Annotated in this window: 47 protein-coding genes, 1 tRNA gene and 2 pseudogenes (2 of these 50 running past the window's edge); 16 read left to right on the top strand and 34 right to left on the bottom strand. The window is 69.0% G+C overall.

Annotated features, from left to right (window positions below):
- The 11 genes and pseudogenes from AL072_RS25845 to AL072_RS25795 all read right to left on the bottom strand — a co-directional run.
- A pseudogene (locus AL072_RS25845) lies at nt 1-919 on the bottom strand (efflux RND transporter permease subunit) (its annotated part extends 2,171 nt beyond the left edge of the window); the annotation flags it as partial.
- Nucleotides 920-924: 5 nt separating this feature from the next.
- Nucleotides 925-4,101, bottom strand: coding sequence for a multidrug efflux RND transporter permease subunit (locus tag AL072_RS25840; RefSeq protein ID WP_045583799.1), 3,177 nt, complete (start codon nt 4,099-4,101; stop codon nt 925-927).
- Nucleotides 4,098-5,450: an efflux RND transporter periplasmic adaptor subunit gene (locus tag AL072_RS25835; RefSeq protein ID WP_045583800.1), complete on the bottom strand. Its 1,353-nt coding sequence runs from the start codon at nt 5,448-5,450 to the stop codon at nt 4,098-4,100. The genes AL072_RS25840 and AL072_RS25835 overlap by 4 nt, the downstream gene beginning before the upstream one ends.
- Nucleotides 5,451-5,659: 209 nt before the next feature.
- The gene (locus AL072_RS25830) at nt 5,660-7,150 is read right to left on the bottom strand and encodes a CoA-binding protein (RefSeq protein WP_045584010.1); all 1,491 of its coding nucleotides are present in this window, start codon (nt 7,148-7,150) and stop codon (nt 5,660-5,662) included.
- Nucleotides 7,150-7,872: an acetate--CoA ligase family protein gene (locus AL072_RS25825; RefSeq protein ID WP_045583801.1), complete on the bottom strand. Its 723-nt coding sequence runs from the start codon at nt 7,870-7,872 to the stop codon at nt 7,150-7,152. Before AL072_RS25825 ends, AL072_RS25830 begins: the two co-directional genes overlap by 1 nt.
- 35 nt (nt 7,873-7,907) lie before the next feature.
- Nucleotides 7,908-9,278, bottom strand: a complete 1,371-nt coding sequence (gene accC / locus AL072_RS25820; RefSeq protein WP_200909919.1) for an acetyl-CoA carboxylase biotin carboxylase subunit — start codon at nt 9,276-9,278, stop codon at nt 7,908-7,910.
- A gap of 157 nt (nt 9,279-9,435) precedes the next feature.
- Nucleotides 9,436-10,248, bottom strand: coding sequence for a GntR family transcriptional regulator (locus AL072_RS25815; RefSeq protein WP_200909918.1), 813 nt, complete (start codon nt 10,246-10,248; stop codon nt 9,436-9,438).
- Between the two features lie 72 nt (nt 10,249-10,320).
- On the bottom strand, nt 10,321-11,829 hold the full coding sequence (locus tag AL072_RS25810) for a carboxylase (RefSeq protein WP_045583802.1): 1,509 nt from the start codon (nt 11,827-11,829) through the stop codon (nt 10,321-10,323).
- A complete protein-coding gene (locus AL072_RS25805) occupies nt 11,826-12,371 on the bottom strand; it encodes an acetyl-CoA carboxylase biotin carboxyl carrier protein (RefSeq protein WP_052710187.1) in 546 nt (181 codons plus the stop codon). The genes AL072_RS25810 and AL072_RS25805 overlap by 4 nt, the downstream gene beginning before the upstream one ends.
- 48 nt (nt 12,372-12,419) lie before the next feature.
- The gene (locus AL072_RS25800) at nt 12,420-13,775 is read right to left on the bottom strand and encodes an MmgE/PrpD family protein (RefSeq protein ID WP_045583803.1); all 1,356 of its coding nucleotides are present in this window, start codon (nt 13,773-13,775) and stop codon (nt 12,420-12,422) included.
- Nucleotides 13,776-13,835: 60 nt separating this feature from the next.
- Nucleotides 13,836-14,717, bottom strand: coding sequence for an amidohydrolase family protein (locus tag AL072_RS25795; protein ID WP_200909917.1), 882 nt, complete (start codon nt 14,715-14,717; stop codon nt 13,836-13,838).
- A gap of 299 nt (nt 14,718-15,016) precedes the next feature.
- Between AL072_RS25795 and AL072_RS25790 the strand changes: the two genes are divergently transcribed.
- Entirely contained in the window at nt 15,017-15,835 is an 819-nt protein-coding gene (locus AL072_RS25790) for an N-acyl homoserine lactonase family protein (protein ID WP_045583804.1), read from the top strand.
- Nucleotides 15,836-15,888: 53 nt separating this feature from the next.
- Here AL072_RS25790 and AL072_RS25785 read toward each other — a convergent pair whose 3' ends face one another.
- The 6 genes from AL072_RS25785 to AL072_RS25760 form a co-directional block, all read right to left on the bottom strand.
- Nucleotides 15,889-17,175, bottom strand: coding sequence for a TRAP transporter large permease (locus AL072_RS25785; protein ID WP_045583805.1), 1,287 nt, complete (start codon nt 17,173-17,175; stop codon nt 15,889-15,891).
- Nucleotides 17,176-17,190: 15 nt separating this feature from the next.
- A complete protein-coding gene (locus tag AL072_RS25780; RefSeq protein WP_200909916.1) occupies nt 17,191-17,841 on the bottom strand; it encodes a TRAP transporter small permease in 651 nt (216 codons plus the stop codon).
- A gap of 63 nt (nt 17,842-17,904) precedes the next feature.
- Nucleotides 17,905-19,134, bottom strand: a complete 1,230-nt coding sequence (locus AL072_RS25775) for a TRAP transporter substrate-binding protein (protein WP_200909915.1) — start codon at nt 19,132-19,134, stop codon at nt 17,905-17,907.
- A gap of 257 nt (nt 19,135-19,391) precedes the next feature.
- The gene (locus AL072_RS25770) at nt 19,392-20,447 is read right to left on the bottom strand and encodes an SDR family oxidoreductase (RefSeq protein WP_045583806.1); all 1,056 of its coding nucleotides are present in this window, start codon (nt 20,445-20,447) and stop codon (nt 19,392-19,394) included.
- Nucleotides 20,448-20,472: 25 nt separating this feature from the next.
- Nucleotides 20,473-20,694: a biotin/lipoyl-binding carrier protein gene (locus AL072_RS25765; protein WP_045583807.1), complete on the bottom strand. Its 222-nt coding sequence runs from the start codon at nt 20,692-20,694 to the stop codon at nt 20,473-20,475.
- A gap of 46 nt (nt 20,695-20,740) precedes the next feature.
- Entirely contained in the window at nt 20,741-22,267 is a 1,527-nt protein-coding gene (locus tag AL072_RS25760; protein WP_045583808.1) for an acyl-CoA carboxylase subunit beta, read from the bottom strand.
- Nucleotides 22,268-22,527: 260 nt separating this feature from the next.
- Between AL072_RS25760 and AL072_RS25755 the strand changes: the two genes are divergently transcribed.
- Nucleotides 22,528-23,445, top strand: a complete 918-nt coding sequence (locus AL072_RS25755) for a LysR substrate-binding domain-containing protein (RefSeq protein WP_052710188.1) — start codon at nt 22,528-22,530, stop codon at nt 23,443-23,445.
- Here the strand turns inward: AL072_RS25755 and AL072_RS36055 are convergent.
- The 4 genes from AL072_RS36055 to AL072_RS25740 form a co-directional block, all read right to left on the bottom strand.
- Entirely contained in the window at nt 23,432-23,554 is a 123-nt protein-coding gene (locus AL072_RS36055) for a hypothetical protein (protein ID WP_281178699.1), read from the bottom strand. The two genes, AL072_RS25755 and AL072_RS36055, sit on opposite strands and share 14 nt — an antisense overlap.
- A gap of 35 nt (nt 23,555-23,589) precedes the next feature.
- The gene (locus AL072_RS25750) at nt 23,590-24,954 is read right to left on the bottom strand and encodes an NAD-binding protein (RefSeq protein ID WP_158511100.1); all 1,365 of its coding nucleotides are present in this window, start codon (nt 24,952-24,954) and stop codon (nt 23,590-23,592) included.
- A gap of 76 nt (nt 24,955-25,030) precedes the next feature.
- Complete coding sequence (locus tag AL072_RS25745; protein WP_045583809.1) at nt 25,031-26,689, bottom strand: GMC family oxidoreductase; 1,659 nt, start codon at nt 26,687-26,689, stop codon at nt 25,031-25,033.
- Between the two features lie 34 nt (nt 26,690-26,723).
- Nucleotides 26,724-28,409 carry a thiamine pyrophosphate-binding protein gene (locus AL072_RS25740; RefSeq protein ID WP_045583810.1) on the bottom strand — a complete coding sequence of 562 codons (1,686 nt, stop codon included), beginning with the start codon at nt 28,407-28,409 and terminating at the stop codon, nt 26,724-26,726.
- A 503-nt stretch (nt 28,410-28,912) separates the two neighbouring features.
- On the opposite strand from AL072_RS25740, the gene AL072_RS25735 reads away from it, so the two are divergent.
- The 5 genes from AL072_RS25735 (at nt 28,913) to AL072_RS25715 (ending at nt 34,560) form a co-directional block, all read left to right on the top strand.
- Nucleotides 28,913-29,908 (top strand): TAXI family TRAP transporter solute-binding subunit, encoded by a 996-nt coding sequence (locus AL072_RS25735; protein WP_063840371.1) that lies wholly within the window; start codon nt 28,913-28,915, stop codon nt 29,906-29,908.
- A gap of 76 nt (nt 29,909-29,984) precedes the next feature.
- Nucleotides 29,985-31,856 carry a TRAP transporter permease gene (locus AL072_RS25730; RefSeq protein WP_052710190.1) on the top strand — a complete coding sequence of 624 codons (1,872 nt, stop codon included), beginning with the start codon at nt 29,985-29,987 and terminating at the stop codon, nt 31,854-31,856.
- A 72-nt stretch (nt 31,857-31,928) separates the two neighbouring features.
- Nucleotides 31,929-32,966 (top strand): YeiH family protein, encoded by a 1,038-nt coding sequence (locus AL072_RS25725; protein WP_082109128.1) that lies wholly within the window; start codon nt 31,929-31,931, stop codon nt 32,964-32,966.
- Between the two features lie 30 nt (nt 32,967-32,996).
- A complete protein-coding gene (locus AL072_RS25720) occupies nt 32,997-33,761 on the top strand; it encodes a sulfite exporter TauE/SafE family protein (protein WP_045583812.1) in 765 nt (254 codons plus the stop codon).
- A gap of 94 nt (nt 33,762-33,855) precedes the next feature.
- The gene (locus tag AL072_RS25715; RefSeq protein ID WP_045583813.1) at nt 33,856-34,560 is read left to right on the top strand and encodes a GntR family transcriptional regulator; all 705 of its coding nucleotides are present in this window, start codon (nt 33,856-33,858) and stop codon (nt 34,558-34,560) included.
- A 145-nt stretch (nt 34,561-34,705) separates the two neighbouring features.
- On the opposite strand, the pseudogene AL072_RS25710 reads toward AL072_RS25715, so the two are convergent.
- The 12 genes and pseudogenes from AL072_RS25710 to hisG all read right to left on the bottom strand — a co-directional run bounded on the left by AL072_RS25710 (nt 34,706) and on the right by hisG (nt 45,321).
- Nucleotides 34,706-35,390, bottom strand: a pseudogene (locus AL072_RS25710) (IS6 family transposase).
- A gap of 202 nt (nt 35,391-35,592) precedes the next feature.
- Nucleotides 35,593-35,668 (bottom strand) — tRNA-Phe (locus tag AL072_RS25705).
- Nucleotides 35,669-35,784: 116 nt separating this feature from the next.
- A complete protein-coding gene (locus AL072_RS33780) occupies nt 35,785-36,003 on the bottom strand; it encodes a DNA gyrase inhibitor YacG (RefSeq protein WP_082109129.1) in 219 nt (72 codons plus the stop codon).
- A 41-nt stretch (nt 36,004-36,044) separates the two neighbouring features.
- Nucleotides 36,045-37,337, bottom strand: a complete 1,293-nt coding sequence (locus AL072_RS25700) for a ribonuclease E/G (protein WP_045583814.1) — start codon at nt 37,335-37,337, stop codon at nt 36,045-36,047.
- Nucleotides 37,334-37,999, bottom strand: coding sequence for a Maf family protein (locus AL072_RS25695; RefSeq protein WP_082109130.1), 666 nt, complete (start codon nt 37,997-37,999; stop codon nt 37,334-37,336). Before AL072_RS25695 ends, AL072_RS25700 begins: the two co-directional genes overlap by 4 nt.
- Before the next feature lie 25 nt (nt 38,000-38,024).
- The gene (gene infA, locus AL072_RS25690; RefSeq protein WP_012977999.1) at nt 38,025-38,243 is read right to left on the bottom strand and encodes a translation initiation factor IF-1; all 219 of its coding nucleotides are present in this window, start codon (nt 38,241-38,243) and stop codon (nt 38,025-38,027) included.
- A gap of 158 nt (nt 38,244-38,401) precedes the next feature.
- Complete coding sequence (locus tag AL072_RS25685) at nt 38,402-39,580, bottom strand: lysozyme family protein (RefSeq protein ID WP_045583815.1); 1,179 nt, start codon at nt 39,578-39,580, stop codon at nt 38,402-38,404.
- Nucleotides 39,581-39,712: 132 nt separating this feature from the next.
- Nucleotides 39,713-42,052: a hybrid sensor histidine kinase/response regulator gene (locus tag AL072_RS25680; protein ID WP_082109131.1), complete on the bottom strand. Its 2,340-nt coding sequence runs from the start codon at nt 42,050-42,052 to the stop codon at nt 39,713-39,715.
- A gap of 173 nt (nt 42,053-42,225) precedes the next feature.
- On the bottom strand, nt 42,226-42,699 hold the full coding sequence (locus AL072_RS25675) for an arsenate-mycothiol transferase ArsC (protein WP_045583816.1): 474 nt from the start codon (nt 42,697-42,699) through the stop codon (nt 42,226-42,228).
- 15 nt (nt 42,700-42,714) lie between these two features.
- Nucleotides 42,715-43,200: a UPF0262 family protein gene (locus AL072_RS25670; RefSeq protein WP_045583817.1), complete on the bottom strand. Its 486-nt coding sequence runs from the start codon at nt 43,198-43,200 to the stop codon at nt 42,715-42,717.
- Between the two features lie 122 nt (nt 43,201-43,322).
- Nucleotides 43,323-44,627, bottom strand: a complete 1,305-nt coding sequence (hisD, locus tag AL072_RS25665; protein ID WP_045583818.1) for a histidinol dehydrogenase — start codon at nt 44,625-44,627, stop codon at nt 43,323-43,325.
- On the bottom strand, nt 44,611-45,321 hold the full coding sequence (gene hisG, locus AL072_RS25660) for an ATP phosphoribosyltransferase (RefSeq protein WP_245636981.1): 711 nt from the start codon (nt 45,319-45,321) through the stop codon (nt 44,611-44,613). Before hisG ends, hisD begins: the two co-directional genes overlap by 17 nt.
- A 526-nt stretch (nt 45,322-45,847) precedes the next feature.
- Here hisG and AL072_RS25655 point away from each other — a divergent pair.
- The 5 genes from AL072_RS25655 (at nt 45,848) to AL072_RS25635 (ending at nt 49,445) form a co-directional block, all read left to right on the top strand.
- Nucleotides 45,848-46,048, top strand: a complete 201-nt coding sequence (locus AL072_RS25655; RefSeq protein WP_045583820.1) for a hypothetical protein — start codon at nt 45,848-45,850, stop codon at nt 46,046-46,048.
- A 61-nt stretch (nt 46,049-46,109) separates the two neighbouring features.
- On the top strand, nt 46,110-46,886 hold the full coding sequence (locus AL072_RS25650) for a MetQ/NlpA family ABC transporter substrate-binding protein (RefSeq protein WP_045583821.1): 777 nt from the start codon (nt 46,110-46,112) through the stop codon (nt 46,884-46,886).
- 43 nt (nt 46,887-46,929) lie between these two features.
- On the top strand, nt 46,930-47,982 hold the full coding sequence (locus AL072_RS25645) for a methionine ABC transporter ATP-binding protein (RefSeq protein ID WP_045583822.1): 1,053 nt from the start codon (nt 46,930-46,932) through the stop codon (nt 47,980-47,982).
- Complete coding sequence (locus AL072_RS25640) at nt 47,960-48,628, top strand: methionine ABC transporter permease (protein WP_045583823.1); 669 nt, start codon at nt 47,960-47,962, stop codon at nt 48,626-48,628. The genes AL072_RS25645 and AL072_RS25640 overlap by 23 nt, the downstream gene beginning before the upstream one ends.
- 25 nt (nt 48,629-48,653) lie before the next feature.
- Nucleotides 48,654-49,445 carry a MetQ/NlpA family ABC transporter substrate-binding protein gene (locus tag AL072_RS25635; RefSeq protein ID WP_045584023.1) on the top strand — a complete coding sequence of 264 codons (792 nt, stop codon included), beginning with the start codon at nt 48,654-48,656 and terminating at the stop codon, nt 49,443-49,445.
- Here the strand turns inward: AL072_RS25635 and AL072_RS25630 are convergent.
- Nucleotides 49,417-53,238 (bottom strand): tetratricopeptide repeat protein, encoded by a 3,822-nt coding sequence (locus AL072_RS25630; protein ID WP_245636980.1) that lies wholly within the window; start codon nt 53,236-53,238, stop codon nt 49,417-49,419. The two genes, AL072_RS25635 and AL072_RS25630, sit on opposite strands and share 29 nt — an antisense overlap.
- A gap of 265 nt (nt 53,239-53,503) precedes the next feature.
- Between AL072_RS25630 and AL072_RS25625 the strand changes: the two genes are divergently transcribed.
- The 4 genes from AL072_RS25625 to AL072_RS25610 all read left to right on the top strand — a co-directional run.
- The gene (locus tag AL072_RS25625) at nt 53,504-53,905 is read left to right on the top strand and encodes a response regulator (RefSeq protein WP_045583825.1); all 402 of its coding nucleotides are present in this window, start codon (nt 53,504-53,506) and stop codon (nt 53,903-53,905) included.
- Nucleotides 53,902-54,564, top strand: a complete 663-nt coding sequence (locus AL072_RS25620) for a chemotaxis protein CheC (protein ID WP_052710192.1) — start codon at nt 53,902-53,904, stop codon at nt 54,562-54,564. The genes AL072_RS25625 and AL072_RS25620 overlap by 4 nt, the downstream gene beginning before the upstream one ends.
- Nucleotides 54,565-54,630: 66 nt before the next feature.
- Nucleotides 54,631-56,616, top strand: a complete 1,986-nt coding sequence (locus tag AL072_RS25615; RefSeq protein WP_045583827.1) for a methyl-accepting chemotaxis protein — start codon at nt 54,631-54,633, stop codon at nt 56,614-56,616.
- Nucleotides 56,613-57,671 carry the 5' portion of a chemotaxis protein CheW gene (locus AL072_RS25610; RefSeq protein WP_045583828.1) on the top strand. It continues 585 nt past the right edge of the window, so only the first 1,059 of its 1,644 coding nucleotides appear in the window; the start codon lies at nt 56,613-56,615; its stop codon lies beyond the right edge, outside the window. The genes AL072_RS25615 and AL072_RS25610 overlap by 4 nt, the downstream gene beginning before the upstream one ends.

Raw genomic sequence — 57,671 nt, 5'->3', positions numbered from 1 at the left:
GCGTCGGCAGCTCGGCGTTCACCAGATCCACCGTGTCGACCACGTTGGATCCCGGCTGCTTCTGGATGTTGATCAGGACGGCGCGCTGGCCGTCCTGCCAGGCGGCGGTCCGGCTGTTCTCCGGCGCCTCGACCACCTCGGCGACGTCGCCCAGCCGGACGGTGGCGCCGTTCTTCTCGGTCACGATCAGCCGGCGGTAGGAGTCTGCGCCGAACAGCTGGTCGCTGGCGCCGATCGACCAGGACTCATGGAGGCCGTCGAAGCTGCCCTTCGGCCCGTTGGCATTGGCCTGCGAGATGACGCTGCGGACCGTCTCCAGGCTGACGCCCATGTTGGCGGCGGCGGCGGCGTTGACCCGCACCCGCACCGCCGTCTTCTCCGCCCCGTTGATGGAAACCTGGGCCACCCCCTCGATCTGGCTCAACCGCTGGCCGATGATGGTATCGGCCAGATTGAACAGCTCGGCCGGGGCCAGCGTGGCCGACGTCATCGCCAGCGTCATCACCGGCGCGTCGGCCGGATTGATGCGCCTCATCCTGGGCGGGCTCGGCAGGTCGGCCGGCAGGTCGCCGCCGGCCGCGTTGATGGCGGCCTGGACGTCGCGCGACGCCGCCTCGACATCGCGGTCGAGGTCGAACTGCACGACGACCGAGGTGCTGCCGAGCTTGCTGTTCGAGGTCATCTCCGACACGCCGGCGATGCGGGACAGCCGCCGTTCCAAGGGCGTGGCGACCGAGGCCGCCATCGTCTCCGGGCTGGCGCCGGGAAGGGACGCGGTGACGACGATGGTCGGGAACTCCACCTGCGGCAGCGGTGCCACCGGCAGGAAGCGGTAGGCGACCATGCCGAGGATCATCAGCCCGACCATCAGCAGCGAGGTGCCGACCGGGCGCTGGATGAAGGGGGTGGAGAGCGACATCGCCGTCACTCCGCCGCGGCTTGGCCCGGCGAACTGCCGGGGGAGCTGTCCGGCGTGCTGCCGGGCGAGCGGTCGTTGCCCGGCAGCGCCGCCGCCTTGCGTCCGGGGCGCAGCCAGCGGCCCAGCCGGTTGCCCAGCCGGTCCATGTAGAGATAGACGACCGGCGTGGTGTAGAGCGTCAGCACCTGGCTCAGCACCAGCCCGCCGACGATGGCGATGCCCATCGGCCGGCGCAGCTCCGATCCGGTGCCGGTTTCCAGCGCCAGCGGCAGGGCGCCCAGCAGGGCCGCCATCGTCGTCATCATGATCGGGCGGAAGCGCAGCAGCGACGCCTCGTAGATCGAGCGTTCCGGCGCCATGCCCTGGTGGCGCTCGGCCTCCAGCGCGAAGTCGATCATCATGATCGCGTTCTTCTTGACGATGCCGATCAGCAGCACGATGCCGACCAGCGCGATCAGCGACAGGTCGTGCCCGGTCGCCATCAGCGCCAGCAGCGCGCCGATGCCGGCGGACGGCAGGGTCGACAGGATGGTGATCGGGTGGATCGTGCTCTCGTACAGCACGCCCAGCACGATGTAGACGGCGACCACCGCCGCCAGGATCAGCCAGGGCTGGGTGTCCAGCGACTGGCGGAACTCCGCCGCGGTGCCGGCGAAGCGGGCGGTCGCGGTGGCCGGCATGCCGATGCCGTCACGCGCCTGCTGGATCGCCGTCACCGCCGCCCCCAGCGAGACGCCGGGCGCCACGTTGAAGGAGAGGGTGACGGAGGGGAACTGGCCCTGGTGGGTGATGACGAGCGGGGCGGTCCGGCGCTCCACCGACACCACCGCGCCCAGGGGCACGACGCCTCCGCCGCTGCTCTTCACATAGATCTTGGACAGGGAGGACGGATCCATCTGGAAGGACGGCTCGACCTCCAGGATCACCCGGTACTGGTTGGTCTGGGTGTAGATGGTCGAGACCTGGCGCTGGCCGAAGGCGTCATAGAGGGTGTCGTCGATGGCCTGGGGCAGGACGTGCAGGCGGCTGGCGGCGTCGCGGTCGATGGTGAGGTAGACCTGCAGCCCGTCCGGCTGCTGGTCGGTGGCGACGTCGGTCAGCTCCGGCCTTGCCCGCAGGGCGTCGAGCAGGCGCGGGGTCCAGCGCTCCAGCTCCTGCGGGTCGGCGTCCTGCAACACGTACTGGTACTGGGTGCGGCTGACCCGGCTGTCGATCTGCACGTCCTGCACCGCCTGCATGAACAGCGAGACGCCCTTCAGGCCGGAGGTGGCGTCGCGCAGCCGGGCGATGATCTCCTCCGCCGAGGCGCCGCGCTCGCCGCGCGGCTTCAGCGAGATGGTCAGGCTGCCGGTGTTGGTGGTGGCGTTCACCGTGCCGGTGCCGACGAAGCTCGCCACCCCGGCGACGTCGGGATCGCGCCGCACGATGTCGGCGACCTCGCGCTGGCGCTCCGCCATCGCCTTGACCGAGATGGAGGGGGCGGCGTCGGTCACGCCGACGATGACGCCGGTGTCCTGCTGCGGCAGGAAGCCCTTGGGCATGACGTCGTAGAGATAGAGCGTCGCCACCAGCGTGGCGATGGTGACGGCCAGCGTCGCCGGCTGGTGGCGCAGCACGACGCGCAGCGACGCGGCGTAGCCGTTCAGGAGGGCGTCGAAACCGCGCTCGGTCCAGCGGAACAGGGCGTTGGGCTTGCTTTCGGTTTCCGGTTTCAGCAGGCGGGCGCACATCATCGGCGTCAGCGTCAGCGAGATCACCGCCGACACCAGCACGGCGATGGACAGCGTGATGGCGAATTCGCGGAACAGCCGGCCGACCACCCCGCCCATGAACAGCAGCGGGATGAACACCGCGATCAGCGACAGGGTCAGCGAAACGACCGTGAAGCCGATCTGGCGGGCGCCCTTGAGGGCGGCCTGCAGCGGCTTCTCGCCTTTCTCGATGTGGCGGACGATGTTCTCGATCATCACGATGGCGTCGTCGACGACGAAGCCCGACGCGATTGTCAGCGCCATCAACGACAAATTGTCCAGGCTGAAGCCGCACAGCGCCATGATGCCGAAGGTGCCGATCAGCGACAGCGGCAGCGCCGCCGCCGGGATCACCGTCGCCCACGCCTTGCGCAGGAACAGGAAGATCACCAGCACCACCAGCCCGGCGGTCAGCACCAGCGTCTTCTGCACGTCGACCACCGAGGCGCGGATGGTCTCGGTCCGGTCGGTCAGCACCGCCATCTGGATCTGCGGCGGCAGCGTCGACTGGAGCGACGGCAGCAGCGCGCGGATGCGGTCGACCGTGTCGATGATGTTGGCGCCGGGCTGGCGCAGCACGTTCAGCAGCACCGCCGGCTTGCCGTCGTGCCACGCCGCCAGCCGGGTGTTCTCCACCGAATCGACCACGGTGCCGATGTCGCTCAGCCGCACCGGCCCGCCGTTCTTGTAGGTGACGATGATCGGGCGGTAGGCGGCGGCGGTCTCGATCTGGTCGTTGACGCCGATCGACCAGGATTGGCGCGGCCCATCGAAGCTGCCCTTCGGCGCGTTGACGTTGGCCTGGGTGATGGTGGTCCGCACATCCTCCAGCGTCAGCCCGAGCCCGGCGACGGCGGCCGGGTTGACCTGCACGCGCACGGCGGGGCGCAGGCCGCCCTCGATCCCGACATAGCCGACGCCCTCGACCTGGGACAGCTTCTGCGCCAGCAGCGTGTCGGCGGCGTCGCTGACAGTCTCCAGCCGCAGGGAGTCCGAACTCAGCGCCAGCACCATGACCGGCGTGTCGGCCGGGTTGACCTTGTCGTAGACTGGCGGATTGGGCAGCCCCTTGGGCAGCGTGCCGGACGCCGCGCTGATCGCCGACTGCACGTCCTGCGAGGCGGCGTCGATGTCGCGGGTCAGGTCGAACTGCAGGGTGATGACCGACAGCCCGAAGGAGCTGGTCGAGATCATCGAGGAGATGCCGGCGATCTGGCCGAGCTGGCGTTCCAGCGGCGCGGTGACGGAGGACGCCATCACGTCGGGCGCCGCCCCCGGCAACTGGGTGGTGACGCGCACCGTCGGGAAATCGACCGTCGGCAGCGACGAGATCGGCAGCGCGCTGTAGCCGAGCAGGCCGAGCAGCACGACCGCCAGCATCAGCAGCCCGGTGGCGACCGGCCGCAGGATGAAGGGGGCGGAGATGTTCATGAGGGCTGCCGCCCGTCGCGCGGGCCGGCGGTGCCCGGAGAGGCGCCGTCATGCGGCTGCCGCTCGCGCCTACGCTCCTCGCGCGCGGCGGGGGCGTTGTCCGGCGTGGCGGCGGGGGCGGTGAGGGGGGCGGGGGTGGAGGCCGCTCCGGCCGGTGCCGCCGAGGCGATGGGCTCGACGATCCGCACCTTGGAGCCGGGCTGCAGCCGGTACTGGCCGTCCACCACCACGCGCTCGCCGGGGGTCAGCCCCTCGTCGACGATCGCCTTGTTCTCCTCCTGGCGGGCGACCCTGATCGGGCGCTGTTCGACCGTCAGGTCGTCCTTGAGGACATAGGCGTAGGTACCCTGCGGCCCGCGCTGCACCACCGTCGCCGGCACCGTGGTGGCGCCGCGGCGGATGGCGGACAGCAGGCGGACATTGACGAACTGGCCCGGCCACAGCTTCTGCGGGTCGTTGGGCATCTCGGCCTTGAGGCGGATGGTGCCGGTGCCGCTGTCGATCAGATTGTCCACCACCGCCAGCTTGCCGGTGTCGAGCACGCGCCGGCCCTCGCGATCCTGCGCCTCGACCTTGACCGGGCCGTCGGCCTGGGCGGCGAGAATCGCCTGAAGCTGCTTCTCAGGCAGGGTGAAGATGACGGCGATGGGCTGGATCTGGGTGATGGTGGCGATGCCGTTCTGGTCGCTGGCCCGCACCACGTTGCCCTGGTCGACGGCGCGCAGGCCGATGCGGCCGCTGATCGGCGCGGTGACGGCGGTGTAGTTCAGCTGGACCTGCACCGCCTCGATCGCCGCCTCGTCGGCGCGGATCTGCGCCTCGTACTGGGCGACCAGCGCGCGCTGGGTATCCACGGTCTGGCGCGACGCGAACTCCTTCAGGTTCATGTTGCGCTCCAGGTCGCGCCGCGCGTTGGCGAGCAGCGCCTCGTCCTGCGCCTTTTTCGCCTCCGCCTGGGCGAGCTGGGCCTGGAGCGGGCGGGAATCGATGGTCGCCAGCAGGTCACCGGCCTTGACCAGCTGCCCCTCCTGGAGCGAGACGCGTTGCAGCTCGCCGTCGACGCGGGCGCGCACGGTGACGCTGTTGAAGGCCTGGACCGTGCCGATGCCGTCGAACCAGATCGGCACGTCCTCACGCGCCACGGTGCCGGCCTGCACCGCCACCACGGCGCCGCGCCCGCTCCCCGGTCCCCCCGGAGGAGCGCCGGGCGGGCCGGGCGGCGGGCCGCCGGCACCGGCAGCATGGGGAACCGCCGGGGCGGTCAGCTTGTGCTGGACCGCGTAACCGACGCCGCCGACCAGACCGGCGAGAATCACACCGGTCACCACCGGCTTCCAACGAATCGTCATGACTGTCCCGACGCTTGTCCGGACGGCCGCAGGGCCGCCCCGCTCTGTCTGTCTGCTCCGTGATACGGGGCGGCGCCGCAGATTCGTCGGGGGACCGTGCCGATTTTTTCCCGCGCCGACATACGTCGACCGGTATTGGCGTTCCAACCGCGGGCGACCGGCTCGGCGGTGATCCCGAGCACCCGATACCGGGTCGAGAACCGGTCGGTCTACGGTGCGGCGCTGCGTCGGGACACCGTCCGCCCGCCGATTTGTCCGTCAAGGCCGGCGCGGAACGCTTCCACCAGCCGCAACCCGGCGAGCGACGCCGCCGCCGAAGCCAGCTCGTCGAAGATGGGTATCCCTGCGGCGACGGCGCGCGCGCGATAGTCGCGCTTCTTCTCCTCGACGTCCGGTTCGCCGTCGGAGCGCAGCACCAGCGCCAGATGCGGCGCGAAGCCGTCGGCCTTGGCACGAAGCGCGGCGTCGACCAGATTGCCGAGCATGTCGACATGCCTGAAGCTCAACACCACCGTCATGTTGATGTGCACGACCAGCGCGTCCAGCGCACCGCTGCCGCCGACCACGTCGAGGATGCGGGGAAACAGCCGCCCCTCGTCCTTCTGAAGCGCGCCGGCCGGCGTGTCGATCGGGTTGCGTACGCTGGATCCGGCGGGCAGCTCCAACGCCGTCAACGCCGCCACGATGTCGTCGGGCAGGCGCGGCACGTCGAACCCGGCACGGCTGAAGGCGTCGCTGCCGAGCACGCTGGTGCCGCCGCCATTGCCGAACAGCACGACCCGCCGGGTCGGCACCGCCGCCGGCGTCAGGCATTGGAAGACCAGCAGCGTGTCGAGGAAGGCATCCAGCGTGTCGGCCAGCACCGCGCCGGTCTGCCGCGCCAGCGCCACCCAGGCGTGGTCGCTGCCGACCAGCGACCCGGTGTGGGATGCCGCCGCCGCACGGCCCTGGTCGGTGCGCCCGCCCTTCAGGATGACGACCGGCTTGGTGCTGTTCGCGCGCAGCGTCTCGAACAGCCGGCGCCCGTCCCTCACCCCCTCGACATAGAGGCCGATGACGTCGGTGTCGTCGCTCTCGGCGAAATACTGCACGATCTCGGCCGCGCTGACGTCCGCGCAGTTGCCGACGGTGACGAGGCCGCTGAAGCGCAGCCCCCGGCCGCGCCCCCGGCGCAGGATGTCGATGCCCAGCCCGCCGCTTTGGCAGACGATTCCGATCCGACCCGGTTCGGGGCCGGTCCGTTCGGTGAAGGTCACGCGGGCGCGGGGCGAATGGACGCCGAGGCAATTGGGGCCGACGACGCGGATTCCCGCTTCGCGCGCCGCCGCGACCAGCCTGTCCTCCATCGCCTGCCCGCCATCGATTTCGCCGAAGCCGCTGGACATCACCTGGGCGACGCGCAGCTTGCCCCGGCCCGAGGCCAGAACCCCCGGCACCGCGTCGGCGGCGACGGCGACATAGGCATAATCGACGGGTTCGTCCAGATCGGCCAGGGAGCGGATGGCCGGCAGATCCTCGATGCGCTCGGCCGAGGGATGGACCGGCAGGATCCGCCCCTGGTAGCCGAACGCCTTCAGATGGCGGATGAAGCGGTTGCCGCCCGACACCGACGACGCCGACGCGCCGACCACGGCGATGGAGCGGGGATGGAACAGCGGGCGGAAGCTCTCGAGAGCCGATGTGTTCGCGAAGGGGGGCATCACGCGCTCCATGAAGCGTCGGCGGGTCGTAGGATGAAGCGGGCATCCGCCGCGAAGGCACCCCGCGGCGTGGCGATCAGCGGGTTGATGTCGAGTTCGGCGAGGGCGTCGGCGTGGCTCATCAGCAGCCCGTCCGGGCCGCCGATCCGCATCAGCGCGTCCAGGACGGCGTCGGTGTCGACCGGCGGACGCCCGCGCGCGCCGCGCAGCAGCGGCGCCCCCTTCAACTCGTCCAGCATCTCGACGGCGTCGCGGCGGGTGATCGGGCAAATGCGGAAGGAGACGTCCTTCAGCACCTCGATGAAGATGCCGCCAAGCCCGACCATCACCATCGGGCCGAATTGCGGATCGGTCAGCCCGCCGATCACCAGTTCCTGGCCGGGCGGCACCATCTCCTCCAGCAGCCAGCGGTCGGCGCTCAGGCCGTGCGCGGCGAGCGCTTCGGCCATCGCGTCGAGCGCCGCCGCCGCCTCGTCGGCGTCGCGCAGGCCGAGCCGGACGCCACCGACGTCGCTCTTGTGCAGGATCGCCGAGGAAACGACCTTCAGGACGAAGGGCGGTTCCAGCGCCAGCGCCGCGTCGCGCAGTTCGGCCGAGTCGCGCACGATCCGGTGCCGGGGCACGGCGATCCCATAGGAGGCCAGAATGTCCTTGCCGGTCGCCTCGTCGAGAGAACCGGCGCCGGCCGCGCGGGCGCGGCCGATCTGTTCATGCACGGTCATGCCGTTTCCAATGCTCTGGTGACGAAGGGCGCGCCTTACAGCATGTGCTGCATGGGATGTCCGGCCCACATCGTTTCACGGACGTAACGGGTGTGGACCGCCCCGGCGAGGAACCGGTCGTCGGACAGCAGCCGCTGGTGGAAGCCGATGGTCGTCGGCACGCCCTCCACGCGGGTTTCGGCCAGCGCCCGGCGCATGCGGGCGATGGCTTCCTCGCGGGTGCGGCCCCAGCTGACGATCTTGGCCAGCAGGCTGTCGTAATAGGGCGGCAGGGCGTAGCCGGGGTAGGCGTGGCTGTCGACCCGGATGCCCGGCCCGGCCGGCGCATGGAAGTCCTTCAGCACGCCGGGTTTCGGCAGGAAGCCCTTGTCCGGATCCTCGGCGTTGATCCGGCATTCGATGGCGTGACCCGAGAAGTGGACGTCCTCCTGGCGCAGCGGCAGGATTCCGGTGTCGGCGACGATGATCTGGAGCTTGACCAGATCGAGGCCGGTCACCGCCTCCGTCACCGGATGCTCGACCTGGATGCGGGTGTTCATCTCGATGAAGAAGAACTCCTCGCTGTCGGCGTCGACGATGAATTCCAGGGTGCCGGCGCTGCGGTAGCGCACATGGCGGGCCAGCGCGCAGGCGGATTCGGTGATGCGGCGGCGCAGGTCGCTGGAAATGCCGGGGGACGGGCTTTCCTCGACCAGTTTCTGATGGCGGCGCTGGACGCTGCAATCCCGCTCGCCCATGTGGACGACATGGTCGCCGTCGCCCATCACCTGCACCTCGACGTGACGGACGCGCGGCAGATATTTCTCGATGTAGACGGCGCCGTTGCCGAAGGAGGCGGCGGCCTCGGCCGAGGCGCGTTCCAGCGTGTCGCGCAGGGCGGCTTCGTCGGCCACCACCCGCATGCCGCGCCCGCCGCCGCCGGCCGACGCCTTGATCAGGACCGGGTAGCCGACCTTGCCGGCGATGGCGGCGGCTTCGTCGGCGCCGGACACCGGGTCGGGCGAGCCGGGCGACACCGGGACGCCGGCCTCCACCGCGATGCGCCGCGCCGCCGCCTTGTCGCCCATGGCATCGATCACCGCCGGATTCGGCCCGATGAAGACCAGCCCGCGCTCCTCGCAGGTCCGCGCGAAGCCCGCATTCTCGGACAGGAAGCCGTAGCCGGGATGAACCGCGTCGCAGCCGGTCCGCATCGCCGCGTCGATGAGCGCATCGACGTTCAGATAGCTTTCCGTCGCGGACGGCCCGCCGATGCACACGGAGGCGTCGGCCAGCCGTACGGGAAGCGAATCCTGATCCGCCGAGGAATGGACCTGGACCGCTTCGATGCCGAGATCGCGGCAGGCGCGGATGACGCGCAACGCGATCTCGCCCCGGTTCGCCACCAGGATTCGCCGAATGGGCATGCGTTTCCCCTTTTCGATCGGTTGTTCGGATCGGCGGGCGGGTGCGGCCGGCTGGAAAGCTGCATCGCGCCGCGCCAATACATTTAAATCATATATATGTTTTGGCGGACGGTCAACGAGGCCCCTGTCCGCCGCCGGCGGAGCCCCTGGCCGCCCGTCAGTGCTCTTCGGACGTCAGCGCGTTGTGATACTCGTAGCGGTCGGTGAGCAGCAGCGAACGGCGGCTTTCCACCGGCCGGTCCTCGAAGGTCAGCGCGATGCGGTCGATTTGCAGCAGCGGCGTGCTGAGGGCGACGCCCAACTGCTTGGCCGAGGCCGGATCGGCGGCGACGGCGGACAGACGGTCGAACGCCTTGAGCACGCTGACGTTGAACCGGCTCTGATAGAGTCCGTAGACCGTGGTGTCGCGCGAGACGAAATCGGCCTCGGTCAGTCCGGGAAACATCGCCTGGGCGATCCGGATGTCGTCGATGATGACCGGTTCGCCGCCCAGCAGCAGCAGGTTGCGGATGCGGAAGATCCCGGCGCCCGGCGGGATGCCGAGCCGCGCCGCCGTCTCCGCGTCCGCCGGAACGCCCTGGAAGCCGAGCGTCTGGACGATGGGCACCTCGCGCGTTCCGTCCTTGCGGACGATGTGCCAGAAATAGTTCAGCATCCGCTCCGGACTGAGCGGGGCGAGGAAGGTTCCCCGTCCCTGCTGGCGGATCAGAACGCGTTCCGCCACCAGCTCGTCGATGGCCTTGCGGATGGTGCCGACGCTGACGCCGAAGCGTTCGGAGAGTTGCTTCTCCGTCGGAATCGCGTCGCCGCCGCCGACCTCCCCGGCGCTCAGGATCCGCGTGATGGCGAGCTTCACCTCCTTGTAGAGCGGGCGCGAGCCGTCGGTGCTCATGATCACCGCGCGTTGGGCGCGGCGTCCGGGGCGCTTGGCCGGCGCGGCCCCGATGTCGGAAGGTGGGTCGGTCGTCATCGCGATTCATCAGGTTGAGTGGCCGCACCATAGCGTGGTTGCACCATCATGGGGAGAGCATCCGGCGCGTCGTCACGCCGACCGTGAGAGGCTGAACCGGGACGCCCCCTTTTCCACCTGGAAATGCTTCACCGCCGGGCGGTCGAGCAAGGCGCTCAACAGCCGTTCGAGCGGTTGCCGCAACACCGGCCCGGTCCGCAGCGGTCCGGCGGCGATCATCTCCCCGACCTCGTCGCCCGCGAACATGAAGCGCAGCAGGCGCTCGTCGTCGCTGGCGTTCGGGTATTTCCGCCGCAACTCCGGCAGGGCCGGCGGCAGGGGTTCCGGCGTCAGCGGGATCTTCGGCGACCCGTTGGCGACGATGCGGTCGAGCACGTCGGGCGCCACCGGCGCCAGCAGCCGGCCGAAATGCCCGAGCGCGTACATCTTCACCTCGTCGGGCACCACGCGGTACCGCTCGCCATGGACGACGTTCAGCATCGCCTGCACCGCGATGATCTGCGCGAAAGGCGTCACCATGATCGGCCAGGCCAACTCCTCGCGCACGCGGGCGACCTCGTACAGGATCTCGTCGAAACGGTGCTCCAGCCCGTTCTGGCGAAGCTGGAACCGCCAGTTGGCGAGCATGCCGCCAGGCATCTGGTGGCGGTAATGGAAGGAATCATACTCCATCGGCCGTCCGACCGGGAAACCTTCCTGGGCGGCCAGATCCTCCAGATAGGCGCTGATCTCGTCCACCGCCGGCCGGTCGACCATGGTCTTCCATCCGGCCAGATCCAGGTTGCGCAGGGTTCCCTGCACCGACGGTTGGGCCGGACCGCTGGCGAGCGGCGCGATGGAGGTGTGCAACTGGTCGACGCCCAGGCGCGCCCCTTCCAGATAGACCAGCGGGGCCAGCCCGGTGTTGCAATGGCTGTGCAGCTCCAGCGGGCGCGACCCCATCACCGCCTTCAGCGCCGGGACCAGCGTGCGGATGCGGTCCGGCGTCAGCAGCGCGCCGGAATCCTTGATCATGATCGCGTCGACGTCGGCCTTCTCGATCAGCGCCCGCGCGGTGCGGGCGTAGAGGTCGTCGGTGTGCAGCGGGCTTTCGCAGAAGACCAGGGCGCCGACCGCCCACATCCCCATCCGCTTCGCCTTGCGCAGGCTGAGCACCATGTTGTCGATGTCGAACAGGGCGTCGAGCGTGCCGACGACGCTGAAGCCGTTGGCGCACAGCCGTTCGATCCACAATTCCACGATGTCGTCGGGAACCAGGCTGAAGCCGAGCAGGCTCTTGCTGCGGCAATAGCCGCGCAGCGGGGTGCGCTGGAACTTCGAGCGGAAGAAGCGGGCCTTCTCCCACGGGTCTTCCTTCAGGTAACGGACGCAGACGTCGAACTGCACCGGCGCCATGAAGTCGATCATGGCGAAGTTCGCCCGCTCCATCGCGTCGGCGATCGGCAGCATCATCCCCGCCGTCATGCGGGTGGTCCACAGGCATTGCTGCGCGTCGCGCAGCGTGGTGTCGACGATCTGCACCTCCCCCGCGTCGCGGGCGGCCGGATGCAGGGGGGCGAAGCTGGGCTGGCGGGCGGTCATGACGTCCTCGCGGCGGGGGCGTCGGGGCGGATGGTGACGAGGATCTGGTCCTCCTCGACCATCGCGTTGTGTTCGACCAGGAAGGCCGTCACCGTGCCGCGCACGCCGGCCGGCACCGTGTTGAACAGTTTCATCACCTCGACCAGACACAGGGTGTCGTCCGGTTCGACATGGGTGCCGACCTCGACGAAGGGCGGCTCGCTCGGCGACGGGGTGCGGTAGAAACGGCCGAGCATCGGCGCCCGCACGGCGATCAGCCCCTCATCCGGCTTGGCGGCGGCGGGCGCGGCCCGAGTTGGCGGCGGCGCGGATGGCGCCGGTTGGAGCGCGGCCGGGGCGGCGAAGGGTTGCGGCGTCTCCAGCGCCGGGGCCGCAGCCGCAGCCGCAGCCGGAGACGGGGACGGGGATGGTGACGCGCCGCTGAATTTGCGCATGTGCAGCTTCATGTCGCCGACCTCGATCCGCAGTTCGATGTCGGAGGCGTCGTCGATCAGGCGGAGCATCCGCGTCACGTCGTCGTGGGTGAAATCCGATGCAGGCATGGTGGTCTCGCGACGGTTCTTGTTCGGAGAAGGGAAGCCGGCGCCGGATCAGCGGAAGCCGGGGCGGCTTACGGCGCGCGCCAGGGCGGAAACATCGGCGCAGCGTTCCAGATCGCGCAGGATCGCCAGCGATTCGACGATGGACTCCTCGGCGATGCGCCCTTCGACGCAGCCGCGGTATTTGGGTATCGCCTCGTCGAAGGACAGCAGGTTCGGCGGCTGCCCGCGCGATCCCGGCGGTTCGCGCACGATCACCCGGCCGTCGCGCAGGCGGTAGGTGAGGCGCGGTGTCCAGCCGGTGGGCGCCCAGCCCCAATCCTCGCGAACCACCATGGCGACGCGGCTGCGGAAGTCGCGGACCGCCGGATCCTCGATCCGCTCGCGCGCGAAGCTGGCGGGCAGCACGCGCGGATCCAGAAAGGCGGCGGCGACGGCGTGCGGCAGGCTGAATTGGGCCTGAAGCTCGTCATGCGGTTCCAGATGCTGCACCACCGTCGGGAAGAAGGCGTTGACCTCGACCTCGACCCGTTCGACGTCGGCGGCGGCGATGCCCTCGGACCGCAGTTCCATCGTCGTCTCGATGATGCGCTGAAGGTGATAGCAGCAGGGGAACTCCTTGATGCCGACCTCCAGGATGCGATAGGGGCGGCCCCAATCGGCCAGAATGCGCTCCGGCGCCTCGATCTTGCCGGCGGTGATCATCGCGAAGAGGCCGCGCGGCGCTTCCAGCACGTCCGGCTGGCCGGTGAAGCCGTCGCGGGCCAGCAGCGCGGCGGTCAGCCCGTTCCGCGCCGAAAAGCCCATCTCGACGATGTGGGCCATGGTGCCGGTCTGATAGCCGACGCCGCTCGCCTGCGACGCCGCGATGCTGAGCGCGTTGGCGGTGCGCTCGGCGTCCAGGCCGAACAGCCGGGCCGCCGTCGCGGCGCAGCCGATGGAACCGGCAAGGCTGAGCACCATGTAGCCCAGCCGCCGCGCCTCGCGGCAGGCAAGGCCGATGCGGGCCTGTGTCTCGTAACCGGCGACGAAGGCGGCCAGCACGTCGCGGCCGCTGGAGCCGAGCTGCTCGCCCAGCGCGACCGCGACCGGCACGATGGTGTAGCTCGACACCGCTTCGGGAAAGCTGTCGTCCTCGTATTCGGTGGCGTGGGCGTAGGTGGCGTTGGCGAAGGCCGCCATCTCGACCGGCAAGCGGACGTCCTCGCCGAACACGGTCGCCTCGGGCGTGCCGCCGGCCCGCTTGACGTAGCGGGTGACGATGTCCGAGCCGGTGCAGGTGCCGCCCGCGACCATGGCGCCGAACGCGCTCATGGTCAGCGTCTTGGCGTACGCCACCACCTCGTCCGGGAACGCGTCGATCGTGGAGGCGGCGACGTTGCGGGCGATGCCGCGGGTTATGTCCATGGACAACCATCCTCCGGAGGTGGATGTTTTCAGGGAATGATGGGAATGGCCGGCTGCCGGTCAGGCGTCGATCTTCAGCAGCTTGGCGGCGTTGCCCCAGAGGATCTTCGGAACGATTTCCGGCCGCCAACCCATCTGGAGGAAATCGCTCAGCGATTCCTGGATGTCCTTCACCGGATAGGCGGTGCCGAACAGCGTCCGGTCCTCCAGGAACAGATTGGCGCCCTTCACATAGGTGTCGGCGCCGATCATTCCGGCGGTGGCGGCGTAGAGGTCGGGCGAGACGTAGATGTTGGGGCAGGCCAGCGCCACCACGACCATCTCCTCGGCGTAGGGCCAGGCCGCGTGGGACACGATGAATTTCACGTCGGGATGGCGCTGCGCCGCCCGCTGGATCGACACCGGCCGCGACCATGTGATGTCGTGCCCGGCCAAGGCCGACAGCAGACCGGACAGCGAAATGGATACCGGCAGGTCGAACTCGCGGGCGATCTCGTAGATCGGTTCCAGGCTGGGATCGTCGGCCCAGCGCGGTTCGCGGGCGGAGCCGGGTTCGATGGAGATGCCCTTGATGTTCGCCTCGCCGGCGAATTCGCGGATTTCCGCCAGCCCCTGTTCGATGTCGTCGAGATCGACGCCGAGGAATCCCAGGAAGCGGTTGGGATATTGGGCGACCGCCTCGACGATCTCCTTGTTGGCGACCCCGCCGAGATTGCCGGCACCGGACGAGGCGCGGCCCATCAGCACGCCGTAGCGGATGCCGGCGGACTCCATCTCCTCGAACAGCACGTCCACCGATTCGAGCCAGGCGGAGCGGGCGCCCTTGAAGGTGAAGAAATGCCGGGGATAGTGCATCGCGGTGCGGAACACGCTGCCACGCGTCCAGGCCGGAATCGGCGGGCGCAGGCGCATGTCGAGGATGGGGGGCAGCGAATAGGTCATGGCTTTTTCCTCCACGGCGTCTTGAAACACGGATGTTCTGGGGATGCCCGGCGGAATCGTTTGACGCTCCGCATTGTCAGTGAGGCTAACAGAATCGCCGGGGCGGCGCCACAGAAAGATATATATGATTTATTTGTTTCTTTGGTCCAAAGCCGCTTCATGGAAGCCGGTTTGGCATAGCTCTATGCGGTTTTAGGATTTGCCGGAGACGAAGGGCGGTCGGACACTCCATCACCCGATGATCGGCCGCTGTCCGGCGCGGCATCGAAATCACCAAAAAACAGAATGGGAGGAACGCCATGGCCGACGACGCCATCCACGAGCTGTTCGCGATACGCTACGCCACCCACCCGGAACGGCGGCGCAGCCACAACCGGATGTTCCACGATCCGCACGACGGGCCGGAACCGCTCGACTACTTCGTGTGGCTGGCGCGCGGTCCGAGGCGGACGGTGCTGATCGACGTCGGCTATGGCGAAGCGCTGGCGGCGGAGCGCGGGCATCGCTACCTCGTCAGTCCCGCCGTCACGCTCCGCAAGATGGGGGTGGAGCCGTCGGACATCGACGACGTGATCATCACCCACATGCATTGGGACCATATCGGCGATTTCGCGCCCTACACCAACGCCCGCCTGCATGTGCAGGATTCGGAAATGCACTACGCCTGCGGCAAGTACATGCAGCACGCCCCGGTCCGCCGCGCCTATCGGGTCGAGGATGTGTGCTGCGTGTTGCAGCGGCTGTACCGCGACCAGGTCGTCGTGCATGACGGCGACGCCGAACTGGCCCCCGGTGTCTCGCTGCACCATGTCGGCGGCCACACCATGGGGCTTCAGGTCGTCCGCGTGCGCACCCGCCGGGGGTTGGTGGTGGTGGCGTCGGACGCCTTCCACCTCTACCGCAATCTGGAGGAACAGAATCCCTTTCCCATCCAGCACGACGTCGCGGCCGCGGCGCAGTCCTGGCGGACCATCGAGGCGCTGTCGGGCAGCCGTTCGCGCATCGTCCCCGGCCACGATCCGCTGGTGATGTCGCTCTATCCGCCGGTCGACGGGACGGACGGCATGGCCGTCCGCCTGGACGAGGATCCCCGCGCCCTGGGTGGCGGAGCGGAGTGAGGGGGAGCGGGGCCGCGGCATCGCCGCCGCGGCCCCGCTCCCCGGTGCTCCTGTCATCCGGCGCCGCTGATGGCCGGAAGGAAGGTCGAGAAGGCGGGCACCAGGGCCACCAGACCCCAGGCGATCAGCAGGGCGAACAGGTAGGGCATCACATAGGGAACGATGCGCAGATAGGGAATACCGGTGATGCTGCTCGCCACGAACAGATTCAGCCCGAAGGGCGGCGTGATGAAGCCGATGGCGGCGCCGATGACGAAGACCATGGCGAACTGGATCGGGTCGATCCCCGCCGCGTGCGCGATGGGCGCCAGGATCGGGGCGAGGATGATGGTGATCGGCACGCTTTCCAGGAAACAGCCGGCGATCAGCACAGTTATCATCGAGATGCCAAGGGTGGCGTAGTAGCCCCCGATTCCGCTCAGCAGATTGGCGATGAACGCCTGGGTTCCGATGATCGACAGCAATTGCTGCATGACGATCGACAGGGCGACCAGCGGCACCAGCATGCCGGCGATCTGGCCCGAACGCAGCAGAACGGTCGGCAGCGAGCGCCAGCGGATCTCGCCGGTGACCAGCGTGCCGGCGACGAAGCCGAACACCACCGTCATCGCCGCCGCCTCGGTGGGGGAGAAGATGCCGCTGTAGATGCCGAACAGGACGATGCCGATCGCCATGAATCCGAGATAGGCGCGCAACCCGCTGCGAAGCGAGACGCCCGCCTTGAAGGGCACCACCTCGCCCCAGGAATTCCGCCAGGACACGACGATGCACACCGCCTGCATGGCGAGGATCATCAGCGCGCCGGGAATCAGCCCCGCCATGAACAGGTCGCCGATCGACAGATTCATCAGGAAGCCGTAGATGACGAAGACGATCGAGGGCGGAATGATGATGCCGACCACGCCGCCGGACGCCAGGGTAGCGGCGGAGAAGTTGGCGCCGTATTTGCCGTCCCGCATCTCGCGGTACATGATCGATCCGATGGTCGCCGTCGTCGCGGCGTTGGATCCGGAAATCGCCGCGAACATGCCGCAGGCACCGATGGCCGCCATTCCCAGCCCGCCCCGGACCCAGCTCAGGGTCGAATAGGCGAAGTCGGTCAGGCGTTTGGCGATGCCGGCGGCGTTGATGATGTCGCCGGTCAGGATGAACAGCGGCAAGGCCAGCAGCCCGAAGAAATTGATGCCCTCGAACAGCGTCACGCCCAGATTGGCGAGCGTGAAATCGGTGACGATGCTGACCCACAGCACCCAATGGCCGATGATCAGCACCAGCGGCACGCCCAGCGCGAACAGCCCGACGGCGCTCACGGATATCAGGGCGATCAGGGAACCTTCCATGGCGGGGCTTCTCCCTCACTGATCCAGGGACAGGGAGCCGAGGTTGAACGGCTCCCCACGGCGATAGGCGCGGACGTCCTTCCAGAGATTTTGCAGCGCGCGGAAGATGATGAGCGACCAGCCGATCGGGCTGATCAGATAGAACCACCACTGCATCAGGTCGCTGGTCCCCGGCACGATGGCGAAATTCTCGTGAAGGATGACGACCTGTTCGCTGGTGTAGTAGATCACGACCACGGCGAAGGACACCCACAGCACCGCGTCCAGGATCAGGCAGGCGAACTGCCCGGAGTAGGGCAGGCGCGTGCGGATTTCCGAGAAGGCGAGGTGCGAGCGGGTCTTCACATTGTAGGACGCGCCCAGCCAGGTCAGCCAGATGAACATGTAGATGGCGACGCTGGTGCTCCAGGCGATCTGCGTCTTGAAGACGAACCGCAGCACCACCTGCTCGAACACGATGGCGACCATGGCCACATAGGCGATGTTCATGAAGACCGGTTCGATGTTGTCGTCGAGCCAGGCCAGGGCGCCGCGTCGCGGCTTGGCCTGATCCTTGGCCTGATCCTTGGCAAGGTCCTTGGCCGGTCGGTCGGCCGCCGGGCGGTCCGGCAGCGCTGCGGCTTCGTTGTGCATGTCGTCCATCCCGATGGCCTCGTGGCGCCTCATGGGCGGTGGCTTGCGCGGCGGGGAGCGGCGCGGTGCCGCCGCTCCCGTTCTGCGTCCTCCGGATCAGGCGTTCTGCCACCAGCGGCGTGGAGCGACGTCCTGCGCCGGTGTCTTGCGGGGAATTTCGCGGGCGATCGCGTGGATCTCCTTGAACACGTCCTGCCCGCCGGACCAGCCGTTCAGCCGCTCGCGCCATTGCTCCCACGGTCCCGGAACGAATTCGGGCGAGGCCAGCCGCTCGGCCTTCTCCATTTCCGCATCGGGCAGCATGGCGACGCGGACGCCCATCTTGTGGAAGACGGTTCCCTCGGTCGGCGGGTTGGTGGCGCCGACGACGTTGGTCAGCGCCGCCTCGTGCGCCGCCTGGATGCGCACCTGCGTGATGTAGGCCGCCTCCAGCACCACGCCCTGAAGCTCGGAGCCGAGCTTGTCGAAGCTCTTGGTGCTCATCGCCGCGTGCTCCAGCCCGGCGAACATGCCCAGCTCGACCGCCTGCGACACCACCGGCGTCATGTTGAAGGCGACCACGGCCGACGACCATGTCTCGGCCCCGTCGATCAACCCCTGCTTCAGCCCGTCGAGCGTCTCTTCCCAGGCGACGGGGACGGGATTCAGCCCCAGCAATTCCATGGTGATGCGGCCAAGCTGCGTGCCGGTGACACGGTTCTTGGTTCCCTGGAGTTCGGCGAGCGAGGAGATCGTCGGCCGGTCCTTGTATTTCAGCCCCATCATGAGGCCGCGCGCCTCGAACATGGTGAAGAGGAACTGGATGCCATGGCGCTTGCGCAACGGCTCGCGCAGCAGGGCCTCGCTCTTGGGGTGGTAGAAGAAATGGTAGAAGGCCGCCCGCGACGGGAACAGATAGGCGAAGTCGAGCACATTGTAATAGGGGGCCCCGCCCGCCGCGTTCTGCGTCGCCGAGGTGAAGATGTCGATGATGCCCTGCTGTGTCTTCTTCACGCAGTCGAGTTCGTTGCAGATCTGGTTGTTGCCGATGAACTCGACACGGATGGCGCCGTTGCTCAGCGCCTCGACCTCGCGAATGAAATCGAGACAGCCGACATGGACGATGCGCAACGCCTCCGGGTTGTAACCGGCGCCGCCGTAGCGGAACTGGAATTTCGCGGGAGTCGCGTTGCGCTTGGCCTGTGTCTGTTCCGCCGCCCGCGCCAGGGCCGGCGCACCGACGACACCGGCCATGCCGGAGGCCGCCAGCAGCGTGGACGTCGCACCGAAGCGCCCCATGATGCCCATCAGATCGCGCCGGTTGATTCCCGCCAATTGTTTCATCATCGATTTTCCTCCCTATGGGGCGGATGCGTGCCTCGCCGGGAGCATCCTGCCATTGGCTGTCCGCCGGCCCCCGTTGCGGAGGCTATCCTGCGGCGAAGGTGGTTCTGGACCCACAGCGCGCATATGATAGTATGACATACAAACAAACAGCAAGAAACATATTCAGTAAATAAAGCATTATAATGCGATCGGCATAGAATATAGGCGCAACTGTGGCGTATTCCTGATCATGTATATTTTAAAATCACGATATATGATTATGGGATAATCCTATTGTCTCGCAGTTCTTGAAGTTTCTGAAGATAGAGCTGTTCGCTGTCGATGCATTCATGAAAGCCCGAGTCACGCAGGCGCAGCAGCGAGGACACGTTGTCGTAATCGCTGCCGAACACGAAATCGCCCCACGCCCAATCGACGAGCGTTTCCATGGCGTGGGGCGCAAGCGTGTGGACGCGGGTCATCCGCTGCCACAGGGAAGACTTGTCGGCCATGATCCGGGCCAGCGACAGCGGACGCACCCGGCCCTGGGGCACGCCGAAGAAGCCGGCCAGCCGGGGCCACAGGTTGGCCCAGCGGAAAAGATCGCCGTTGGTCACGTTGAAGGCCTGGTTGGCGCAGCGCGGCGTCACGGCGACATGCTCCATCGCCCGTGCCAGCAGGCCCGGATCGGTGACCTGATAGAGCGCCTCGAAGCAGCCGGGCTTTCCGGGGAAATCCAGCGGCAGTCCCAGCTCCCGGCACATCGAGCCGTAGAGCGCGACGACGAGAAGCTGGTTCATCGGGCTGCCCAGCGAGAAGGTCAGGGGCGCCTGGGGCCGCACCGCCGACCATGTCCATTCCCGGCCGCGCTGCCGCGCCGCGAGAGCATCCTGTTGATCGTAATAGAAGTTCGGCGGGATGTGACGCGGGTCATCCTCCCGCGCCGGCGTGCGGTAGGGACCGAGATGGCTGCCGTACCATTTCTGCCCATGCACCAGTTGGACATGACGGAGGCCGGCGGCCTCGGAGTCCAGCGCATCCATCAGGTTGGTCAGCATGGGCAGATTCACCGCCACCTCGGCGGCCGGCGTCGGGGCCTTGGCGTAGGCGGTGTAGAAGACATGGGTGACGTCGCGCTGCCCGGCGATCGCGCGGCGGCAATCCGCGGGATCGAGCAGATCGAGCGGCAGCCACGCCGCACCGGTGTCGCGGAGCGGCGGCTTGCGCGATGCGGCGACCACGTCCCAGTCTTCGGCCGAAACGAGATGGTCGAGCACCGCGCCGCCGACGATGCCGGTCGCGCCGACGATCAAGGCCTTGCGTGTTCCGCCCATGGTTGCGCTCCCCATGCCCTCCGCGTCAAACCTCCAGGACGGCGACGACCTGGCCTTCGCGGATCGCGTCGCCCTCCTGCACCAGGATCCGGGCGATCCGTCCCGATTCGGAGGCGGCGAGCGGGATTTCCATCTTCATGGATTCCAGGATCATCAGGGATTGGTCTTCGTCCACGGCGTCGCCTTCCTTCAGAAGCACGCGCCAGACGGAGCCGGTGACGTCGCTGCGCAGTTCGATTTCGGACATCGTTCGTCTGTTCCTTGAGTGTGCCGGATTTCGGGGCCGGGGCCGCTCAGTAGCTGGTCGGCCAGGTGGCCAGTTGATGGCGTCCGGGACCGCGTTCGGCATGCACCGCGAGCAGCCGCTTCAGCGCTGCGCGCGTCGCCCGCGGGTCGATCACCGCATGCGTCTCGTAGAGCGCCGCGAGCGCCCAGGCCGACGAGTCCTTCTGCAGCTCCTGATACAGCGCCCGGAAGCGCTCGGGATCGTCGGATTCCTTGATGCCGTGCAGGATGTTGACGCCCACCGCCGGATCGACGAAGCCGAGGTCGGCCGTCGGCCAGCTCAGCACCTCGTCGGAATGCCGGCCGCCGCCCATGTTCAGATAGGCCTGCCCATAGCTCTTGCGCATCAGCACGGAGAGCTTGGGCACGGTGACGAGGCTCAGCGCGTTCATCCAGTTCATGATGCGGCCGGGCGCCCAGCGCCGTTCCCCCTCCACCCCGATCAGGAAGCCGGGCTGGTCGACCAGGAAGACGATCGGCAGGTTGAAGGAGTCGCAGAGAACCAGGAAGCCGGTCGCCTTGCGCATGGCGTCCACGTCGATGGCGCCGCCCTTGACGCGCGGGTTGCTGGCGATGACGCCGACCGAACGGCCGTCGATCCGGGCCAGCCCGGTGGTGATCGACTTGCCGAAGCGCGCCTTCAACTCGAAGAAGCTGCCGGTGTCGACGACGCAGTTGATCACGTCGCGCACGTCGTAGACCTTGGTGCGCTCTTCCGGCAGCACGTCGAGAATGCGGTCGGATGCGTCGTCGGAGCCTTCGGGCACCGGCCGGCGCGGCGCCTCCTCCCCGGCATGGCTCGGCAGATAGCCGAGGAAGGTCCGCACCGCTTGCAGGGCCTCCTCCTCGCTGTCCACCACCATGTCGACCAGACCGGTGACGGAACTGTGCAGCCGCCAGCCGCCGAGATCCTCCGGGTCGATGGTTTCGCTGATCGCCATGGAGGTGACGCGGCTGCTCGCCACCGCCATGGTGGCGCCCTTGCGCATCACCACGAAGTCGGACACGCACGCGTACCAGGTCGAGGAGCCGTAGCAGTCGCCCAGCAGGGCCGATGCCCAGGGCGTGTGGCGGTCGCGCAGATACTCTCCCGGATCCTGGCCCAGCATGGCGCGGCCGGGCGCGCCCATGCGGTCGGGCATGCGGGCGCCCACCGACTCGCCCAGGAACACCATGGGCATGCCGCGCTTGCTCGCCACCTCGCGCATGTGGCGGATCTTCTTGCCGTTGACGGCGCTGCTGGAGGCGCCGAGCACGGTGAAGTCGTTGGACACCACCGCCACGTCGCGGCCGTCGATGCGCCCGTATCCGGCGATCTTGCCGTCGGCCGGCGATTTCTCGCCCATCTCCGGCCGGATGCTGCGGCCGAACATCCCGGATTCCCAGAAGCTTTCGGGATCGAGCAGGACGTCCAGGCGTTCGCGGGCGTTCAGCATGCCCTTGGCCCGGCGCTTCGCCAGCTTCTCGGGGCCGCCCATGCCCAGCGCGTGCTCGGTCTGCTGGTGCAGTTTCTGGATGTGGTCCTGGAATTTCACGCTTCGCTCCCGGTGCGGCGTTGAAGAGTGGATATCGCACGATCCTTGCGATCTTCTGCGATGCGCCATGGATCGACTGCACGGGTCCGGACATGGGACATGCGACGGTCTCCGCTTGTTTGGTGGCGTTCTGAAAAGAGGCGGCGATACCAGCCGGAATACCCTCGTTTCTTGTATTGTTCGCCCACCCATGCTATGCGGTCAAATGCATAAGGCGGCTGACCGAATGCAGTCATGTTATAGAGTTTGGGAGAGGCGCCATGATGCCGCGATTCGGGTTGAAGCAGATCAGCGCCTTCCGGTCGGTGATGATCAGCGGCACCACCAGCCAGGCCGCGTCGCTGCTCAACATCTCGCAGCCCGCCGTCAGCCGCCTGATCCACAATCTGGAAAGCCAGATCGCCGTCGAACTCTTCATCCGCCGCAACGGCCGCCTCTACCCGACCCCCGAGGCCGAGGCCTTGTTTCTGGAGGTGGACAAGGTCTATGGCGGGTTGGACCGGATCGGCAACCTGCTGCAGAACATCTCGCTGCTCCACCAGGGCCATCTGCGGCTGGTGGTCAGCGTTCCGATGGCCCAGCGCCTGCTTCCCCAGGCACTGGCCGATTTTCAGAAGACGCGGCCCGACATCAACGTGTCCATCAAGGTCGTCGTCCGCCGCGAAATGCGCGAATGGCTGGACGCCCAGCAGTTCGAAGTGGCGCTCGCCACCTTTCCCATCGACTATCCGGCGGAACATGTCGAGCATCTGGCGACCCTCAACGGCGTGTGCGTGATGCCGGCGGGGCACCGCCTGGCCGAGCTCAAGGTGGTCAGGGCCGCGGATCTGGAAGGCGAGCCGTTCATCTCCATCATTCCGGAGACGAAGCTGCGCCGGAACGTCGACGAGCTGTTCGAGCGGGAAGGGGTCGGCCGCCGCCTGCTGATCGAAACGCAGACCGGCGCCGCGATCTGCGACCTCGTCGCCGCCGGTCTCGGGGTGTCGGTGGTCGATCCCTTCACCGCCTCCGCCTTCACCGCCAAGGGGCTGGCGATCCGCCCCTTCCGCCCGGTGATCCGCTTCGATTTCGGCCTGCTGCTGCCGATGCGGCGCCCCACTTCGCTGGTCGCGCGGGAGTTCATGCAGGCGCTGCACCGCCGCGCCGAGGCCATCGCCGAGGAGTTCAAGCATTGCTAGGTCCGGCATCGCCGATCCTGTCCGGCGCGAGGTGGCGGAACAGCGCGCAGACCAGCCGGCAGGACAGCACCGCCGGCACCATGCGCACCGCGTGAAACCCTGTGATCATGCCGGCCGGTCGCAGGCATCGCGGAGGTCCATCGCCTAGGCGCCTTCTTCGCCGCCGCCCAACCACTGGCCCAACCGCTGGCCCATCAGCCGCTCCATCGCCGTGGCGAGCCGGGTCATGTCGCGGTCGGGATCCCCTGCCGCCGCGACGGCGAGCAGGTCGGGCGTCAGGCCGGAGACGAGAAGCGGCACGCCCCTGTCCCGCGCCGCCGCCGCCGCCGTCCGTGCCGCGCGGTCCCATCGGCGCAGGGAAATCCCGCTGTCGAACCGGCCGGACAGCAGATGGCGCGGGAACACCGCCTCGCTCAGCCGGCTTCGCCCGCTGCTGACATTCAGCACCGCGATCAGCGCCTCCGGCGCCAGGCCGGCGCGGGCACCGATCAGGCAGGCTTCCAGCGTGCCGAGCAGCGTGGTCGCCGCCAGCAGACCCTCCAGCGCCGCCACGCCGTCGTCGGCCGTCCCCGCCGCTTCGCCGGCCGCCGGATCGGATATGGCCGGATCGGCGATGGCCAGATCGGCGATGGCCAGATCGGCGATGAACGGGACGATCCGCGTGTTGTCCCCCGGCGCCATGCCGTGACCGGCGGCCAGCGCGTAGACCTCCTCCACCCGTGTGCCGTACAGCGACGCAATGCCCAGGTCATGCGCGATCCGGGTGGCGACCCGCACATCCTTCAGCATCAGCCCGAGCGTGAAGGTGCTGTCATACCGCTCCGTCAGGATGTATTTCGGAACATGGTTCGAGGTCATGAAGCTCTCGCCCGGCCCGGCGTTGATCCGGCGGATCAGTTCCTCCATCCCCAGGCCGAGGCGGCGGCCCAGCGTCATGATCTCGGCGGCGGCGAGCAGGTTGATGCCCAGCACCATCATGTTCATCGCCTTGGCGATGTGGCCGGTGCCGAGACCGCCGGTGCGCACGATGTCGGTGCCGAGCATGGCGAGAACCGGCAGGCAGCGGTCGATCGCATCGTCGTCGCCCCCCACCATGATCGACAGCGTGCCCGCCTCGGCGGCCGGCACGCCCCGGCTGACCGGAGCGTCGATGACGGAGACCCCGCGCCCGGCCAGCGCGGCGGCGACGCCGCGCGTGGTGGACGGCGTCGAGGTGGTGGTCTCGATCACGACGGTACCGGGCAGCGCCCGGGCGACGACGCCCTCGGGGCCGAGCAGCGCGCGCTCCACCGCCGCCGCGTCGGTCACGCAGGTGATGACGGTGCTGCTTTGCGCCGCCACAGCCGCCGGGCTGTCGGCCAGGATGGCGCCGTGGATCCGCAGCGGCTCCAGGACGCCCCGGTCGATGTCGTGGGCGACGACGCGGCGGCCGTGTGCCAACAGGCGCCGAACCATGCGCGATCCGATGGCCCCGGTGCCGATGACGCCGATGGTGTCGTTCATGCTCATCTCCCCGTTCTCCATCGTTTTCTTTCGCCTTCAGCGGCATGGCCTTTCAACTTGCCGCCTTCAGCGGCATGGCCCTTCAACTTGCCGCCTTCAGCGGCATGGGCGCCGCGATCTCTCCGGTCCGGGCATCCTCGAGCACGAGGTCGGCGCCCTTCTCGCCGATCATGATCGCCGGCGCGTTGGTGTTGGGTGACGCCATGGTCGGCATGATCGACGCATCGACCACCCGCAGCCCCTGCACGCCGCGCACCCGCAGCCGCGCATCGACGACTGCCATGTCGTCGGTTCCCATGCGGCAACTGCTGATCGGATGCCAGGAGGTCTGGCCGGTCCGCCGCGCGTAGTCCACCAGATCCTCGTCGCGCGTCGTGTCGGGACCGGGCCGCCGCTCCCCCGCCATCAACGGCGCGAAGGCGGGCTGCGCCGCGATCCTGCGGATCAGCTTGAAGGCGTCGACGTAGGTCTGTTCGTCCTTGGGATGGCCCAGATAGTTGGGGCGGATCTCCGGCGGCTCCAGCGGATCGGCGGAGCGGATGTGCAGGCTGCCGCGCGATTCCGGCCGCAGCTTGAACACCCCGATGGAGAAGCCCGGATAGCGGTCGGTGCCCAGTTCCTTGGACCGCGAATAGCGGTCCTTTCCGCTGATCTGCGCCAACTGGATCTTCACGTCCGGGCGCGGCAATTCGGGCCGCGTCCTGGCGATGGCGTGAACGGTCGAGGAGGTGGTGCTGAGCAGGCCGCGGCGGAACAGGACATATTCCAGCCCCACCATCATCCGCCGCACCGGGCTGTGGATCATGTCGTTGATGGTGATCGGTCTGGTGCATTCGAAGGTGAAGCGGACCTGGAGATGGTCGAGCAGGCTCTCGCCGACGCCGGGCAGATGCGTCACCACCGGAATGCCGAGCGCGCGCAGCCGCCGCTCGTCGCCGATGCCGGACAGTTCCAGAAGCTGCGGCGACTGGACGGATCCGGCCGACAGCAGCACCTCGCCGCGCGCGCGGGCCTCACGGAGGATGCCGTCCTGCCGGTACTCGACACCGACAGCGCGGGTGCCCTGGAACAGCACGCGGGTCGCCTGGGCGTTGGTTTCGATGCGCAGGTTCGGGCGCTTGCGCGCGGTGGCGAGATAGCCGGCGGCGCTGCTGCACCGCCGCCCGTTGCGGCCGTTCTGCTGGAGATAGGCGGCCCCCTCCAGCGTCGTCGCGTTGTAGTCCTCGTTGGGCGGAATCCCGGCCTCGATGCAGGCGGCGAGATAGGCGTCGGACAGCGGGTCGGGATCCCAGGCGCCCCGGTTGACGATCTTCATCGGCCCGCCGCGCCCGCGATAGGCCGGATCGCCCTGGGGATAATCCTCCATGCGCTTGAAATAGGGCAGCAGGTCGGCGTAGCCCCAGCCGGGATTGCCGAGGGCGCGCCAGTGGTCGTACTCCTCCGGGTCGCCCCGCACATAGACCATGCCGTTGACCGAGCTGGATCCGCCCATCACCTTGCCGCGCGGCCAGTAGATGCGCTGGCCGTGCAGGGCGGGCTCCGGCTCGGTCATGAACTGCCAGACATATTTGGGGTTCTGCAGCAGCTTCCCGACGCCGAGCGGGATGTGGATCCAGATGTTGGCGTCGCGTCCCCCGGCTTCGAGCAGAAGGACGCGGTGGCGGCCGTCCTCGGTCAGGCGGGCGGCCAGCGCGCACCCAGCGGCGCCGGCCCCCACGACGATGTAGTCATAGTCGCTCATCGCATCGTCCCGTGTTTCCGGCGGCGGGGGCCGGTCACGAACCGCTCCGGATGCGGTGCTTGAAGGAGTCGCGCCGGAAGCTGTAGAGCGCGTTCGGATCCATCTGGACGTCGACGATGGCCGGCTTGCCGCAGGCGATGGCCTCGCCGACCGTCTTGGCGATGTCCTCCGGCCGCTCGACCCGGAAGCCCCGGGCGCCGAAGAGTTCCGCCACCTTGTCGAAGGGTGGGTTGGTCACGTCGGCACCGATGTAGCGGCCGTCGAAGAAGTCGCGCTGGTAAGCCTTCTCCGCCCCCCAGCACTGGTTGTTCATGACGATGGTCACGGTGTTCAGGCCGTTCGCCACCGCCGTGCCGATTTCCGACATGGTCATGCCGAACCCGCCGTCGCCCATCAGGCTGACCACCGTCCGCTCGGGGCAGGCCGCCTTGATGCCCAGGCCGCAGGCGAAGGAGAAGCCGACCAGTCCGAAATCGAGCGGCGTGAACAAGGCCGGCGGTTCGAAGTAGTTCAAGGCATCGGTCGCCTGAAGGCACAGCGTCCCGGCGTCCATCGTGATCATGCTGTCGCGCGGGAGCACGTCGCGCAGCACCTTGAACAGGGTGGAGGGCTGGATCGGCGTCCCCATGCCGACGGCGTCGTCGCGCTCCGCCAGCATGCGGCGGCGGTTGGCGACGAAGCGCTCCATCCAGTTCCGCGCCGCCGTGGTGGCGCCATGCGCGCCGAGCGCCGCGCCGAGTTGTCCCGCCACCTTGCCGGCGTCGCCCCAGATTCCCAGCGTGACCGGGAAATAGCGGCCGATGGCGGTCGGCTCCATCTCGACCTGGATGATCTTCGCGTCGCGGTTCAGGTTGTCGTAGGAATAGAAGGTCGCGTTGAAGCCCAACCGCGTGCCGAGCGCCAGGATCACGTCCGCCTGCCGCGCCATGTCGGAGGCGACGATGTTGCCGCGCGGTCCGACCTGTCCGGCGTTCAGCGGATGGTCGTAGGGAATCGCGTCGCCATGGCCGGGCGATGTGGCGACCGGAGCGTTCAGCTTTTCCGCCAGATCGAGCACGGCCTTGTGGGCGCCGGTCCATTTCACGCCGCCGCCGGCGATGATCAGAGGCCGCTCGGCGGTGGCGAGAAGAACGGCGGCGCGTGAAATCAGATCGGCGTCGCCCATCGGCGTCACCTCGGTCCGGTAGGCCGAGGGCGTCTGGAAATCATCGAAATCGGCGCTTTCCGCCAGAATGTCGCGCGGGAGGTTGATCTGCACCGGCCCGCGGCGGGGGGTCAACGCCGTGCGGAAGCCCTCGCGCAGCATTTCGGGAACGCGGGCGGTCTGGGTAACGGTCCAGGTCTTCTTGGTGACGGGGCGGAACAGCGCCTGCTGATCGACCTCCTGGAACGCGTCGCGGTAGACATGCGCCGTGGACAGGGCGCCGGCGATCGACACCACCGGCGAATAGGCCGCGCTGGCCTGCGCCAGCCCGGTCACCAGATTGGTGGCTCCCGGCCCGTTCTGCCCCGCCAGGATGACGCCGGCCCGGCCGGAGGCGCGGGCATAGCCGTCGGCCATGTGGACGCCGGTGCGTTCGTCGCGCACACCGATGAATCGAATGTCGTTCGCGTCGTACAGGGCGTCGAACATTTCCATCGTCGCGGATCCGATCAGACCGAAGACGGTGCTGACCTCCTCCACCTTCAGGGCCTCCACTGCGGCCCGGCCGCCGGTCATCGTGGGCAAAGTCTGTCCTCCCATTGAATGCGGATCGGGGTGCGGCGTCGTGAACGCCGATTTCGATGGTCAGGGTAACGGACGATTTCAATGTGTCAACAAGCTTGTCGACAAATTTGGTGCCGTATCGAAATCGAAAATCACCACAGATTGTCGGCTTTAGGGGGGAAAGTCTGTCGTATAGCGGATTTCCCAGGTTAGCGATGAAAGCGCGATGGCCATGGATCGGATGCGGATCGATAACGCCGACATGGCTGCGGAGAATGTAGAGAAATTTTTGTCGACAAACTTTCTGACAATCCGGTTGACACAAAATAGTTCGCTCTCTACGCTTTCCGCACAGTGAGCAAAGCGGGCGGCCACCGGCGGGCGTTCGAAGCGGGTCCTTTTTGCCCCATGCGCCGGTGGCCGCCCGCAAGGCGATGAGAATGCGGAAAGAACGCCGCCGCGCCCTGCACTCGAAAGGCCCGCACACAAGGCCCGCACACGAAAGGGAGGAGACGATGAAAAGGATTTCCGCGCTTGCGCTTTCCGCCATGCTGGCATTGGCGGCGCCGGTGACGGCGTTTGCCGCAGCGGATGCACCGAAGAGCGCGACCATCGGCGCCGCTTCGGTGGGCGGCACCTATTACGTCTGGGCCACCGGCTTCGCCAAGGTGTTGAACGAAAAGATGCCGCTCAGCGCCAATGTCGAGGTGACGGGCGGACCGGTCCACAACGTGCAACTGGTCAATGGCGGCCAGATGGCCTTCGGGCTGGCGACGGCGGCGCCGGCCTACGAGGGTTACAACGGTCTGGAATGGGCGAAGGGAAAGAAATTCGAGAACATCCGTTCGGTTTTTCCGATGTTTCCCAGCTATTTCCATTGGTGGGCGCTGGAGAAATCCGGCGTGAAGAGCATCCGCGACTTCACCGGCAAGGTGGTGGCGCTCGGCCCCAAGGGCGGAACGCCCGACGCCTATGGCCGCCGCGTTCTGGAATTCGCCGGGATCAAGCCGTCGCGGATCGTCAATGTCGGCTTTTCCGACGTGGTCGGCCAGTTGCGCGACGGGCTGGTCGACACGGCGCTGAACACCGCCGGCGTGCCGCACCCGTCGGTGATGGAAAGCGAATCCACCGACGCCGTGAACATCATCGGCGTGCCGGAGGATTTGGCGCGCGGCTTCATCGAGAAGTACCCGTATTTCGGCATCGATCCCATTCCGGCCGCCGTCTACAAGAGCTTGGACAAGGATCTCCCGACGCTGACCGTGTGGAACTTCATCATCACCAACAAGGATCTGCCGGAAGACTTCGTCTACAACGTGACCAGGACGGTGTTCGAGAACACCCAGACCTTGATCGAGACGCACCGCAGTTCCGAAAGCATCACGCTGGCGAATGTCGAGAAGCTGGCGATCCCGCTGCATCCCGGCGCGCTGCGCTATTACCGGGAAAAGGGCGTGAGCATCCCCGACCGCCTCATCCCGCCGGAAAGCGGGAAGACCGCCGCGAAGTGAGCCTGTCCGGGACCGGGCCGCTCCAGCTTGGCCGCCCGGCCCCGGATGTCCAGCGACGAGCCCCAGGATGCTTGCGATGATGATGACCGACGCCACGATGGAGCGCGGCCGGGTGATGGGCATTCCGACCCCGGCGATCGACGCCGCGGCCCGCACGGTCGCCCTGCTTTATCTGGTCTTCCATGTGACCGTGCTGACCGCCTATCCGATGGACCCGCTGCTGTTCCGCGCGTGGCACGTCGGCGGCATGGCGATCTTCGCCTATCTCGGCTGGCTGTCGGCCGCGCGCGGCGGCGTGGCGCCGCTGGTCGTGCTCGGGGGGTTGGCCGCGTCGGTCGCCGGCACGCTCTATCTGACCATCCATATCGACGACATCGAGATGCGCGCAGGCGTGCTGCCCGAGGCGCTCGACACCGTGTTCGCGGCGTTGATGCTGATCGCCATCCTGGACGTGACGCGGCGGGCGACCGGCAACGCGCTGGTGATCCTCGCCGCCGGCTTCATCGTCTATGGCCTTGCCGGCCCCTATCTGCCGGGGGCGCTCAGCCACCAGGGTTACGGGCCGGAGCGCCTGTTGACCTTTCTCTACACGACGAACGGCGTCTACGGAATTCCGGTCGGGTCGTCGGCGACCTTCATCTATTTCTTCGTGGTGTTCGGCGCCCTGCTCGCGATCTCCGGCGGGGCGGATTACATGATGAAACTGGCACTGGCCTGCACCGGGCGGTCGGTCGGCGGCACCGCGAAGGTTTCCGTCGTCGCCAGCGGCCTGTTCGGCATGATCAACGGCACCTCGGCCGGCAACGTCGTCGCCACCGGCTCGATGACCATCCCGATGATGGTCCGGTCCGGCTTCAAGCCGCATTTCGCCGGCGCCACCGAGGCGGTCGCGTCGAGCGGTGGCCAGATCCTCCCGCCGGTGATGGGCGCCGCCGCCTTCCTGATGGTCGAAATGACCGGCATCCCCTATGCCGACATCGTCGTCGGCGCCACGCTGCCGGCGCTTCTGTATTTCTTCGCCGTCTATATGATGGTGCATTACGAGGCGGTGAAGACCGGCGTGACCGGGGCCGAGGCCGTCGCCATCCCCGATGCGGCCGCCCTGCTGCGCAAATCCTACTATCTGATCCCGCTGATCGTCCTGATCGTCGCCCTGATGGTGCTGAACGTGTCGATCATCCGGGCGGCGCTCTACAGCCTGCTGTCGGCGTTCGTCATCAGCTATTTCGACCGCCGCACGGCGATCGGACCGCGCCGGCTGATGGACGCGGCGATGGAGGGCGCGCAGGGCATCGTCGCCATCGCTGCGACCTGCGCCACGGCCGGCATCGTCATCGGCGTGCTGAACCTGACCGGGTTGGGAATCAAGGTGGCCTCGCTGATCGTCGGGCTGACCGGCGGCGTTCTGTGGCTGACGCTGGTGGTCACGATGATCGTCACCATCATCCTCGGCATGGGCATGCCGACCGTCGCGGCCTATGCCATCACCGGAGCGGTCGTCGCCCCGGCGCTGGTCCGTCTCGGCGTCGAGCCGATGGGCGCCCATCTGTTCATCCTGTTCTTCGCCTCGATGTCGGCGATCACGCCGCCGGTCGCGCTCGCCTCCTACGCGGCGGCGGCCGTCGCGCGGGCCGACCTCAACGCGCTCAGCATGACGGCGCTGAAGCTTGGGCTGGCCGGTTTCATCATCCCGTTCATGCTCGTCTACCGGCCTGGCATGATGTTCATCGGCCCGCTGCCCGACGCGCTGTTTTCCGCCGGGGTGGCGATCGTCTCGATCTGGGCCATCGCCGCCGCCCTGCAATACCCGTATCGCCATGCCCTGATGCGGGTGCTGATGCTGGCCGGCGCCGTGGCGATGATCTGGCCGGGGCTGGAAAGCACCGTCGGCGGCTTCGCCGTGATCGTCGCCGTGACCCTGTGGCAACGGCGTGTGGCGGCGGCGTGACGGGGTGAGGCGCGCGGGGGGGATTCCCCATCCCTTCCACCATCCGGATGTTGCAATCAGAGGTACGATGTCATGACGTTTTCCGAACGCGTCTGGGGCGTGTCCCCGGATGCCCGGGGATGGCTGCGCCTTCATCTGTCGGGGGTGATGTTCAGTCTGGTCCTGGCCCTTGCCGCGACCTTTCTTGCCGAAACCTACGGCGCGCCGGCGATGCTGTTCGCCCTGTTGTTGGGCATGGCGTTCCACTTCATCGCGCGTGATCAGAAGTTCGCCGCCGGAATCGGCTTCGCCGCGCGCGACGTGCTGCGGTTCGGTGTCGCGTTGCTGGGCGCCCGCATCACAGCGGGGCAGATCGCCGGGCTGGGGTGGGGCATGTTCGCCGGCATCGCCGGGGCGGTGGTGGCGACCATCGCCTTTGGAGCGCTGACCTCCCGCGCGCTCGGCCTGACGACGCGGTTCGGCGTGCTGTCGGCCGGGGCCACCGCCATCTGCGGCGCATCGGCCGCGGCGGCTTTGTCGTCGGTGCTGCCGCGCCATGCGGAACAGGAGCGCGACACCGCCTTCACCATCATCGCCGTGACGACGCTGAGCACGGTGGCGATGGTGGTCTATCCCATCCTCGCCCGCAATTTCGGCTGGAGCGATGCCGAAATCGGCGTGTTCCTGGGCGGAACCATCCACGACGTCGCGCAGGTGGTCGGCGCCGGCTACAGCGTTTCGACCGAGGCCGGCGACACCGCCACCATCGTCAAGCTGCTGCGGGTGTCGCTGCTGGTTCCCGTGGTGCTGGCGGTGTCGCTGGCCAGCCGCCGCCTGTCGGCCGTGCCGGATGGCGGAACCAAGCCCCGCCTGATCCCCGGCTTTCTGATCTCGTTCCTTCTCATCGTCTCGGCCAACAGCCTGGGGATGATCCCTGAGCCGATGCGGGTCGGAATGACGACGGCGTCCAGCTGGTGCATTCTGACCGCCATCGCGGCGCTGGGCATCAAGACGTCGCTGGCGTCGCTGGCGGCGGCGGGACCGCGGGCGATGGGGCTGATCGTGGCCGAAACCCTGTTCATCGCATCGATCGTCGGCCTGTTGGTGCATGGCCTGGCCGGTTGGGCCTGATGGCTCGCGGCACAACGGGGAGTCCGGGCGATGCCGGACGCTGACCTCCTGTACGCGGCCTTTCCGTCGCCCGCCATCCTGGCGGCCTTGTCCGCCGCCACCTTCGCCGGCGGCGCCCTGCGCGGGATGTCGGGTTTCGGGGCCGCCCTGATGCTGGCGCCGGTCTTCACCCTGTTCATGACGCCGGCCGAAAGCCTGATGGTGATCCTGCTGCTCAACATCGCCACCACCACGCAGATCCTGCGCGAGGCGATGCGGCTGGTCGAATGGCGGACAGTCTGGGCGTTGTTCCTGCCGGCCCTGGTCGGCATTCCCGCCGGATTCGCCCTGCTCCACGTCATCGATCCCACGGTGATGCGGCGGATGGTGGCGGGCGTGGTGACTGCCCTGGCCTTGGTCCTGCTGTCGGGCTGGCGGTATTCCGGGCCGCGCGGCGCCTTGCCGATGGCCCTGGTCGGCGTGGTCAGCGGTGTGCTGACCGGCAGCGCCGGCATCGGGGGACCGCCGGTCATCCTCTATCTTCTGTCGGGAGGCATGCCGCTGGCGGTGGCGCGGGCGGTGCTGATCATCTTCTTCGCGCTGTCGAACATCGCCGGCTTCGTCCCGTTCCTGGTCGAAGGGTCGGTGTCCTCCGGGGATCTGGTCCGCGCCGGCGCGCTGCTGCCCATCTACATCCTGGCCACCTGGGCCGGGAGCGTCGCCTTCCGCATGGGCATGCGCGCCCATGAGGATGGGGTGCGACGCTTCTGCCTGCTTCTTCTGTTCGCCGTCGGCGCCATGTCCTTCCTGCTGTAGCGGTATTGGAGTGTAGGCAATAATGTCGGCACCGGTGTAGACTGTCCGCAACGGAACCGTGAACCCAGACAGCAAGATCAGGAGCCGACAAGCGATGTCCACCGCCGAGAACAGTCCAGCGGTCCGTCCGCCCCGCCCACGGAGCAAGCGCGGCGACGCTGGATCGGCCGACGACGTTCTCGACCAGCTGCGCCGGCGCATTTCCAGCCATGTCCTGCCGCCGGGCAGCCGCATCCAGGAAACCGAACTGGCGCGGGAGTTCGACATCTCGCGCGCCCGCGTGCGGGAGGTGCTGGGCGCCCTGGAGCAGCGCGGGCTGATCGAGCGGATTCCGAACCGTGGCGCCGTGGTCATGCGGCTGGAGCCCAAGGAGGTCTTCGAGATCTTCGATGTGCGCGAGGTGCTGGAGGGACTCTGCATCCGCCGGGCCACGATCAACGCGCCCGACGGCGCGTGGGACGGGCTGCTGGAGACGTTCGGCGAACCGATGCGTGCCGCCATCGAGGAAGGCGGCATCGAACAGTATCTCGACGGATTGGACGAGTTGCGCCGGGTTGTCATCCAGTGGGCCGACAATACCCATGCCGCCAATTTCCTCGACGTGATCTTCGACAAGGCGCGGGTGATCGCGCAGCGGGTGACTCTGTTGCCGGGCCGGGCCGAAGCCGGGCGCCGCATGCATCAGGAAATGCTGCAATGCATGGCACGCCGCGACGCCGATGCGGCCGAGCGGCTGAAGCGGGAGATCATCCGCAGCGCGCGCGAGTGGTTGGAACGCTACCGCCATTTTGTTCTTTGAGTGAACCGCCCCGGGTTTCCCGGAGGCCCCATTCCCGGATGGTCTCGCAGCTGACCTCGATACCGGGCGCCGCCGGAAAGCGGAAACCGTGGCTTTGTCACGGCAACTGAGTCAGCAAGTAGAACTTGCGAACTTCGCAACTGGTTCACGCCGCGGCGGTCGCGACCTGCCAGTCGGCCACGGCCTGTGCCCGGAAGGTACGCAGGGTGCGGCGGGAGAGCAGGTGGCGCTGGAGGTTGAAGGTGTTGTAGACGGCGGCATGCAGAGAGACGAAGCGCTGGGCAGAACCCGATGATTTGAACCGCTGCATCTTGCGCTCTCGTCGCCGCACCGGCTGGTGTGAGACCTCGGCGCGGTTGTTTGTTCGCCGCCCCTGTTCATGCTGGGCGGTCAGATCGAGTTGGCGGAAGGCGGCCCCGTAGGACCGGAGCTTGTCGGTGGTGACCTGGGTGGGCGTTCTTCAGCAGTTTATGCGTCAGCTTGCGGGTTGCGGCCTTATCGCGCCGGCGCTGGACGAGCACCTCCAACACCTCGCCTTCGTCATCGACAGCCCGCCACAAGCACATCAGCTTTCCGCTGACCCTGATCACCATCTCGTCCAGATGCCAGCGTGGGCTGGGCTTGGGCCGGAGGCGCCGCAGGTTGCCGGCGATGGCCGGCCCGAACTTCACCACCCAACGCCGGACCGTCTCGTAAGACACCTCGATGCCCCGTACGGCCAGCAGGTACTCGACATCCCGGTAGCTCAGCGTGAACCGGAGATAAAGCCAGATTGCATGCTGGATGATCGCGGGCGGGAACTGATGGCGGGCAAACGAGAGCGGCGACATCCGAGGAGGATAATGTCACGACCGGCGAGCCGCCACCGTTCCCGTGACAATGCCGATCAAGTCGGGGAAGGTCTGGAAACACCTGTTGCCGGCGGCTGCCCAGGGGGCGCCTTCCGGCAATCGCGATGAAGGGAGTGTCTAACTTCTGTCTAACCGCGATTTTGAGCGGTTCCAGAAAAGCACCTAAACCCTTGAAAAGGAATGGTGCCCAGGGACGGAGTCGAACCGCCGACACGGGGATTTTCAGTCCCCTGCTCTACCAACTGAGCTACCTGGGCATCCGGCGCCGCTTGGTGGGTGACCGTTCGGTCGGTGCGGCGCGTCGTGTGGAGCGCTTTTTAGAGAGGTTCGCCCGGCCTGTCCAGAGAAAAAATTCGAAAAATTTCGCCCCCCTTCAGCCCTCTTCGTCGGGGTCGGAACCGGCCGGATCGGCAGGAGAATCCGGCCCTTCGATGCGGTAGACACCCCCCAGCCAACGCGACAGGTCGATGTCTGCGCAACGCTTGGAACAGAAGGGACGGGTGGCCGGTTCGGTCGGGCGGCCGCAGATCGGGCACTGCGATGCGGCTTGGGTGCCAGAGCCCTCCCGGGCGCCTGAAGAACTGCTGGACAAGGACAATCTCCGTATATGGACCTGAAACCTGCTTAACCTGCTTAGGGACGCAGCAGAGCGGCCAGCGGCGTGCCGCGGCGGGCGCGGGTCAGTTCGACCAGGCCGAGTTTCGACATGCCATAGACTTGGGTCTGCACAGGGTCGCTGTCCACCGCATGCGACAGCGCGGCCAGCACACGCTCGGCGTCGCCGCGACCGCGCATGTTGACGAAATCCACCACCACGATGCCGCCGACATTGCGCAGGCGCAGCTGCCGGGCGATCTCCGCCGCAGCGTCCAGGTTGACGTCCAGCGGGTTGCCGCGCTCGCCGGCATTGACGTCGACCACCGTCAACGCCTCCGTCCGCTCGATCACCAGCGAAGCGCCATGGGGCAACGGCACCCGCGGGTCGAGCAGTCCGGCAATCGCGCCGTCGAGATCCCGCAGATCGAACAGCCGCTGCGCGGCCTCGTGCGGGAGAGTGTGCCGGAGCTTGTGCGCGGCCAGCCGCGGCAGCAGGTCGGGGGCGGCGCGGCCGCACCAGGCACGCAGGCCGGCAAGCAACGGTCCATCGCCCGGCCCAACGAGGCCCGGCAATCCCGGCGGGGCCGGATCGTCGACCAGAATGCTGTCCGGGGCGGCGGCCCCCTGTTCGATCAGGGCGCGGGTGGGAGCGTCGGGACCGGCATGCAGCAGGCGCGGGGCGGCACCGGCGCGGGCATCGTCGCGGATTGCGCGCCATTGCAGATGCAGCGCCTCCGATTCGGCGGCCAGCAGCGCATCGGAGGCCGCTGCCGCACCGGCGCGGACGATCCAGCCGGAACCGGTGGCGAGTTCCTCGACCCGTCGGGCCAGCGCGGCACGCTCCGGCCCGGAGCCGAGCCGCTTCGATACCGCGATGTCGCGGCCAAGCGGCGCATGGACCAGGAAACGGCCGGGCAGGGTGATATCCATCGTCAGCGACGGCCCCTTGGCTCCGGCCGCATCGGCCTTCACCTGGACCGCCACCGGCTGGCCGGCACGCAACAGCGTGCCGATCGGCACCGCCTTGGCGCCCGGCTTGCCACCCTGCTTGATACCGGGGCGCGAGCGCGTCGCCGGAGAATCGTCATGATCCTGGATGGGCCGGCGCACATCCGCGGCCGGCAGCAGGCCGGACAGGCCGCCGCCAAGGTCGATGAAGGCGCCGTTCAAGGCGGTGACGATGCGCTCGACCCGGCCGAGGATGACTGCGCCCAACAGCGATGGGCGTCCGGCATGGTCGATGTGCAGGTCGGTGAGGCGGCCATCGGCCAGCACCGCCGCCCGCGTCAGCGGGCCGTCGCGGTCGACCAGCAGCTCGAGCCTGTTCATCCCGGGGGCTGGGCGGGGGAGTGGGCGGCGGGCTGGACGGGATGTGGGAAGCCGGCGCCGTGCAGCATGCCCGCCACCTCGTGCAGGCTGAGCCCGACGACATTGCTGTAGGAGCCGCCGATCCAGCGCACCAGCGCAGCCGCCCGGCCCTGGATGGCATAGCCGCCGGCCTTGCCCCGCCATTCGCCCGACGCGATGTAACCCTCGGTCTCGACGCGGTCGAGAACCTTGAAGGCGACGTCGGTGCGGACCAGACGTTCGATCTTGCGGTGGCCGCCGCCGCTGGTATCGCTGCCGGTATCGCCGCCGGGAACCAGCAGGACGATGCCGCCCAACACCCGGTGCCGCCGGCCGGACAGCAGGGAGAGGCAACGCCTCGCCTCCTCCTCCCCTTCGGCCTTGGGCAGGATGCGGCGGCCGCAGGCGACCACGGTGTCGGCGGCGAGAATCCACGAATCGGGATGACGCGCGGCGACGCAGGACGCCTTTTCCGCCGCCAGCCGCAAGGCGTGCCGGGGCGGAGGTTCGTCGTGCAGCGGTGTTTCGTCGAGATCGGCGGGGTCGACCGCGTCGGGCACGATGCCGATCTGGCGCAACAGGTCGAGCCGGCGGGGCGAGGCCGAAGCCAGCACCAGCCGGGGCGCCTTGGACGGGATCGTCACGGGATACCGCGATGCAGCAAGGATGCTACTTGAACCGGAAGGTGATCCGGCCCTTGGTCAGGTCGTACGGCGTCATCTCAACGTTGACGCGGTCGCCCGCCAGGACACGAATCCGGTTCTTACGCATCTTGCCGGAGGTGTGCGCCAAAACCTCGTGATCGTTGTCGAGCTTCACCCGGAACATCGCGTTCGGAAGCAATTCGACGACGGTCCCGGAAAACTCGATCAGATCTTCCTTTGCCATAGGCCCTTATGTCCGTCCTGAAAGTTTCGCGGCAATAACTGACCTTCCAAGGCCGCCGGGTCAAGGGGGATTCCCACCACCGATGCGTTCAGCCGCAGCTGCGCCGCGCGGGGCAGCCCCGCGTTGCAGGTGGGAAGCAGGATTCGCCCCCGGTCGGATCAGACCGACTGATAGGGGTTGAGCGGGGATGCGCTGCCCTCGTCCAGCCGGCGCGACGGCTCCACGGCCTTGCCGATGGCCGCGAACATCTCGCGCTGGTCGATCTCCATGCGGCGCGTCAGCCGCCCCACCGTCTCCGCCGCGGTCAGGGCGCGGCCGGTCGAGCGGTCGTGGAACAGGTTGTGGTTGGATTTCGCCGCGCTGGGCAGCAGGTCGGCGGCGACCGCGCCCGGCGTCGATTCGGCGGCCCGGATCAGCTTCGCCGCCCCTCCCGACCCCAGGACATAGGCCATGCGGCTTTCCGATTCGCTGGTCGGGCGGCCCAGCCGCTTCTCCAGCGCTTCCCGTCCTTCGGCCAGATAACGGGCGGCCATCCCGGCCGACAGGTCGACGTCGTGGCGCAGTTCCAGGATCCGGCGGCGGAGCTCCGGGTCCTTCACGCTCGATACGCCGCCGCGGACCTGGATCTGCGAGGCGAGGTCGCCCTGGCCATAGGCGGCGCCATGGCGGCGGAACAGGTCGAGCCATGTCGATTCCAGGAACTGGAACGGCCCGGCCGCCGAACTGCGGCTGTTCTTGGCCGCGCTGTTCAGCCCGCTTTCCTGGGTGGCCTGGGCCAGGATCGCGGTGAAGCTGTGTCCGGACAGCCCGGCGACCTGCTGGGATGCGACCATCACCCGTTTCGCGGTCGAGCCTTCGGACGCCACCGCCTCCACCGCGTCGGCCACATTGGCGGAACTGGGGGTCGGGGCGGGAACGGCAGGCTTCAGGGCGGGCAGGGGAGCCCGGATCGCCGCGCCTTCCGCCGTGCCTCCGGCCGCGGCGGCGACGGTCTGCTCGGCGGCAGCCGGCGGAGAGGGAGGCTGCGGCTTGGCGGCGGGCAGCGGCACCGTCGTTCCGTCGGCCAGCCGGATCGGGACGACCGGCTTGGCCGCCGGCAGGGGCACCTGGCTGCCGTCGGCCAGGAGGATCGGCGGCGTCGGCTTCGCTGCGGGCGTCGGCGGCGTCTTCTGTCCGTTGGCGAGCCTGCCGACCGGAACGGCCGCGCCATCGGGCCGCACCGTGCGGGCCAGGGTGTCGCGGAAGGATCGCTCGCCGCCGGCCCCGTCGGTCGGGGACGGCTGTGCGTCGGGCTTGCGCTCCGGAACGGGCGCGAGAGGGGGCTGCGCAACCTTCATGCCACACACTTCACTGCAGACCGGCCGTTTTCCGCCGGGGAGCGGGAAGCCCCCGATCCGGCGTCACACCCCCGTCTGCGCGTCACGGGCGTGAGCGTGGCCGGGAGCTGTGGCTACTATAGCACCGACTCGTCAGCCATGTGTGATCAACTGCGGCCGGGGGGCAGGCAGGTCGGCGGGGCCGGAGTCCGGTTCGGGGCCGGAGCCGCCGTCGGGCGGGCGGGCCCAGCGGTCGATGGCGGCCAGCAGCTTGGCCTTTTCCAGCGGCTTGGCGAGATGGGCGTTCATGCCCGACTGCAGGCAGCGCTCGACCTCCACCGCCAGCACCCCGGCCGACAGGGCCAGGATGGGGATGGAACCGGCGGGGGCGGGCAGGGCGCGGATTCGGCGGGTGGCCTCCAGCCCGTCCATCACCGGCATCTGCACGTCCATCAGCACGATGTCGTAGGGGCGTTCCTGCACCGCGGCCAGCGCCGCGGCCCCATCGACCACGGCGTCGATCTGATGGCCGGCCTTCGTCAGCATGGTCACCGCCAGATCGCGGTTCATCGCCAGATCCTCGGCGAGCAGGATGCGCAGGCCGCGGCTCGCCGGCTCGGCGTGGAACAGGCTGCCGCCATCGGACCGGATCGCGGCGCTGCCGCCCTGCAGCAGCGGCAGCGAGAACCAGAAGGTGCTGCCGGCGCCGAGCCGGCTTTCCATGCCGATCTCGCCGCCCATCAGCTCGACCAGCCGGCGGCAGATGGCCAATCCCAGCCCGGTGCCGCCGCGCCCGCGCTCCAGCTGGGTGAAGCGCTGGAACAGGTCGCGCTGCCGGTCGGGGGCGATGCCGATGCCGCTGTCGGTGACGGTGAAGGTGCAGATGCGGCTGCCGCCCGCCTTGCCGCGGGGGTCGTCGATCGCCTTCACGATCAGCCGCACCGTGCCGCGGTCGGTGAATTTCACCGCGTTGCCCAGCAGGTTCAGCAGGATCTGGCGCAGCCGGTCCGGGTCACCCATGACGAAGCCGCGGGCGGTGGCCGAAATGCTGGTCTGCAGTTCCAGCCCCTTCTGCTCGGCGGCGAGGCGGACGATGGCGACGCAGCGGTCGGCGAGATCGTCCAGCCGGAAGGGGACGGCGACCAGATCGAGGCGCCCGGCCTCCAGCTTCGACAGGTCGAGCACGTCGTTGATGACGGTCAGCAGCGACCGCCCGGCGTCGCGCACCTGCGAGGCGTAGCGCCGCTGTTCCGCGGTCAGCGGGGTTTCCAGCAGCATTTCCGCGAACCCGATCACGCCGTTCATCGGCGTGCGGATCTCGTGGCTCATCGTCGCCAGGAACTCCTCCTTGGCGCGGCTGCCGGCCCGCGCCTCCTCCATGGCGGTGCGCAGTTCCTGTTCGCGCTGCTTCAGCCGGCGCGACATGTTGTTGAAGGCGTGGGAGACGACGCGGAACTCATCGGGCGCGCGCTCGGCCTCGATCACCGTGCCGCCGCCGCCGTCGCCGATGCGGGTGGCAGCGGTTCCCAGTTCCCAGACCCAGCGCAGGACCGAGGCGCGCAGCAGCGCCCACAGCGCGGCGACGCTGACCAGCCCGGCGACGGCCAGCAGGCCGAGGCTCTGCCACAGGTCGCGCCGCGCCTCCGCGATGATCGGGGCGGTCGGCATGCCGACGGCGAAGACGGTGTCGGTCTCGTCCGAATGGCGGAAGGCCCACAGCCGGCCGCGGTTGTCGGCGCTCTCGCTGTCGAAGACGCCGTCGCGCTCGCGCAGCATGCGCTGGACATGCGGCATCTGGCCGACATTGCGGTTCAGCCACCCTTCGGGGTCGGGCTGACGGGCGACGATCACGCCGTGGCGGTCCAGCACCATCACGCGGGCGTCGGGCTGCTTCAGCACCTTCACCAGGTCGGTCAGCCAGGTGAGGTCGACCGCGACGCCCATGACGCGGACGATCCGCCCGTCCTCGACGATCGGGCTGGCGACGATGATCAACGGCTTCAAGGAGCGTTTGCCGATGATGAAGTCGCTGACCACCCAGCTTTTGGTGTCGAGCACGCGCTGGAAATACTCGCGCTCGCGCAGCGAGATGCCGGCGCCGGGGCCGGTGGTGTCGCAGATGATGTTGCCGTCGGCGTCGGTCAGCCAGACACCGGTGGTCCAACGGTGCTGACGCGGCATCGGCGACAGGGTGGCGACGCAGGCGTCGGTGTCGGTCGGGGTGGCGTTGCGGATCGCCGGCACCAGCGACAGCACGCCCAGCAGGTTGCGCGCCTCGCCGATCAGGTCGTGCTGGCGCTCGGCCCCGTCATCGGCGAGGTGCAGGGCCAGTTCCCGCGCCGCCTCCATCCGGTCGTCGAGCTGCTGGTCGGCAAGATAGAGCGTGCCTGCGAGCGGCAGAGCCAGCGAAGCCAGCACCAGGCCCATCAGCCGCGCGCGGAGGCTGCGCGGGCTGAAGGCGCGGAGGAGGCGGGACAGCAGACCGGCTGGCATGGATGGCGAGCTCTCCGCAGGGACGTTCGTCGACCTTCCCGACCCTAGGGTGGCACGCGACGCGTTGCGATGACACAGCTCAATAACATTGACAGTGACGCGATGGGAACAGGGGCGCGCGCGGAAAGTTGCAGAGCGCCGAATTTATCACCGACCATCCCGTGTGGCGGGGGTCAGACCGTCGGGCCGCGCGACAGCGGGAAGCGCTGCTTCAGCTTGGCGAGCAGGCCGTCGCGGACCTGGCGGTAGGCCTCCAGCATAGCGTCGCGGGTGCCGTCGACCAGGGTCGGGTCGAAGGTGTTCCAGAATTCCACGTCGCAGGCCATGGTGCGGGTCATCTCGATGGCGCGGTGCTGGGCCTCGGGCGACAGCGAGACGATCAGGTCGAAATTGGTGTCCTCCAGATCCTCGAAGGTCCGGCAACGGTGCCTGGACAGGTCGATGCCGATCTCCTCCATCACCGCGACGGCGAAGGGATCGACCTCGTCGCCCTCGCGGACGCCCACCGAATCGACATAGACCCGGGCGCCGTGGTAATGGCGCATCAGCGCCGCCGCCATCGGCGAACGGATCATGTTGTAGGTGCAGGCGAACAGGACGCTCGTCACCGGCAGGGGGGTGAGGACCGGGGTCGCCGCCATGGCCATGCGCCGCCCGTGCCGTCAGCCGCGAATGTGCAGGACGCAGATCAGCGTGAACAGCCGGCGCGCGGTCTGCAGGTCCATCTCCACCTTGCCGGACAGCCGTTCGCGCAGCATCTCGGACCCCTCGTTGTGCAGGCCGCGGCGGCCCATGTCGATGGCTTCGATCTGCGAGGGCGTCGACCGCTTGATGGCGGCGTAGTAGCTCTCGCAGATCAGGAAATAATCGCGGACGACCGAGCGGAATCCGGTGATCGGCAGCATCAGCCGGTCGAGTTCGCTGTTGTCCTCGCGCCGGACGTCGAAGACCAGGCGGTTGTCCTCGATCGACAGGTGCAGGTGATAGGGTCCGTCCTCCGCGAACTCGCAGGGGCAGAACTCGTTGTCCTCCAGCAGGTCGAAGATGGCGACGGCACGTTCGTGCTCCACCTCCGGCTTGTGGCGGACGACGGTCCGCTCGTCGAGCGTCACATGGGTGATGCGCCGCTTGCTTTTCGCCGTCGTCACGCCCCGCCTCCCCTGCTGCTTTTTAGAGTTTCGTGCGTTTAATTGAAACACACGAAACTCTAACCTTATGTTTGGCGATCGGATTCACGCTTCAAATCGGTGCCGATTTTACGCGATCCGATCTAGTCTTTGTAGCCCGGCAGCCGCTGGGCGACGGAGCGCGCATGCGCCTCCAGCCCCTCGGCCATCGCCAGCGTGACGGCCGCCGGGCCAATGGCCCGCAGGCTGTCGGCGTCGCAGGCCACGAAGGTCGTCCGCTTCATGAAGTCCAGCACGTTGAGGCCGGAGGAGAAGCGGGCGCTGCGCGCCGTCGGCAGCACATGGTTGGGCCCGGCAACGTAATCGCCGATGGCCTCCGGCGTGTAGCGGCCGAGGAAGATGGCGCCGGCATTGCGGATCCGTGCCGCCAGCGCGTCGGGATCCTCCACCGCCAGTTCCAGATGCTCCGGTGCCAGCCGGTCGACCAGCGCCGGGGCGTCTTCCGTCAGGTCGCCGACCAGGATGATGGCGCCATGCTCCCGCCAGCTCTCGCCGGCGATGGCATTGCGCGGCAGGGTTTCCAGGTGCCTGTCGACCGCGGCGGCGACGGCATCGGCGAAGGCGGCATCGTCGGTGATCAGGATCGACTGGGCCGAGGTGTCGTGCTCGGCCTGCGACAGCAGGTCCATGGCGATCCAGGCCGGGTCGTTGCGGCCGTCGGCCACCACCAGGATCTCCGACGGGCCGGCGATGCTGTCGATGCCGACCAGCCCGTAGACCTGCCGCTTGGCGGCGGCGACGAAGGCGTTGCCGGGGCCGACGATCTTGTCGACCGGCCGGATCGTCGCCGTGCCGTGGGCCAGCGCCGCGACCGCCTGGGCGCCGCCGATGCGGTAGATCTCGTCGATGCCGCAGCGCTTGGCGGCAGCCAGCACCAGCGGGTTGATCGCCCCGTCCGGCGTCGGCACCACCATGACGACGCGCTCGACGCCCGCGACCTTGGCGGGCAGAGCGTTCATCAGCACCGAGGAGGGATATGACGCGGTGCCGCCCGGCACATAGAGGCCGACGGCGCCGACCGCGGTCCAGCGCGCACCCAGCCGCACGCCCGCGGCGTCGCGATAGTCGGTGACCTCCGGGATCTGGCGGCGGTGGAACGCCTCGATCCGCGCGGCGGCGAGGTCGAGCGCCTCCAGCGTGTCGGCCGAGCATTTGGATGTCGCGGCATCGATCTCGTCGCGGCCGATGCGCAGGGTTTCCGCCGTCAGGGTCAGGCGGTCCCAGCGGGCGGTATAGTCGATCAGCGCATCGTCGCCGCGGGCGCGCACCTGATCGATGACGCCGGCGACCAGCGTCTGGACATCCTCGCTCGCCTCGCGCTTGGCATGCAGCAGCGCCTCGAAGCCGGCAGCGAAGCCCGTGTCGCGAACATCAAGCCTGACGGGCATCAACCGCCTCCCGGAATTTGTCGATCCACTGCGAAATCTCGGCCGTCCGCGTCTTGAAGGCGGCGCGGTTGACGATCAGCCGCGAGGTGACGTCGGCGATATGCTCCACCTCCACCAGCCCGTTGGCCTTCAGCGTCGAGCCGGTGGAAACCAGATCGACGATGCGGCGGCACAGGCCCAGCGTCGGCGCCAGCTCCATCGCGCCGTTCAGCTTGACGCATTCGGCCTGGACGCCGCGGGCGGCGAAGTGGCGCTTGGTCACCTCGGGATATTTGGTGGCGACGCGCACATGGCTCCAGCGCGACGGATCGTCGCTCTCCATCATCTCCGCCGGTTCGGCGACCGACAGGCGGCAGGCGCCGATGCCGAGGTCGAGCGGCGCGTAGATCTCCGGATAGTCGAACTCCATCAGCACGTCGTTGCCCGCCACGCCGAGATGGGCGGCGCCGAAGGCGACGAAGGTCGCCACGTCGAAGGAGCGGACGCGGATGATGCTGAGATTCGGCACGTTGGTGGCGAAGCGCAGAAGCCGGCTGCGGTCGTCGTCGAAGGCCGGCTCCGGATGGATGCCGGCATGGGTCAGCAACGGGCGCAGCTCCTTCAGGATGCGGCCCTTGGGCAGGGCCAGCACCAGCTGGTCGTCGACAGGGACCTCGGCGGCCGGCAAGCCCGGAGCACTGGTATCGGCGGACAAAACACTCTCCTCGCATCGATCGCCGGGGCCGTTGCCGTCGCCCCGGCTGAGCCGTCGACGCGATAGATAGCACATTCCACGCGCGCGTCACCTGTCGGCGTGGGCTGGGCAAGAATTAACACTAAAAAAAAGCACAAAATACAATTCCACATATTTCCTGAAAAATCTGTTTGACGATACTCCATTCGAAGAGTAGATAAATCCTATGGACGCCCCCGCCGGGGCATCCCGCGGCAATTTGACCCCTGCAGCTTGCGCCGCGTCACCAAACGCTAAAGCGCCACGATGCCGGTCGTGGATCTCGCCAAGTAGGAGAGACCGGAATGACGTTGCAAATCTCCGCTCCCCCATCCGCCCTTCGGATCGCCTGTTCGGCCCGCATGATGCGCCGGGGCCTGTGTTGCCGCTGAGCTGCGGCCCGAAACACAGCGCCCATCCGAACACCGCCGATCCGAATGACACCGCGCCGCCCGCCGCGCTCCAACGCCCGAGCCGCCGGCCGCGCCCCTGAGGGGAGTCCGTCGCCATGTCCCACGCCAACGCCTACGCCATCGAAGTCCAGGGCCGCTCCGCCGGCATCGTCGTCGCCGAACGCGGCGGCTTCACCTTCTTCGTGTCCGACTGGGCCTTCCGCGATCTCGACCGCCGCGTCTTCCGCAATGTCGGCCAGGCCCAGCGCGCCGCCCACCAGCATTACAGCCGGCTGCCCGACACCCGCCGCCGGTGAGGTTTAGCCGCCAAGTTCAGTTGCCAAGTTCCGCCGCCAAGAATCCCCGAGGAAAGTCCCGATGAAGCGCATCCTGATGTCGGTGGCGGTCGCCGCCGGACTGCTCTCCGCAACCACTGCCTTCGCCGCCCCGCTGAAGCTCGGCGTGTCCGCCGGACCCTATGGCGAGATCCTGGAGTTCACCGCCAAGCTGGCGGCCAAGGAGGGCATCGAGGCCCAGGTGATCGAGTTCACCGATTGGAACATGCCGAACGCGGCGCTCCAGGCCGGCGACATCGACGCCAACAACTTCCAGCACCAGCCCTTCCTGGACAATCAGGTCAAGCAGCGCGGCTACGACATCGTGTCCGTCGCCAAGAGCGTGGTGGTGCCGATGGGCGTCTACAGCGGCAAGGTGAAGGCGCTGGCCGACCTGAAGCCGGGCGCCAGCGTCTCCATTCCCAACGATCCGACCAACGGCGCCCGCGCCCTGTTCCTGCTGGCCAAGGCCGGCGTCATCGGGCTGAAGGACGGGGCGGGGCTGAACACCACCATCGCCGACGTCCTCAATCCCAAGGGCATCAAGCTGCTGGAGCTGGACGCCGCCCAACTGCCGCGCTCGCTCGACGACGTGGACGCGTCGGTCATCACCCTCAACTATGCCGTGCTGGCCGGGCTGGAGCCCAGGAAGGCGCTGGTCCTGGAAGACGACCAGTCGAAATGGAACCTGGTGTGGGCGGTCCGCAAGGATCGCATGGAAGACCCGACGATCAAGCGCTTCATTGCGCTGTATCGTTCGCCCGAAGTGCGGCAGTTTGTCGAAACGCGGTTCAACGGTTCCATCATTCCGACCTGGTGAAGGGGCTGGGGGACGCTGGACGTCCCCCTTTGCCGAACAAAAGATGATAACGCTAACAAACATTCACAAGACCTACGCCGCCCGTGGCGGCGGCGCTCCGGTGCAGGCGCTGGCGGACATCGACCTCTCCATCGCCCGCGGCGAGGTCTTAGGGATCATCGGCCGGTCCGGTGCCGGCAAATCCACCCTGCTGCGCACGGTCAACCTGCTGGAAAGCCCCAGCTCGGGCAGCGTGACGGTCGACGGGGTCGAGATGACCGCCCTGCCGGCGGCGGAGCTGCGCCGCGCCCGCCATTCGATCGGCATGATCTTCCAGCATTTCAACCTGCTGTCCTCGCGCACCGTCTTCGACAATGTGGCGCTGCCGCTGGAGCTGGCCGGCATGCCGCGGGCGGAGATCCGGACCACGGTGGAACCGCTGCTCGACCTCGTCGGGCTGGCCGACAAGCGCGACCGCTACCCGGCGGAGCTGTCGGGCGGGCAGAAGCAGCGCGTCGGCATCGCCCGCGCGCTCGCCAGCAAGCCGAAGGTTCTGCTGTCGGACGAGGCGACCTCGGCGCTCGACCCGGAGACGACGACGCAGATCCTGCATCTGCTGGGCGACATCAACCGGCGGCTCGGCCTGACCATCGTGCTGATCACCCACGAGATCGCCGTCATCAAGGAGATCTGCCACAAGGTGGCGGTGATGGAGGGCGGCCGGGTGATCGAGCAGGGGCCGGTGTTCGACATCTTCGCCCATCCGAAGCACCCGACCACCCGCAGCTTCGTCGATCCCGTCATCAACCGCGGCATCCCCGACAGCCTGAAGGGCCGGCTGTCGCCCCAGCCGGGGCCGGGCAGCAACCCGGTGCTGCGCATCACCTTCACCGGCGCGAAGGCGACCACGCCGGTCATCAGCGCCATCAGCCGCCGGCTGGAGCTGGACCTGAACATCTGGCACGGCCAGATCGACGAGATCCAGGGCGCGCCCTTCGGTACGCTGGTGGTCGAGGCGCTGGGCGACGAGGCCAAGGTCGCCGCGGCGGTCGCGCTGGTGAAAGAGAATCATCTGGGTGTCGAGGTGTTGGGCCATGCTCTCCCCGCAAATCATTGACCTGCTGATCAAGGGGCTGATCGACACGCTGCACATGGTGGCGGTGTCGGGTGCGATCGGGACGCTGATCGGGCTGCCCATCGGCGTGCTGCTGGCCGTCACCGGCCGGGGCGAGCTGCTGCAGAACTTCGCCTTCAACAAGGCGATGGGGGCGGTGGTCAACATGACCCGCTCGACCCCCTTCATCATCCTGGTGGTGGCGATCATCCCCTTCACCCGGCTGATCGCCGGCACCTCCATCGGCACCAGCGCCGCCATCGTGCCGCTGACCGTCGCCGCCGCGCCCTTCATCGCGCGGGTGGTGGAGAATGCGGTGCGCGAGGTCGACCGCGGTTTGGTCGAGGCGGCGCAGGCGATGGGCGCCACGCCGTTCCAGATCATCCGCAAGGTTCTGCTGCCGGAGGCGCTGCCCGGCATCGTCGCAGGCCTGACCCTGTCGGCGGTCAGCCTGGTCGGCTATTCCGCCATGGTCGGCGCGGTCGGCGGCGGGGGCTTGGGCGATCTCGGCATCCGCTACGGCTACCAGCGCTTCCTGCCGGAGGTGATGCTGGCGGTGGTCGTCGTGCTGATCGTGCTGGTGCAGATCGTTCAATCGACGGGCGACCTGATCGCCCGCCGCGTCAACAAACGCAATCTGAAATCCTGATCCAAAAATTCGAGGAGTGTTCGAGATGCTGCGCTTCCGTTCGCTGGCGTCATTGCTGGCCGGTGCCGCCACCATGGCTGTTGCTTTCGCCGCGTCTGCCGAGACCATCAAGGTCGGCGTCACCGCCGGCCCGCACGCCCAGATCCTGGAAGCGGTGAAGCCGATCGCCGCCAAGGACGGGCTGGACATCCAGATCCTGGAGTTCACCGACTACGTCATCCCGAACCAGGCGCTGGCCGGCGGCGACCTGGAGGCCAACAGCTTCCAGCACCAGCCTTATCTGGACAACCAGGTGAAGGACCGCGGCTTCGATCTGGTCAGCGTCGGCAAGACCGTGGTCTATCCGATCGGCATCTATTCCAAGAAGGTCAAGAGCCTGGAGGAGCTGCCGGCGGGGGCCAAGTTCGCCATTCCCAACGACCCGACCAACGGCGGCCGCGTGCTGCTGCTGCTCCAGGCCAAGGGGCTGATCAAGCTGAAGGACGGCGGCACCCTGAAGGCGTCGCCCATCGACATCGTCGAGAACCCGAAGAAGCTGGAGATCGTCGAACTGGACGCCGCCCAACTGCCGCGCTCGCTCGACGACGTGACGGCCGCCGCGATCAACACCAACTTCGCGCTGGAGGCCGGCATCGACCCGGTGAAGGACGCCATCGCGCGCGAAGCGGCGGACAGCCCCTATGCCAACGTCATCGCCGTGCGCAAGGCCGACAAGGACAAGCCCTGGGTCGCCAAGCTGGTCAAGGCCTACAACAGCCCCGAGGTGAAGGATTTCATCCTCACCAAGTTCAAGAACGCGGTCGTTCCCGCGTTCTGAGGGCCGGCATTCCGAGGGCCATGAGGGCACGCCCGGCGGCGCACAGCGCGTCGCCGAGCGTTTCCCCGGCTTTCGGGCTGAACAGCCGCATCGACGGATACCAGGGCCGGCAGCCGGTGCCCAGCGCGGTCCAGTCCGCCGCCGGCCCGATCCGCCAGACCGGCACGCCGAGCGCGCCGGCCATCTCGGCCACCGAGGTTCCGGCGGACACCACCAGATCAAGCGCCGCCGTCAGCGCCGCCGCCCCGTCCAGATCGTTTCTCAGATCGAGCGGCGGGCGGTGGATGGCGATGCCGAACGTCTCTTCCGCTTCGATGAGTTCGGCTTCGCACTCGTCATATTGCAGGGCGACCAGCCGCAGGCCGGGCAGGGTGAGGATCGGCGCCCACCCGGTCAGCGCGGCGTAGTTCGCATCGCGGAGCGCGCCGCGCAGGCCGCTGCGCCAGCACAGGCCAACGGTGAGGGGGGAGTCAGACCCCCTCCTAACCTCCCCCGCTGGGCGGGGGAGGGACTGCCGCCGCACACCGACAAAAGTCCGATCCCCTCCCCCGCCCAGCGGGGGAGGGTCAGGGTGGGGGCAAACGTTACCTTCCAAACCACCCAACCACTCCCGCCAGCGCTCCACCGCCGCATCGTCCGCCCGCAGCCAGCCGCCGCGTGCCGGGAAGCCGCCCCAGCCCCAGCCCAGCCGCAGCGGCAGCGACCCTGCCGCGACATGGCGGTCGGCATCGTCCGGATCCTCCGTCGCCGCGCGCACCAGCGCCTGCGGGAAGGAGCGCGCGAACAGCGCCACCAGCCGCGGCTCGCATTCGATGACGACCCGCGCGGCACGGGCGATCAGCTCGGGGTAGCAGGCGCTGTACATCAGCTCGTCGCCGATGCCCTGCTCGCGCCAGACCAGCAGGCTCATGCCCTTCGGGTCGCCGCCGTCCCAGGCCGGGATGCGGAAGCGGCGGTCCGGCAACGCCTGCCCGGCGGCGAAGCGTGCCTCCAGCCCGGCCCAGCCGGTGGCGAGGTCGCCGCGCGCCAGCGCCGCATAGCCGCGGTTGAAGGAGGCGAGCGCCAGGGTCGGGTCGTCCTCCACCGCCTGCCGGTATGCTGTGTCCGCCTCGGCCAAACGGCCGGCGGCGTGCAGCGCGTTGCCCAGATTGTAGCGCCAGTCCGCCCGCCGCGGCTCCAGCGCCAGCGCGCGGCCCCAGCCCTTCAGCGCCGCATCGATGCGGCCCTGCCGCTGCCGCAGGTCGGCCAGCCCGGCCCAGCCGTCCCCATTGCCGGGTGCGAGCAGGATCGCCCGCCACCGGACCAGCCCGGCGGCGTTGCCGTCGCCGGCCCGCTCCAGCGCCAGGGCGAGGTTGCCCAGCATGTGCGGATCGCCCGGCTGTCCGCGCAGGGCGAGGCGCAGATGCGCCACCGCCTCCGCCGGCCGGTCGAGCGCCAGGGCGGCCAGCCCGCGATTGCCCGCCGCCGCCGGGTCGCCGGGGCGCAGGGCCAGCGCCCGCCCGGCCGCGCGGTCCGCCGCGGCGGCATGATCCGGATCGCGCAAGGCCTCGGCGGACAGGGCGGTCCAGGCCTCGGCCAACGCCGGGTCGAGCGCCAGCGCCCGCCGGAAGGCCGTCGCCCCGTCGCCACCCATCGCCTGCCGGGCCAGACCGGCGTTGGTCCACAGCCCGGCATGGAAGGGGGCGTGGCGCAACGCCGCCCCGGTCGCATCCGCCGCTTTGGCCGCGGCGCCGCGGGTCAGGCGCAGGGCGCCGAGATTGCCGAGCGCCTCGACATCGGCCGGGTCGAGCGTCGCGGCGGCCAGCCAGTCGGCTTCGGCTTCCGTGGTGGCGCCCATCGCCTGATGGGCCAGGGCGCGGAGTTTGTGGCGGCCGGCGGTCGGTTCCGCCGCCAGGGCGCGGGTCAGCAGGGTGACGGCGATGTCGGGCCGGCCGGCCTGATGGCCGAGCGTTCCATACCCCTCAAGCGCCGCCGCCACCTCGCCCCCCCGGTCGAGGATGCGCTGGTAGGCCGTCTCCGCCTCCGGCCAGCGGCCGGACTGGTGCAGGGCCTGCGCCTCGGCCAGCAGATCGGCGATGGAGGGGGCGGACGGCGGAGCAGGGGAAGGCGCCAGCCGGCCGATCTCCGCCGCCATCCGCACCAGCATATCGGCCAGCGCCTCGCCGGGGCGGGCGCTCCACAGCCGCATCGACGGGAACCACGGCCGTACCGCGGTGCCGAGCGCCGTCCAGTCGCCGGCCGGGCCGAAGCGCCAGACCGGAACCCCCAGGGCGCCGGCCATCTCACCGACCGAACTCGCCACCGTCACCACGAGGTCGAGACCGGATATCAGCGCAGCCACCCCCTCCAGGTCGTTCTTGAGGTCGGTGCCGGCCCAGCGGTGGATGCGCAGGCCGAGGCGGGATTCGACCGCGGCGATCTCCGCCTCGCGCCCGTCATATTGCAGGGTGACCGGGAGCAGGCCGGGCAGGGCCAGCAGCGGCGCCCAATCGGCCAGCGTGGTGTAGGAGGCCTTGCGCTCCCCCGCCATGTTCTGGCTGCCCCAGCAGATGCCGACCCGCAGCCCCGGCCCGAGCGCCGCCAGCCGGTCCCGCCAGCCGGCGGCCCGCTGCGGGTCGGGCGCCAGCCAGGACCGGCGGACGGGAAAATCGGCGAGGCTGCGGCGCAGCAGCCGGGGCAACGAGCCCATCGGCAGATGCGCGCCCGCATCGGTGGGATCGGCCGTCTGCGCCCGCACAGTCACACCGGGCAGGGCGCGGCCGACCAGCCCGGCCAGCCGGGCATCGACTTCCACCACCAGCGCGTCCGGGCCGAGCCGGGCGGCGAGGTCGGGCAGGGCGGTGCCGAACATCAGCTCGTCGCCCAGCCCCTGTTCGCGCCAGACCAGCAGGCGGCGGCCGGACGCCTTTCCGACCCTTTCGCCGGCCCAGCCATCCCAGGCCGGCAGGGCGAAGCTGCGCCCGGCCGAGACGCGGCGCGAGGCGAAGCGTGCCTCATACTCCTCCTGCCCTTCCGCCAGCCGGCCCTGGCCGAGCAGCCTGAGCGCGAGGTTCCAGCGCGCCAGCGCGAAGCCGGGAGCATGGCCGAGCGCCGTCCGGTAGAGTGCCTCCGCCTCGCCTCCGCGGCCCTGCGCCTCGCGCAGCAGGGCGAGGTTCACCATCGTCTCGGCGTCTTCGGGAGCGAGGCGCAGCGCCTCCAGATGGGCGGCTTCCGCCTCCGCGGCGCGGCCGGTCTCCTTCAGGACGACGCCGAGATTGGTCAGCGCCGTTGCATGGCCGGGATCGAGCCGGAGCGCCTGACGCAGCGCCGCCTCGGCCTCCTGGTAATCGTCCTGCGCCCGCAGCAGCGTGCCGAGATTGGCCCAGGCCTCGGCATAGTCGCCGCGCAGTTCCAGCGCCCGGCGGTAGTGGGCGGCGGCTTCCGCCAGCCGGTCCCGCTCCTGCAGGGCGCTGCCCAGGCTGTTGTGCGCCTCCGGATAGGCGTCGCGCAGGGCGAGCGCCCGGCGATACTCCGCCTCCGCCTCGTCCAGCCGGCCCAGCGCGTGGAGGGCGAGGCCGAGATTGGCGTGCTGCTCCGCCACGCCGGCGCGCCGGGCGACGGCGCGGCCGATCAGCCGTACCGCCTCGGCGTCCTGGCCGCGCTGGTGGTGCAGCACGCCCAGCAGGTGCAGCGCGTCGGCGTGGCCGCCGTCGACCTTCAGCATGGCGCGGTAGCCGCGCTCCGCCCCATCCAGGTCGCCGGCGCGGTGACAGGCCAGCGCCTTGCCCAGGAGGGCGGCCAGACGGGCTTTCACGGCGGGCGGCGCGGCGGGTGGCGGCATGGAACGGGAGGCCGGATCGGAGGATGATTGGAAACGGATGCGGCAGGGGCCGCCGGTCCCGCATCGATAGCATGATCGGCCCGGCAGCTTCGCCTGCAAATGCCGACGTGAAAATGCAACGCCAGCCCGGCGATCAAGCCCGGCCGATTATCGAGGAGGCTGGCGCCTTGCCGGGCATCCTGTATACTTGTAAAAATTTCGGCGCCCTGCGTCGAACTCTACCCAAAAGGCTTATATCTTGAGCAAGACTGTAATCGTTGTGGATGACAGCAAGCTTTCCCGCATGCATGTGCGGGCCATGGTCTCGCGCAACAAGCCGGACTGGTCGGTGGTGGAGGCGGCGAACGGCGACGAACTCTTCCGGACGCTGCAGGACACGCCGGTGGACGTTGCGATCATCGATTACAATATGCCCGGCGACAACGGGGTCGACACCGCGGCCAAGCTGCGCCGGAGCCACCCCCAGGTCCACATCGCGGTCATCACCGCCAACGCGCAAGACGCGGTGGTGTCGGGCATCCGCGCCGTCGGCGCCGCCTTCATGCCGAAGCCGCTGGAGGAGGAACAGGTGGTCCGTTTCCTGAACTCGACCGCGCTGCCGCGCCGCCAAACTCCCCAGGATCAGGCACAGCAGGAGTGACCGCACCCCCCATGCTGAGCGAGCTGGAGCGCGATGCGCTGGCCGAGCTGGGCAACATCGGCATCGGCAAGGCCTCCACCGCGCTCGGCCGCATGCTGGGCGGGCTGGTGACTCTGTCGGTTCCGTCGGTCGAGATGGTGCCACCGGCCGACGTGGCCGGGCTGCTGGACCGGGCGCTGCCGCCGCCGCTGGTCGGCGTGTCGGAACAGCTTGGCGGCCTGTTCGCCGGCTGCGCCCTGCTGGTCTTCCCCCAGCAGGGCAGCCTGGCCCTGGCGCGGGCGGCGCTGCCCGCCGACGTCCCGGCGGACGAGGTTCCGGCGCTGGAGGACGAGGTGCTGGCGGAGTTGGGCAACGTCGTGCTGAACAGCGCGCTGGCGCTGGTCGCCAACCTGCTGGGCGAGCCGGTCGACACCGGCCTGCCCGCGCTGTTCCGCGGCGCCGCCGCCGACATCCTGCAGGCCTGCGCCCCGGCGCGGGCGGTGATCGCGGCCGGCACAGATGGTGGAGCCGCGGTGCTCTTCCACATCGACCTGCGCACCGCCCTGCCGGGCGGCGACGGGGTCGTTGTGGGCGGACGCGTCGTCCTGCTGCTCGACTCCGGGTCGGCGGGGGCGTTGCAGGCCACGCTCGGCCGCTACATCGGACGGGTCGTCGCGTAGAACCGGCAGGCGGGACCGGCGCGAGGGATACAGGCCGGAAAACCGGCAGAGAAGACGGGAAGCATCATGGCACTCATCAAGAAGACGAAGATCGACACGGCGCACACCGCCCGGACCAAGGCCGGCGGCGGTGCCGAAGCCGGTCCGGGCCAACCCGCGGACGCGCCCGGCCATCCCCCGGCCGCCTCCCCGGCACCGGATGGCGGCGGGGCCGTCAGCCCGCAGCGCCGCCGGGCACGCGCCGATTCGCGCCGGCGGCAGGCCGCCAGCGGCCTCGCCGCAGCCTCCACCGAGCTGGCGAGCGGCGTCGCCCAGGCCGCCGCGGCTGCCGAGGAGCTGCGCCGGGCGATGGAGCAGATCGCCGCCGGGGCCGAGGAATCGGCCGGCGCCACCCAGCAGTCGCAGCGCATGATCGGCCGCGCGTCCGAACTGCTGACCCGCTCGCGCAGCACCGCCGAGCAGGCCGTGCTGCGGGTCGAGGCGCTGCAGGGCACGCTGAAGGACGTCAGCGGCCAGATCCTCGCCTCCGTCGAGGGGATCGTCCGCACGGCCGAACGGCAGGAGGCGTCGGTCCGGCTGGTGCGCGACCTGGAATCCCGCGCGTCGGAGATCGGCGCCATCGTGCAGAGCGTCGCGGCCATCGCCGACCAGACGAACCTGCTGGCCCTGAACGCCGCCATCGAGGCGGCGCGGGCCGGGGATGCCGGAAAGGGCTTCGCCGTCGTCGCCGACGAGGTGCAGGCGCTGGCCGAACGGTCGGAACGCAGCGCCAACGACATCCAGTCGATGGTCGGCGAGATCCAGGCGGCGGTCGCCGACATCGCCGCCGGCATCGTCGACTCCGCCGATGCCGCCAAGGTGGAGGTGGAGCGCGGGCGCACCATCGCCCGCAAGCTGGAAGGCATGCGGTCGGACATGACGGCGCTGGTCCAGGGCTCGCAGGAGACGATCCGCGCCGCGGTCGAGGCCGACCAGGCGGCGCGCGAGGCGCTGCGCGGGGCCGAGACCATCGCCGCCAGCGCCGAGGAGCAGTCGGCCGCCGCGGAAGAGGCGCTGCGGACCGCCGGCGAGCAGGCGGTGGCGCTCGGCCAGAGCCGGCGCGCCGCCGGCCAGCTGTCGGAACTGGCCGAGGATCTGGAGGGCACAGCCGACCTCGCCGCCACCGCCGACGAGCTGGCATCGGCCGCGGAGGAGCTGTCGGCCGCCATCGAGGAGATCAACCGCGCCGCCGCCCAGATCATGACGGCGATCGGCCAGATCTCCGGCGGCGCCCAGGCGCAGAGCGCGGCCACCCACCAGCTGGCCTCCGCCATCGCCGAGATCGACGCCGCCTCGACGCTGGCTGCCGCGCGGGCACGGGAGTCGGTCGAGCGCTGCGGCGGCATGGACGGGCTGCTGGTCGAGACCCGCGACACCATCGGCCGGCTGGCCGACGGGATGATGGAGGCGGTGGACTCCTCCCGCCGCGCCGCCGACCGGCTCGACACGCTGGAGCGGATCGGCCGGCGCATCGACAAGGTGGTGGACGCCATCGCCACCGTCGCCATCCAGACCGGCATGCTGGCGGTCAGCGGCTCGATCGAGGCGGCGCGGGCCGGCGACTATGGCCGCGGCTTCACCGTGGTCAGCGGCGACATCCGCAAGCTGGCCGGCGACAGCGCCGAGAGCGCCGAGCGGGTGAAGGACATCGTCCGCGACATCCAGGACCAGATGCAGCGGGTGCGCCGCGACATCGACGAGGTGTCGGCGACCGCGGTGGCGGAAGCGGCGCGGCACCGCGCCTTCGGCGTCACCCTGACCGCCGGGGCGCAGGAGCTGCGGGTGGTCACCGCCGGCAGCCGGGAGATCCTGGACGCCGCCGAGGAGACCACCGGCGCGCTGCGCGAGACCCGCGTCGGCGTCGAACAGGTGGCGACCGCCGCCGCCGCCGCCAATCTGGCCGGCACCGAAGCGGCCAAGGCCGCGCGCGAGCAGGCCAAGGGCGCCGAGGAGCTGGCCTCCGCCATCGAGGAGATCGCGGCGATGGCCGACAGCCTGCTGGGCGCGGCGTGACGGCCCGCCGCCCGACGGCCTCCGCCGGTCCCGGCGCGGACGGCGCCCTCGCCTTCGTCACGGTGACGGTCGGCGACCTGCGGCTGGCGCTGCCGCTTGCGGATGTGCGTGCGGTGATCCGCCTGCCGGATCTGGTGCGCATCCCGCTGGGACCGCCCAGCCTGGACGGGCTGGCGCAGTGGCATGGCGAGGCGGTGCCGGTGCTCGACCTCTCCCTGGCGCTCGGTCGGCAGGGCGGTGGCCGGCAGCGGGGCGCTGGACGGGGCACGCGCGAAACCCGCGTCGTCCTGGTTGGGCATCGCGGGCAGCCGGTCGGTCTGCGGGTGGATGCCATGGCCGGAATCCTGCGCACGGCCCCCGGCCGCATCGATCCGGTGACGGAGGAGGATGGCGGGCTCGACCCCGCCATGCTGGACGGCGTGCTGCGCGACGGTCCCGCCACAATCCTGAAGCTGGACGCGCTGATCGACCGCCAGTTCGGCGACATGGTGGAGGATGCGGACAGGCCGGCGCTGCGGCCGTCGGCCGGACCGGCCGACGTCGGAACGTCTGCTTCTGGGCCGGCTTCGGGGCGTGATGGCGCGCGAGACGCGCCGGCCCTGCTGGTCTTCGGCGTCGCCGGGCAGGAGTTCGCCCTGCCGGTCGACCGGGTGCGCGAGGTGCTGCCGGCCCCGCACGAGGTCGCCCGCATGGCGCGGGCCAAGGCGCATCTGCTGGGGGTGATGGCGGTGCGCGACCGGCTGCTGCCGCTGGTCGACCTGCGCGCCCTGTTCGGGCTGGCGGCGGATGGGAATGCTCCCGGCGAGGCCGCCGGACGCCGCGTCGTGGTGGTGCGCGCCGGGGACGGGCGGGCGCCGGTCGGCGTGCTGGTGGACGAGGTGCGGGAGATCCTGCGGCTCGACCGCGCGCTGATCGACCCGGTGCCGCCGCTGCTGGCCCGCGAGCCTGAGTTCGAGGATCTCGACGGCATCGCCCGGGTCGACGGCGGACGGCGGCTGGTGTCGGTGCTGTCGGCGGAGCGGCTGTTCCGCCATGGCGCCGCGCTGGGTGCCGAG

Origin of the sequence: Azospirillum thiophilum (assembly GCF_001305595.1) — a bacterium.
GTDB classification, from domain to species: Bacteria; Pseudomonadota; Alphaproteobacteria; order Azospirillales; family Azospirillaceae; genus Azospirillum; species Azospirillum thiophilum.
This window is presented reverse-complemented; position numbering and strand designations above follow the sequence as displayed.

Coding starts and splice junctions, on each gene's coding strand:
- AL072_RS25640 (WP_045583823.1), top strand. CDS start 47,960: ATGCTCTCCCCGCAAATCATTGACCTGCTGATCAAGGGGCTGATCGAC.
- AL072_RS25680 (WP_082109131.1), bottom strand. CDS start 42,052: ATGCCAGCCGGTCTGCTGTCCCGCCTCCTCCGCGCCTTCAGCCCGCGC.
- AL072_RS25785 (WP_045583805.1), bottom strand. CDS start 17,175: ATGGAAGGTTCCCTGATCGCCCTGATATCCGTGAGCGCCGTCGGGCTG.
- AL072_RS25780 (WP_200909916.1), bottom strand. CDS start 17,841: ATGAGGCGCCACGAGGCCATCGGGATGGACGACATGCACAACGAAGCC.
- AL072_RS25800 (WP_045583803.1), bottom strand. CDS start 13,775: ATGGACATAACCCGCGGCATCGCCCGCAACGTCGCCGCCTCCACGATC.
- infA (WP_012977999.1), bottom strand. CDS start 38,243: ATGGCAAAGGAAGATCTGATCGAGTTTTCCGGGACCGTCGTCGAATTG.
- AL072_RS25635 (WP_045584023.1), top strand. CDS start 48,654: ATGCTGCGCTTCCGTTCGCTGGCGTCATTGCTGGCCGGTGCCGCCACC.
- AL072_RS25725 (WP_082109128.1), top strand. CDS start 31,929: ATGACGTTTTCCGAACGCGTCTGGGGCGTGTCCCCGGATGCCCGGGGA.
- AL072_RS25810 (WP_045583802.1), bottom strand. CDS start 11,829: ATGACCGCCCGCCAGCCCAGCTTCGCCCCCCTGCATCCGGCCGCCCGC.
- AL072_RS25750 (WP_158511100.1), bottom strand. CDS start 24,954: ATGAGCATGAACGACACCATCGGCGTCATCGGCACCGGGGCCATCGGA.
- AL072_RS25740 (WP_045583810.1), bottom strand. CDS start 28,409: ATGACCGGCGGCCGGGCCGCAGTGGAGGCCCTGAAGGTGGAGGAGGTC.
- AL072_RS25840 (WP_045583799.1), bottom strand. CDS start 4,101: ATGAACATCTCCGCCCCCTTCATCCTGCGGCCGGTCGCCACCGGGCTG.
- AL072_RS25615 (WP_045583827.1), top strand. CDS start 54,631: ATGGCACTCATCAAGAAGACGAAGATCGACACGGCGCACACCGCCCGG.
- AL072_RS25835 (WP_045583800.1), bottom strand. CDS start 5,450: ATGACGATTCGTTGGAAGCCGGTGGTGACCGGTGTGATTCTCGCCGGT.
- AL072_RS25825 (WP_045583801.1), bottom strand. CDS start 7,872: ATGACCGTGCATGAACAGATCGGCCGCGCCCGCGCGGCCGGCGCCGGT.
- AL072_RS25720 (WP_045583812.1), top strand. CDS start 32,997: ATGCCGGACGCTGACCTCCTGTACGCGGCCTTTCCGTCGCCCGCCATC.
- AL072_RS25675 (WP_045583816.1), bottom strand. CDS start 42,699: ATGGCCATGGCGGCGACCCCGGTCCTCACCCCCCTGCCGGTGACGAGC.
- AL072_RS36055 (WP_281178699.1), bottom strand. CDS start 23,554: ATGATCACAGGGTTTCACGCGGTGCGCATGGTGCCGGCGGTGCTGTCC.
- AL072_RS25735 (WP_063840371.1), top strand. CDS start 28,913: ATGAAAAGGATTTCCGCGCTTGCGCTTTCCGCCATGCTGGCATTGGCG.
- AL072_RS25650 (WP_045583821.1), top strand. CDS start 46,110: ATGAAGCGCATCCTGATGTCGGTGGCGGTCGCCGCCGGACTGCTCTCC.
- AL072_RS25815 (WP_200909918.1), bottom strand. CDS start 10,248: ATGACGACCGACCCACCTTCCGACATCGGGGCCGCGCCGGCCAAGCGC.
- hisD (WP_045583818.1), bottom strand. CDS start 44,627: ATGCCCGTCAGGCTTGATGTTCGCGACACGGGCTTCGCTGCCGGCTTC.
- AL072_RS25755 (WP_052710188.1), top strand. CDS start 22,528: ATGATGCCGCGATTCGGGTTGAAGCAGATCAGCGCCTTCCGGTCGGTG.
- AL072_RS25700 (WP_045583814.1), bottom strand. CDS start 37,337: ATGAACAGGCTCGAGCTGCTGGTCGACCGCGACGGCCCGCTGACGCGG.
- AL072_RS25830 (WP_045584010.1), bottom strand. CDS start 7,150: ATGCCCCCCTTCGCGAACACATCGGCTCTCGAGAGCTTCCGCCCGCTG.
- AL072_RS25685 (WP_045583815.1), bottom strand. CDS start 39,580: ATGAAGGTTGCGCAGCCCCCTCTCGCGCCCGTTCCGGAGCGCAAGCCC.
- AL072_RS25655 (WP_045583820.1), top strand. CDS start 45,848: ATGTCCCACGCCAACGCCTACGCCATCGAAGTCCAGGGCCGCTCCGCC.
- AL072_RS25795 (WP_200909917.1), bottom strand. CDS start 14,717: ATGACCTATTCGCTGCCCCCCATCCTCGACATGCGCCTGCGCCCGCCG.
- AL072_RS25645 (WP_045583822.1), top strand. CDS start 46,930: ATGATAACGCTAACAAACATTCACAAGACCTACGCCGCCCGTGGCGGC.
- AL072_RS25730 (WP_052710190.1), top strand. CDS start 29,985: ATGATGATGACCGACGCCACGATGGAGCGCGGCCGGGTGATGGGCATT.
- AL072_RS25805 (WP_052710187.1), bottom strand. CDS start 12,371: ATGCCTGCATCGGATTTCACCCACGACGACGTGACGCGGATGCTCCGC.
- AL072_RS25765 (WP_045583807.1), bottom strand. CDS start 20,694: ATGTCCGAAATCGAACTGCGCAGCGACGTCACCGGCTCCGTCTGGCGC.
- AL072_RS25790 (WP_045583804.1), top strand. CDS start 15,017: ATGGCCGACGACGCCATCCACGAGCTGTTCGCGATACGCTACGCCACC.
- AL072_RS25745 (WP_045583809.1), bottom strand. CDS start 26,689: ATGAGCGACTATGACTACATCGTCGTGGGGGCCGGCGCCGCTGGGTGC.
- AL072_RS25715 (WP_045583813.1), top strand. CDS start 33,856: ATGTCCACCGCCGAGAACAGTCCAGCGGTCCGTCCGCCCCGCCCACGG.
- AL072_RS25770 (WP_045583806.1), bottom strand. CDS start 20,447: ATGGGCGGAACACGCAAGGCCTTGATCGTCGGCGCGACCGGCATCGTC.
- AL072_RS25775 (WP_200909915.1), bottom strand. CDS start 19,134: ATGATGAAACAATTGGCGGGAATCAACCGGCGCGATCTGATGGGCATC.
- accC (WP_200909919.1), bottom strand. CDS start 9,278: ATGCCCATTCGGCGAATCCTGGTGGCGAACCGGGGCGAGATCGCGTTG.